Source organism: Pontibacillus salicampi (genome assembly GCF_042434395.1).
Taxonomy (GTDB): domain Bacteria; phylum Bacillota; class Bacilli; order Bacillales; family BH030062; genus Pontibacillus; species Pontibacillus salicampi.
Genome location: NZ_JBHLTP010000013.1, coordinates 346028 through 403698 on the forward strand (window position 1 = coordinate 346028; position 57671 = coordinate 403698).

At 44.0% G+C, this 57671-nt stretch carries 45 protein-coding genes (2 of these 45 running past the window's edge); 31 read left to right on the plus strand and 14 right to left on the minus strand.

Features of this window, described 5'->3' with window-relative positions:
* The 5 genes in view from ACFFGV_RS17215 to dppA are tightly spaced (at most 22 nt apart) and all read right to left on the minus strand, a layout consistent with a single transcriptional unit that may run on beyond the window.
* Positions 1-974: the 5' portion of a peptide ABC transporter substrate-binding protein gene (locus ACFFGV_RS17215; protein WP_377350492.1), read on the minus strand. 655 nt of this gene lie to the left of the window's left edge; 974 of the gene's 1629 nt are visible here — the first part of the coding sequence; the start codon lies at positions 972-974; the stop codon falls past the left edge of the window.
* A 22-nt stretch (positions 975-996) separates the two neighbouring features.
* Positions 997-1989 carry an ABC transporter ATP-binding protein gene (locus tag ACFFGV_RS17220; protein WP_377350495.1) on the minus strand — a complete coding sequence of 331 codons (993 nt, stop codon included), beginning with the start codon at positions 1987-1989 and terminating at the stop codon, positions 997-999.
* A 4-nt stretch (positions 1990-1993) separates the two neighbouring features.
* Entirely contained in the window at positions 1994-2950 is a 957-nt protein-coding gene (locus tag ACFFGV_RS17225) for an ABC transporter permease (RefSeq protein ID WP_377350498.1), read from the minus strand.
* Positions 2907-3896, minus strand: a complete 990-nt coding sequence (locus ACFFGV_RS17230; RefSeq protein ID WP_377350500.1) for an ABC transporter permease — start codon at positions 3894-3896, stop codon at positions 2907-2909. The genes ACFFGV_RS17225 and ACFFGV_RS17230 overlap by 44 nt, the downstream gene beginning before the upstream one ends.
* A gap of 12 nt (positions 3897-3908) precedes the next feature.
* Entirely contained in the window at positions 3909-4733 is an 825-nt protein-coding gene (gene dppA / locus ACFFGV_RS17235) for a D-aminopeptidase DppA (RefSeq protein WP_377350502.1), read from the minus strand.
* A gap of 208 nt (positions 4734-4941) precedes the next feature.
* Between dppA and ACFFGV_RS17240 the strand changes: the two genes are divergently transcribed.
* From ACFFGV_RS17240 to ACFFGV_RS17285, 10 genes are all read left to right on the plus strand, one after another.
* Entirely contained in the window at positions 4942-5754 is an 813-nt protein-coding gene (locus tag ACFFGV_RS17240) for a glycosyltransferase family 2 protein (protein WP_377350504.1), read from the plus strand.
* 262 nt (positions 5755-6016) lie between these two features.
* Positions 6017-7108, plus strand: coding sequence for a non-hydrolyzing UDP-N-acetylglucosamine 2-epimerase (gene wecB, locus ACFFGV_RS17245; RefSeq protein WP_377350506.1), 1092 nt, complete (start codon positions 6017-6019; stop codon positions 7106-7108).
* Positions 7098-8084 carry a polysaccharide biosynthesis protein gene (locus tag ACFFGV_RS17250; protein ID WP_377350509.1) on the plus strand — a complete coding sequence of 329 codons (987 nt, stop codon included), beginning with the start codon at positions 7098-7100 and terminating at the stop codon, positions 8082-8084. Before wecB ends, ACFFGV_RS17250 begins: the two co-directional genes overlap by 11 nt.
* Entirely contained in the window at positions 8081-8911 is an 831-nt protein-coding gene (locus ACFFGV_RS17255) for a dTDP-4-dehydrorhamnose reductase family protein (RefSeq protein WP_377350512.1), read from the plus strand. The genes ACFFGV_RS17250 and ACFFGV_RS17255 overlap by 4 nt, the downstream gene beginning before the upstream one ends.
* Complete coding sequence (locus tag ACFFGV_RS17260) at positions 8898-9788, plus strand: NAD-dependent epimerase/dehydratase family protein (RefSeq protein ID WP_377350516.1); 891 nt, start codon at positions 8898-8900, stop codon at positions 9786-9788. Before ACFFGV_RS17255 ends, ACFFGV_RS17260 begins: the two co-directional genes overlap by 14 nt.
* Positions 9785-10798 carry a glycosyltransferase family 4 protein gene (locus ACFFGV_RS17265; RefSeq protein WP_377350518.1) on the plus strand — a complete coding sequence of 338 codons (1014 nt, stop codon included), beginning with the start codon at positions 9785-9787 and terminating at the stop codon, positions 10796-10798. Before ACFFGV_RS17260 ends, ACFFGV_RS17265 begins: the two co-directional genes overlap by 4 nt.
* Before the next feature lie 151 nt (positions 10799-10949).
* A complete protein-coding gene (locus ACFFGV_RS17270; RefSeq protein ID WP_377350520.1) occupies positions 10950-11345 on the plus strand; it encodes a GntR family transcriptional regulator in 396 nt (131 codons plus the stop codon).
* Entirely contained in the window at positions 11320-12213 is an 894-nt protein-coding gene (locus tag ACFFGV_RS17275; RefSeq protein ID WP_377350523.1) for an ABC transporter ATP-binding protein, read from the plus strand. Before ACFFGV_RS17270 ends, ACFFGV_RS17275 begins: the two co-directional genes overlap by 26 nt.
* Positions 12188-14131 (plus strand): DUF6449 domain-containing protein, encoded by a 1944-nt coding sequence (locus ACFFGV_RS17280; protein WP_377350525.1) that lies wholly within the window; start codon positions 12188-12190, stop codon positions 14129-14131. The genes ACFFGV_RS17275 and ACFFGV_RS17280 overlap by 26 nt, the downstream gene beginning before the upstream one ends.
* A 56-nt stretch (positions 14132-14187) precedes the next feature.
* Positions 14188-14700 (plus strand): RNA polymerase sigma factor, encoded by a 513-nt coding sequence (locus ACFFGV_RS17285; RefSeq protein ID WP_377350528.1) that lies wholly within the window; start codon positions 14188-14190, stop codon positions 14698-14700.
* Positions 14701-14709: 9 nt separating this feature from the next.
* On the opposite strand, the gene ACFFGV_RS17290 is transcribed toward ACFFGV_RS17285, so the two are convergent.
* From ACFFGV_RS17290 to ACFFGV_RS17300, 3 genes are read right to left on the minus strand one after another with little or no spacing between them, the layout of a single operon-like run.
* Positions 14710-16038, minus strand: coding sequence for a GGDEF domain-containing protein (locus tag ACFFGV_RS17290; RefSeq protein ID WP_377350529.1), 1329 nt, complete (start codon positions 16036-16038; stop codon positions 14710-14712).
* 16 nt (positions 16039-16054) lie between these two features.
* Positions 16055-17104 carry a dihydrodipicolinate synthase family protein gene (locus ACFFGV_RS17295; protein WP_377350530.1) on the minus strand — a complete coding sequence of 350 codons (1050 nt, stop codon included), beginning with the start codon at positions 17102-17104 and terminating at the stop codon, positions 16055-16057.
* Complete coding sequence (locus tag ACFFGV_RS17300; RefSeq protein ID WP_377350532.1) at positions 17104-18120, minus strand: NAD-dependent epimerase/dehydratase family protein; 1017 nt, start codon at positions 18118-18120, stop codon at positions 17104-17106. Before ACFFGV_RS17300 ends, ACFFGV_RS17295 begins: the two co-directional genes overlap by 1 nt.
* Before the next feature lie 264 nt (positions 18121-18384).
* Between ACFFGV_RS17300 and ACFFGV_RS17305 the strand changes: the two genes are divergently transcribed.
* From ACFFGV_RS17305 to ACFFGV_RS17320, 4 genes are read left to right on the plus strand one after another with little or no spacing between them, the layout of a single operon-like run.
* Complete coding sequence (locus ACFFGV_RS17305) at positions 18385-19455, plus strand: Gfo/Idh/MocA family protein (protein WP_377350535.1); 1071 nt, start codon at positions 18385-18387, stop codon at positions 19453-19455.
* Positions 19452-20279 carry a sugar phosphate isomerase/epimerase family protein gene (locus ACFFGV_RS17310; protein WP_377350537.1) on the plus strand — a complete coding sequence of 276 codons (828 nt, stop codon included), beginning with the start codon at positions 19452-19454 and terminating at the stop codon, positions 20277-20279. Before ACFFGV_RS17305 ends, ACFFGV_RS17310 begins: the two co-directional genes overlap by 4 nt.
* Before the next feature lie 11 nt (positions 20280-20290).
* Positions 20291-20977 (plus strand): hypothetical protein, encoded by a 687-nt coding sequence (locus ACFFGV_RS17315; protein WP_377350540.1) that lies wholly within the window; start codon positions 20291-20293, stop codon positions 20975-20977.
* Positions 20974-21957, plus strand: a complete 984-nt coding sequence (locus ACFFGV_RS17320; protein WP_377350542.1) for a Gfo/Idh/MocA family protein — start codon at positions 20974-20976, stop codon at positions 21955-21957. Before ACFFGV_RS17315 ends, ACFFGV_RS17320 begins: the two co-directional genes overlap by 4 nt.
* A gap of 526 nt (positions 21958-22483) precedes the next feature.
* Here the strand turns inward: ACFFGV_RS17320 and ACFFGV_RS17325 are convergent.
* Entirely contained in the window at positions 22484-24496 is a 2013-nt protein-coding gene (locus ACFFGV_RS17325) for a methyl-accepting chemotaxis protein (RefSeq protein WP_377350544.1), read from the minus strand.
* Between the two features lie 457 nt (positions 24497-24953).
* Between ACFFGV_RS17325 and ACFFGV_RS17330 the strand changes: the two genes are divergently transcribed.
* Positions 24954-28709, plus strand: a complete 3756-nt coding sequence (locus tag ACFFGV_RS17330; protein WP_377350547.1) for a DUF8508 domain-containing protein — start codon at positions 24954-24956, stop codon at positions 28707-28709.
* 377 nt (positions 28710-29086) lie between these two features.
* Entirely contained in the window at positions 29087-29317 is a 231-nt protein-coding gene (locus ACFFGV_RS17335; RefSeq protein ID WP_377350549.1) for a hypothetical protein, read from the plus strand.
* A gap of 75 nt (positions 29318-29392) precedes the next feature.
* On the opposite strand, the gene ACFFGV_RS17340 is transcribed toward ACFFGV_RS17335, so the two are convergent.
* On the minus strand, positions 29393-30313 hold the full coding sequence (locus tag ACFFGV_RS17340; RefSeq protein ID WP_377350551.1) for a zinc-dependent metalloprotease: 921 nt from the start codon (positions 30311-30313) through the stop codon (positions 29393-29395).
* A 961-nt stretch (positions 30314-31274) separates the two neighbouring features.
* On the opposite strand from ACFFGV_RS17340, the gene ACFFGV_RS17345 reads away from it, so the two are divergent.
* From ACFFGV_RS17345 to ACFFGV_RS17365, 5 genes are all read left to right on the plus strand, one after another.
* Complete coding sequence (locus ACFFGV_RS17345; RefSeq protein ID WP_377350554.1) at positions 31275-34088, plus strand: bifunctional diguanylate cyclase/phosphodiesterase; 2814 nt, start codon at positions 31275-31277, stop codon at positions 34086-34088.
* A gap of 85 nt (positions 34089-34173) precedes the next feature.
* Positions 34174-35805, plus strand: coding sequence for a thiamine pyrophosphate-binding protein (locus tag ACFFGV_RS17350; protein ID WP_377350556.1), 1632 nt, complete (start codon positions 34174-34176; stop codon positions 35803-35805).
* 173 nt (positions 35806-35978) lie between these two features.
* Positions 35979-36845, plus strand: a complete 867-nt coding sequence (locus ACFFGV_RS17355; protein ID WP_377350559.1) for a MurR/RpiR family transcriptional regulator — start codon at positions 35979-35981, stop codon at positions 36843-36845.
* The gene (gene murQ, locus ACFFGV_RS17360) at positions 36842-37732 is read left to right on the plus strand and encodes an N-acetylmuramic acid 6-phosphate etherase (RefSeq protein ID WP_377350561.1); all 891 of its coding nucleotides are present in this window, start codon (positions 36842-36844) and stop codon (positions 37730-37732) included. Before ACFFGV_RS17355 ends, murQ begins: the two co-directional genes overlap by 4 nt.
* 18 nt (positions 37733-37750) lie before the next feature.
* Positions 37751-39175 (plus strand): PTS transporter subunit EIIC, encoded by a 1425-nt coding sequence (locus ACFFGV_RS17365; RefSeq protein WP_377350564.1) that lies wholly within the window; start codon positions 37751-37753, stop codon positions 39173-39175.
* Between the two features lie 41 nt (positions 39176-39216).
* Here ACFFGV_RS17365 and ACFFGV_RS17370 read toward each other — a convergent pair whose 3' ends face one another.
* The gene (locus ACFFGV_RS17370) at positions 39217-40248 is read right to left on the minus strand and encodes a YecA family protein (RefSeq protein WP_377350567.1); all 1032 of its coding nucleotides are present in this window, start codon (positions 40246-40248) and stop codon (positions 39217-39219) included.
* Between the two features lie 146 nt (positions 40249-40394).
* Here ACFFGV_RS17370 and ACFFGV_RS17375 point away from each other — a divergent pair, with 146 nt between their 5' ends.
* A complete protein-coding gene (locus ACFFGV_RS17375; RefSeq protein ID WP_377350570.1) occupies positions 40395-41378 on the plus strand; it encodes a nuclease-related domain-containing protein in 984 nt (327 codons plus the stop codon).
* 529 nt (positions 41379-41907) lie between these two features.
* Positions 41908-43275: a DUF2252 domain-containing protein gene (locus tag ACFFGV_RS17380; protein WP_377350572.1), complete on the plus strand. Its 1368-nt coding sequence runs from the start codon at positions 41908-41910 to the stop codon at positions 43273-43275.
* Between the two features lie 13 nt (positions 43276-43288).
* Here ACFFGV_RS17380 and ACFFGV_RS17385 read toward each other — a convergent pair whose 3' ends face one another.
* Together ACFFGV_RS17385 and ACFFGV_RS17390 are read right to left on the minus strand one after the other, a co-directional pair.
* Positions 43289-44263, minus strand: coding sequence for a bile acid:sodium symporter family protein (locus tag ACFFGV_RS17385; RefSeq protein WP_377350574.1), 975 nt, complete (start codon positions 44261-44263; stop codon positions 43289-43291).
* A gap of 315 nt (positions 44264-44578) precedes the next feature.
* The gene (locus ACFFGV_RS17390; RefSeq protein WP_377350577.1) at positions 44579-47839 is read right to left on the minus strand and encodes an SNF2 helicase associated domain-containing protein; all 3261 of its coding nucleotides are present in this window, start codon (positions 47837-47839) and stop codon (positions 44579-44581) included.
* A 224-nt stretch (positions 47840-48063) separates the two neighbouring features.
* Between ACFFGV_RS17390 and ACFFGV_RS17395 the strand changes: the two genes are divergently transcribed.
* The 8 genes from ACFFGV_RS17395 to ACFFGV_RS17430 all read left to right on the plus strand — a co-directional run bounded on the left by ACFFGV_RS17395 (position 48064) and on the right by ACFFGV_RS17430 (position 56632).
* On the plus strand, positions 48064-49056 hold the full coding sequence (locus ACFFGV_RS17395; RefSeq protein ID WP_377350579.1) for an ABC transporter ATP-binding protein: 993 nt from the start codon (positions 48064-48066) through the stop codon (positions 49054-49056).
* On the plus strand, positions 49053-50042 hold the full coding sequence (locus tag ACFFGV_RS17400) for an ABC transporter ATP-binding protein (RefSeq protein WP_377350581.1): 990 nt from the start codon (positions 49053-49055) through the stop codon (positions 50040-50042). The genes ACFFGV_RS17395 and ACFFGV_RS17400 overlap by 4 nt, the downstream gene beginning before the upstream one ends.
* A 44-nt stretch (positions 50043-50086) precedes the next feature.
* Positions 50087-51718, plus strand: coding sequence for an ABC transporter substrate-binding protein (locus tag ACFFGV_RS17405; RefSeq protein ID WP_377350583.1), 1632 nt, complete (start codon positions 50087-50089; stop codon positions 51716-51718).
* Positions 51719-51790: 72 nt separating this feature from the next.
* On the plus strand, positions 51791-52795 hold the full coding sequence (locus tag ACFFGV_RS17410) for an ABC transporter permease (protein ID WP_377350586.1): 1005 nt from the start codon (positions 51791-51793) through the stop codon (positions 52793-52795).
* 18 nt (positions 52796-52813) lie between these two features.
* A complete protein-coding gene (gene nikC / locus ACFFGV_RS17415) occupies positions 52814-53725 on the plus strand; it encodes a nickel transporter permease (RefSeq protein ID WP_377350588.1) in 912 nt (303 codons plus the stop codon).
* 344 nt (positions 53726-54069) lie between these two features.
* Positions 54070-54660: a DUF6305 family protein gene (locus tag ACFFGV_RS17420; protein WP_377350590.1), complete on the plus strand. Its 591-nt coding sequence runs from the start codon at positions 54070-54072 to the stop codon at positions 54658-54660.
* Positions 54661-54672: 12 nt separating this feature from the next.
* Complete coding sequence (locus ACFFGV_RS17425) at positions 54673-56046, plus strand: sensor histidine kinase (RefSeq protein ID WP_377350592.1); 1374 nt, start codon at positions 54673-54675, stop codon at positions 56044-56046.
* Complete coding sequence (locus tag ACFFGV_RS17430) at positions 56030-56632, plus strand: response regulator (RefSeq protein ID WP_377350594.1); 603 nt, start codon at positions 56030-56032, stop codon at positions 56630-56632. The genes ACFFGV_RS17425 and ACFFGV_RS17430 overlap by 17 nt, the downstream gene beginning before the upstream one ends.
* A 315-nt stretch (positions 56633-56947) precedes the next feature.
* On the opposite strand, the gene ACFFGV_RS17435 is transcribed toward ACFFGV_RS17430, so the two are convergent.
* On the minus strand, positions 56948-57671 hold the 3' portion of the coding sequence (locus ACFFGV_RS17435) for a protoglobin domain-containing protein (RefSeq protein ID WP_377350596.1). The gene runs 581 nt beyond the window's last position; 724 of the gene's 1305 nt are visible here — the last part of the coding sequence; its start codon lies beyond the right edge, outside the window; it ends in the stop codon at positions 56948-56950.

Genomic DNA, 57671 nt, shown 5'->3' on the forward strand with positions numbered 1-57671 from the left:
TGCTGGTTAACGGCCATGGCGAATGCTTTTCGGATTTTTTCATTTTGGAATGGTTCCTCATTAACATTGAAGCGGTAGAAATAGGTACCTGCCTGGTCTTCAATAACGACTTCTTCGCTATCCAAAAGCTGTTCAGTCATTTCTGCTGGTATTTCAGAAACGTCCAGCTCACCGCTTTCATACATCTGGTATTCCGTATTGGTCTCGTTCACCATCGCCCAATTGATTTTATCCAGGTTGACGGTTTCTTTATCCCAATATTGATCGTTCTTCTCCATAATCATTTCACTATCGTGCTTCCAGGAGGCAACGGTGAAAGGACCATTCCCGACAAAGGTATCTGCTTCTGCGAACCATTCTGCGTTTTCCGTAGCGACGCTTTCATTGACTGGGAAGAAAGCAGGGTTCGTTGTTAAATGTAGAAAATAGTTCGTTGGAGAGGACAGCGTCACTTTCAGCTCTTTATCGTTTACTGCTTCGACCATGACGTCGTCACGGGAGCCCTCGCCATTGTTATACGCTTCTCCGCCTTTAATAAAATAGCCAAGAAAGGCAGCCGGAGAAGCCACTTCAGGGTCTAATAAGTTTTTCCATGCGTATTCAAAATCGCCTGCTGTGACATCATCGCCGTTAGACCATTTGGCGTCCTCACGGATGGTGAAGGTGTACACCGTACCGTCGTCTGATACGGTCCAGTCCTCAGCAGCTGCCGGCTGTGGCTGGTCATCCTTGCCGAGACGAGTCAGTCCTTCCATAACATTGTTTAAGACGTTCCAGGAATTCGAGTCAAAACCTATTGGTGGATTCATGGAGGTAGGCTCTGTTCCATTGTTCATGTACAATACTTTTTCCTCGCTGCTTTCACTGTTGTTATCATCGCTGGATTCCTCACTGCCAGCATCCTCATTTGCCGTACAAGCGCTTAACGCAAGGGCAAACAGAACAGTCATGACTAACCATAACCATTTTTTCATCTTCATTCCCCCTAGTTGTAAATTAAGTTGCCAGGTGTTGCTTTGCCCGTTCATCCTGAAGCCAGCACTCTACTGCGTGGGTGTGGCTTAAATCAGCATGAAACGGATATACTTTCCCGCACACCTCCATTGCCAGGGGACACCGTGCTGTGAACGGGCACCCTTCTGGAGGGGCGAATAAGTCAGGTGGCGTCCCATCAATCGGGACGAGCTTGTCCGTCTTTTGATCAAGACGTGGAACGGAGTGTAACAGCCCTTGTGTATAAGGATGCTGGGCCTGATAAAAAATTTCTCGGCGAGTGCCGACTTCGATAATTTTGCCAGCGTACATTACGGCGATGCGATCGGCAATCTTGGCAACAACGCCAAGGTCGTGCGTGATTAATATAATGGATACGCCTGTTTCTTGTTGAATCCTATCGAACAGCTTCAAAATTTGTGCCTGTATCGTTACATCAAGAGCGGTGGTTGGTTCATCAGCTATCAATAGCTCAGGCTCACAAATTAGGGCCATCGCGATGACAATTCGCTGTCGCATACCGCCGCTGAATTGATGGGGATATTGCTTTAATCGTTCTTCCGGGCTCGGAATACCGACGAGATTCAGCATCTCTGTTGCCTTCTTTTTGGCCTCAGCTTGCGAGAGTCTTTGATGCTGCTTTATTCCTTCGGTTAGCTGCGTGCCGATGGTAAGCGTCGGATTCAATGCTGTCATGGGATCCTGAAAAATCATTGAGATGTCTACCCCTCGAATGGCCCGTACTTCCTTGTCGGACAGCCTTGTAATGTCGCGCCCTTTAAACGTAATCGAGCCCCGTTCAATGGTGCCGGGAGGGGATGGGATCAGCTTCATAATGCTGTTGGCTGTAACACTTTTGCCGCATCCGGACTCTCCAACGATTGCTAGCGTTTCTCCTTTATGTACGTCAAGGTGAACGCCGCGCACGGCCTGCACTTTGCCGCCGTATGTCTGAAAGGAGACGTGTAAATCTTTAATTTCGAGTATTTTCTCCATGCTGTTACCTCCTTAGCTTCGGATCGAGTGCGTCCTGAAGTCCATCTCCGAGTACATTAAAAGCAAACATCGTAGCCGAGATGAAGAAGGCTGGGAAGAACAAACGCCACCAATGTCCTGATAAAATGACGCCTAATGCTTCGTTTGCCATCATCCCCCAGCTCGAATAAGGGGATTGAATGCCGAGTCCTAGAAAGCTTAAGAAGGCCTCTGCGAAAATGGCAGTTGGAACGGTTAGCGTCATTTGCACAATGATAGGACCCATCGTGTTCGGAAGCAGGTTTTTCTTAATAATGCGCATCGTTTTCGCTCCAAAGGATTGGGAGGCAAGCACGAATTCATAGTTCTTCAACTGTAATACCTGTCCCCGCACAATTCTTGCCATGCCTACCCAGCCTGTTACCGTTAATGCGACAATAATGGTTAATAAACTCGGTCCCATCACAACGAGTAGTAGAATGACGACGAGTAAATAGGGCAAGCCATATAAAATTTCAATAATACGCATCATGATGTTGTCGGTTCTGCCGCCTTTATAGCCAGCAATCCCTCCATAGACAACCCCGATGAAAAAGTCGATCAGCGCTGCCATCAGTCCGACAAACAAGGATATTCTTGCGCCATACCACGTTCTGGTGAACACATCACGTCCAAGCTTGTCCGTACCAAACCAATGCTCAGCTGAGGGCGGCTGATTTTGATTGGCTAGTGCCTGATCCGACACACTGTGTGGCGATATAATTGGTCCGAAAATGGCCATAAAGCCAAGGGCTAGTAGAAATAAAAGCCCTCCCATCGCAAGCTTATTCTGCCGCAGTCGCTGCCAGGCGTCCTGCCAATAGGAGAGCGAAGGCCTGACCACTGTTTCGGCGTCGTTTGGATTTTTTTCTTTTCGTTGAAACCATTCATCTGGAATGCTAGAGGGATGGTTCTTCCACTCCTTCGTCTTTTGTGCTTGCACGGAATCGCCCTCCCTTTCGTTTGGTGTCGTTATGTAATTTGATACGAGGATCGAGAATGCCATAAGCTATATCGACTAAAAACAGCATGCCAATGAGAAAGGCGCTATAGAACACCGTTGTCCCCATAATGACAGGGTAGTCACGCTGATTGATGCTTTCGACGAAATATTTTCCCATACCAGGAATGGCGAAGATTTTTTCAATGACAAATGTACCTGTCAAAATGCCCGCAAGCAGTGTGCCTAAAATGGTGACAACAGGTAGAAGCGCATTCTTTAACGCGTGCTTGATAACGATTTTCCACGGGTGTAGCCCCTTCGCTCTGGCGGTTTTAATATAATCCTGTGTCAAGGTTTCTACCATGCTAGAGCGGGTGAGGCGGGCAATGATCGCCATCGGTCCAGTCGCTAAAGCGAGGGTAGGCAGAATCATATGCATCGGGCTCTTCCATGTTGCTGCCGGTAGAATTTCAAGATAAACGGCAAAGGACTGAATGAAGAAGGTAGCCAGGACGAAGTTTGGTATGGAAATTCCTAATACGGCTACCGTCATCGCTAGATAATCGATGATGCCGTTATGCTTCAGCGCCGCAAATACTCCAAGCAGAATGCCGGATATAATCGCTACGACAATCGTAATCATGCCAAGCTCAAAGGAAATAGGAAAGCCGCGTCCTAACAAGTCATTAACTGTTTCGGTTGGCTGTTTAATGGAAGGTCCGAAATCAAACGTGGCAACAGATTTCATGTAAATGAGATATTGCACAAATAAAGGCTCATCCAGGTGATAATGCTTTTCGAGGTTAGCTTGCACTGTTTCATTGCTGCCTCGCTCCTCGTTGAAAGGCGAACCAGGGATGGCGTGCATGAGAAAAAAGGTGATAGAGGCAATGATGAAAATCGTAAAGATCATCAACAGGAACCTCTTTATTATGTAGCGAACCATGTGTGTTCCCCCTTAGCTGAATGATGTACGCATCGCAAGCTCTGTCATGACTAGCATCGCTTGGTAGGCTTCGAGAATATCCTTTGCTTCAAATTTGACCGTTGTTGAATTTGGCTCTAATTCTGTACCAGGCATCAGATTAGCCCATTCTGCTTCCCCGTAGTTTGTGAATTCGATCCGTAGTGTTGGGTTTTTCGGAGGGATGAGCGGCTCCACGTTATGCCGGTTTGCTAAAGCTTGTTCCGTTCTTGTTCGCAGAAGTTTTTCTGCTCGTTTAGGAGACAACGTCTTAACAGCGGAACGCGATATGCTCTCCTTCACTGCAGCGGTCGTCACACCTGGAATGAGTGCCTCTGCCTCCTGTGCTGCACAATCATCTCCAGCCACCATTAATACGGGCACTCCGTAATAGCCTGCTACGTAGGCGTTAAGCCCTAGTTCTCCAACAGTCACATCGTCTATGTAAAAATTACGAACTGCTAGAATCATAGAGTGAGACATTACCCCTTTTGTAGCTGCCCGGGCATGATAGCCAAGAAACATGGCACCACCAAAGCTTTCGTCCAATCCTTGCATCATTGAGTATGGCTTCACATCTCCTGTAATCAAATCAGCAGAGGGATGCAGCTCATCAAATAATAGGTTATTCATTTTGGAATGACTGTCATTGACTAGTATTTCTTCCACATTGCTGCCGAATGCAGTATCCAATACGTGATTCGTTTCCTGGGTCATGATACGTCGGGACCGTTCATAATTATGTTTGTTTGAATCGACAAAGGAGATATCAGGTAATCCCGTAATCCCTTCCATATCAACTGATACATACAACTTCATGTAAGAGCCTCCGTTTGTGAAATTTTGTGGTAATATTAATAATTTTCTTATAATTTTATCAACAAAATATGGAATTGGCAATAAAAGAAAGAAATAGCCGGTGTTTCCAGACTCCGTTATTTTTGGAGTGAATAGGTGTCCTGCTCACTCCTTTTGTTTTCTATCGACATATGCTGTAACCAATGATAAAGAAAAAGGCGGTGCAGCAATGGAGAAGGTTTCGATTATCATTCCGTTCTATAATTGCCCCTATATTGGTACAGCAATTGAGAGTGCTCTAAACCAAACCTATGCCAACTGCGAGGTAATCGTAGTCGATGATGGATCCGAGGTGGAATACAGCCGGCTTGTGACACCTTATCTTCCTAGAATCAAATATATACGCAAGAAAAACGGTGGTACGGCGACAGCATTAAATGAAGGAATACGGCATATGACTGGAGACTATTTTGCTTGGCTGAGCTCAGATGACCTGTTTCTCCCAAACAAGACGCAGCTGCAGCTCGAATTTATGAAAACCTATCACTACGCCTTCTCATTTAGTAGCTTCCAATATATGAACGACCGTGGAGAAGTCACTACGGCTCCCATTCCGATGCCTACTGCTATGACCGAGCTGTCTCTATTAAAAATGATGAGGGAATATTGTCCGATAAATGGTTGTACCGTCATGATGAGAAGAGATGTATTTGACCGAATTGGATGGTTTGATGAGAGCTTACGATACACCCAAGATTATGAAATGTGGACGCGTGTGCTGATGATATTCTCTGCTGGCTACGTGCAAAAGTCGCTCGTATATTATCGTATGCATGAGAATATGGGGACGGTTAAGTATAAGGATGCAATACATGGAGAGGTAAATGAGATTCATAGAAGGCACAGTGCTTGGATCCAGGAGAAAATTAATCGATTAACGACACAAGAAGCATCCCGCATACACTCCTCTCAGCCTACTCATACGCCGAGAAAGAAATTACAAATTAAGCGAAGTTATCCGATTAAGAGAAAACGAAAATAGTAGATACCTTATGCAAAGGCAGTTATTGGGGCTGGATACACTGCAGAATAGGCTCTCTGTGGAAAATCTTCAGTAGGTGCTTCCGTTCCCTCCAGCTCGTCCATCCCATTTCAGCTCCATTACAGCTAAAAGCTACTATTCATAGTCCATTTTTTCCAAATATGTGTCATTGTACAGTCATTCCTTCTGTAATTACATAACCTAAAGATTAGTAAGATCGATATAGGTGGATCGACGGAAAAACGGCAGGGGAGTGAGATGTATGAAGGTAATGACAATTGTGGGTACGAGACCTGAAATCATCCGCCTTAGCTTAATTATAAAAAAACTGGATCAGCTTGCAGCACAACATGTACTCGTACACACAGGACAGAATTTCTCCAAAGAGCTAAAGGACGTGTTCTTTGAAGAAATGGGCATCCGACAGCCGGATTACATGCTCGGGAAAGGACATACAACGCTTGGCAAGCAGCTAGGTGAGATGTATAGCAGCTTAGAAGAGATTATTGAACAGGAACAACCGGATCGAGCGCTATTGTTAGGGGATACAAATAGTGCGCTTACGGCTATTCTTCTTGAGCGGCTTGGCATTCCTGTCTTTCATATGGAGGCTGGAAATCGGTGCTTTGATAAGAGAGTGCCTGAGGAAAAGAATCGTACGCTGATCGATACGGCTTCTACTTATAATTTGCCTTATACAAAGACGAGTAAGCAGCATTTATTACGGGAGGGTATTGCACCGAACCGCATTATGGTTACAGGTAATCCAATTTATGAAGTGCTGATGGCGTATGATACCTCAATCAGGGAGAGGGCAGTACTGGAGAATTTACAGCTTAAGCCAAAGAACTATTTTCTAGCGACGTTTCATCGCGCTGAATGTGTAGATGACCCTGTAAAGCTTACAGAAATTGTGACAGCCCTACAGGACATTGCGGCTGAGTACCAGTTACCGGTTGTTTGCAGTATTCATCCTCGTACCAGGCAAAAGCTTTCTGTATTAGGTGTATCCTCTCATCCGCTCGTCCAATATCATAAGCCGTTTGGCTTCTTTGATTTTGTCCACCTCGAACAACACGCTGCATGTGTGCTGACTGATAGCGGCACCGTGCAGGAAGAGTGCTGTATATTCCATATACCTGCTGTGACGATGCGGAATACGACAGAACGTCCTGAAACGCTGGAATGCGGGAGTAATATATTATCCGGTATTCATTCAGCTTCCATAGTGGATGCGGTTCGGGTCATGATGGCTTGTGACACAAAGTGGAACTGTCCTATAGAGTACCTGGATCCGGATGTGTCGAGTAAAGTTGTGAAACTATTGATGAGAGGGGATTATCATGAAGGGTAAGACCATATTTGTTACAGGGGGGACTGGATCCTGGGGAAATGAGCTGGTAAAACAGCTGCTGGAGAAAGAGCCTAAAGAAATTCGTGTCTTCTCTCGAAATGAATCGAGTCAGTTTCAAATGAAGCAGCATTTTAACGACCATCCAAGTCTCACGTTTATTATTGGAGATGTTCGGGATAAAGAGGCGCTCATTAACTCGATGAGAGGCGCTGATTATGTGTACCATCTTGCTGCCTTAAAGCATGTGCCGATTTGTGAGTATCAGCCATTAGAGGCGATGAAAACGAATGTGCTTGGAACGCAGTATGTCGTAGAGGCAGCTCTTATAAACCAGGTGGAAAAGGTAATGTATATTTCAACAGATAAAGCCGCTAACCCATCTAATTTCTATGGAATGACGAAGGCACTGGGGGAACGGTTAATCGTGAATGCAAACCTTCATTCCGAAAAGACTATCTTTGCTTGTGTCCGAGGTGGGAATGTACTGGGAACCAATGGCAGTGTCATACATGTGTTTAAGGATCAAATTAAACATTTTAAGCAGATTCGGATGACGGATGTGAAGATGAGTCGTTTTTTTCTTACCATTCAGGAAGCGATTGAGCTTTTATTTGAAGCAACCGAGGAGAGTAAAGGCGGAGAGATATTCGTCATGAAAATGCCTGCTTGTATGATAACGGATCTAGCAGATATATTAATTGAACATAGCGGTGTGGAGCATGTCCAAGTGGTAGAAACAGGAATCAGACCGGGTGAGAAGGTAGATGAAATCCTGTTAACCGAATTCGAGAGTAAATCCACGATTCAGTACGGCGCAGACTACTATATCATCCTACCGTCCTATCCAGTACCACAGCTGAAAAATCATTATGATACCTATCCGAAAGCAAACCTGACGAATTACAGCTCCAGAAACAATATTATGAACAAGGAGGAACTTAAGAAGCTTCTGCATAAAGGTGGTTTCCTATCTTGAGAATCTTAGTGCTAGGCGGAAATGGCATGGCTGGTCATGTAATTCGAACGCTTCTGCAGGAAGAGCGTGAGGATGAAATACTATATACCCATCGTAATACAAGACATACGGAAGGATATTATTTAGATTGTCTCCAGGAAGAGAAGGTTAAAGAGCTTTTGTTAGATGTGCAGCCGGATTACGTCATTAATGCAATAGGTTTGTTAAATGAAACAGCAGAGCAATCACCAGGGGATGCTATCCGTATTAACAGCTTGCTGCCCCATATCATTAAGGAAACGGTAGAGGAATATGGAGGGCGACTTATTCATATCAGCACGGACTGTGTCTTTTCTGGCAAAAGAGGAGCATATCAGGAAGCGGATGAACCCGATAGCTCTAGTGTATATGGACGGACAAAAAGCTTAGGAGAAATTATAGAACCCCCTCATCTTACTATTAGAACATCGATTATCGGTCCGGAAAAGAAGGATGGTATTGGGTTATTTCATTGGTTTATGAAGCAGCAGAGGGAAGTGAATGGCTATGATCATGTGTTTTGGAACGGAGTTACAACTCTCGAGCTAGCCTTCTTTATTCATCGAGCTCTTAACGAGCACTGGCATGGTTTGTATCAGTTAACGTGTAAAATTGCTGTATCCAAATACGATTTGTTACTCCTGATGAAGGAAGTGTTTGAGAAGGATATCGACATTCATCGACTTTCCAAGCACATTAGTGATAAGACCTTGCGAAACACACGGTCGGATATTCAGTATGAACACAAGACAATTAAGGAAATGCTGGTTGAGTTAAGGAAATGGATGATGCTCCATGACTACACGTAAAAAAGTGCTCATAACAGGTGCGAGCGGTTATACAGGACAGCATGCTATAAAGGAATTTGAGCAGCACGGGTACGAGGTGATTCCTGTTAGTCGTACACCCCGCGCAGCGCCCTTTATCCAGTGTGATGTGACTAAGCGTGACGAGGTGGAAGCTCTCCTTCAGAGCGTGCAACCCGATATGATTGTTCATCTTGCTTGTTTAAATCACGCTGGTGCGTCCTGGTCTGATCCTGTTGAGTTTATGGAAACGAATGCGCTCAGCACCCTTTATGTAGTAGAAGCGGTCAGGACCTATGTCCCCACTTGTCAGGTGCTGCTTGTCGGGTCTATGCTGCAGCGCAATCCTACGCTCTTTCCCATCCTTCATCCGTATGGTTTTTCCAAATCCATTCAGGAGCAAATTGGAGCAGCCTGGGAAGAGCTTTATCAGCTGTCTATTTACTTTGTGAATACAACTAATTTATTGGGACCTGGAGCGGGAGCAGGGATTACAGCAATTATCGGAAGACGCGTTGCTGCAGCGGAAGCAAATGGAGAGGAAAATGTAACGTTTGATTTAGATAATGGTCTGAAAATGCTCGACCTATTGGATGTCCGGGATGCAGTGCGAGCCTATCGACAGGTGCTGGAGAGCGGAGAGTCAGGTATCGTTTATGAAATCGGTACGGGACAGCATATGACAATGGAGCATGTGGTAAGCGAATTTGATAAAGCTTCAAAGGTTAACGTTCGGGCTAACTTTTCTCTGTATCAGTACGAGGTTGGAAAAATGCCCGATATAGGAAGGACCGAGGCGTTAGGGTGGGGTTCCACCTATACGTTAGAGCATAGCATACAAGATATTCTACATTATTATCGAAAGGGGGAAGGTATATGAGAATTACCTTTGGTGTATTAACGCTTTGTAAGGGTGGGGCACAACGGATGCTGGCGGAATTAGCCAATGGTCTTGTGGCAAGGGGCCATGATGTAGAGATTGTTATCCCATCGTTTGCAGAAGTAGCGTATGACGTAACCGCTAAGCTTAAACGCATCCCTAAGGCAACTATTTCAGCTGAGGATTATCGGATGGGAGATGTTATTATTTCCAACTGGTACACGCTTGTACCGGAAGCGGAAAAGGCTAGTCAGCAAGGGAAAGGCCGCCATCTTAGAATTAGTTTATGTTATGAGCCGGCCTTAATGGACGGCACGAGTGAAACGTTCCTGAGCTATCAGCAAACAAGCAATGTAATCGTACTTTCTACCTGGCAGCAACAGCTGATGAAGCTAATCCATGGACTTGATTGTCCTATTGTTCCCGTCGGAGTAAGCAGAGCCTTTCATAATGACCATGTTAGAACGCCTCATCCATTAAAAATTGGAGCGGTGGTTAGAAGGCTTGGGGATGAAAATTGGCATCGCCAGCAGGATTATTTAATCAGTGTATTACGAACCATTAAAAGGGAGCATCCTTCTGTAGATATCCATCTTATTACCCCGCCTGTGGAGTTTCAATCTTCAGAACGACTTCAGCTTTTACAGCGAACTACCCCCTTTCACTTCCACACACCAAGTAATGATATGGAATTGAATGCTCTATACAACCAGCTTCATATCTTCGTTAATACCTCCATTTATGACTCTGCGTCCTTGCCTGGGCTTGAAGCCATGAAATGTGGTGCCGCTCTTGTTACGACTTATAACGGAGGTAACTCCGATTACACGAATAACGGTGTCAACTGTCTCGTATCGTATCCATATGAATATTACGTTAAAGAGCACATCAGCCAGCTTATTCACAATCCAGCTCTTCGAGAGCAGCTTGCCGCTCAGGGGCAGGCAACTGCCAGTCAATGGTCCTGGGAGCGTAGTATTCAAAAGCTCGAACAAGTATTACACGGTTAGCCTCCATCTCTTCGGAATGATTTCCTTTCGAAGAGATTTTTTTATTTTCCCTCTTCTCATTTGTGAAAAGATAGCATATACTATTTAGTGTACTAGTAACCATAATACAGTTAATACAGTTGAAAATCTATCCTAAGCAGGAGGTGTATAGATGTTCGAAATTGATCCGAGAAGTCGTGCTCCTATTTATGAACAGGTCATGGAACGATTGAAGGAGTTAATGATTCATAACGTATTACAAGAAGATGAGAAGCTTCCTTCTGTAAGAGATTTAGCAAAGCAAGTTTCCATTAATCCGAATACGATTCAAAAGGCGTATCGGGAGCTGGAGGCACAAGGGTATATCTATTCTCTGAAGGGACGAGGCAGCTTTGTGACACCTACTAGTATGTCTGAGAATGAACAGCAACAAAAAGAAAAGAAGGAAGAGCTGCGCAAGCTTATTTCAGAAGCCCTATATATAGGGGTCACTATAGAGGAAATTACACAACTGATTCACGAAGCTAAGGGAGGGGATACACGTGATAGAAGTAACGAACGTACATAAGAAATTCGATAAAGAACTAGTATTAAACGATGTGTCATTTCAAGTGAAAAAGGGTTCTATTTACGGGCTATTAGGATCGAATGGAGCTGGTAAAACCACTCTAATGCGTATCGTCGCTGGCATCGTAAAGCAAGCATCAGGGGAAGTTCGCGTACAGCAGGAAGCAATTTTTGAAAACGTGGAGATAAAAGGGAGAATGCAGTTTTTATCGGATTCATTATATTTTCTCCCGCAATATACTACACGCCAGATGGCTAACTATTATCGCAGTTTATTCCCTCGCTGGAATGAAGAGCGTTATGCCAAATTAAAGGACGTGTTTCAACTAGACGAGCACCAGAAAATAAGCCATTTTTCTAAAGGGATGCAGCGCCAGGTAGCTTTTTGGCTATCCTTATCGACAATGCCCGACCTCCTCATTCTTGATGAACCATTTGATGGGTTAGATGCCGTTATTCGGAAAAAGGTGAAGCATTTTATTATCCAGGATGTAGCAGACCGGGACATGACAGTTCTTATTTCCTCCCACAATTTGCGAGAGGTTGAGGATATGTGTGACCACATTGGGATTCTACATAAAGGAACCATCCTGCTCGAGAAGGAAATGGATGAACTAAAGGATGATGTACACAAAATTCAGGTTGCGTTTAAGGAAGAAACGAACCTTCACGATGCATTGGATATCGTATATGAAGAAAAAAGAGGCAGTGTTCAGCTGCTTATCGTCCGTGGAGCACAAGAAGATGTGGAGCGCATTATAACAAGCTATCAACCGATTATATACGATCGACTCACACTTACACTGGATGAGATTTTTATTTACGAGATGGGGGGCGTTGGGTATGACATCCAAAATGTCCTTGTTTAACAGGGAAATATGGAAGCAAAATGTACGAAATGTGGGCTGGATTAGTATCGTTTATTTAGCTGCACTATTGTTTTTCCTTCCATTAACTATCTTAATGGATAGAGGGAAGGAGTACGAATACATTCCCTCTGAAATGGAGGAGGGCTTATTCTTTCACCTCTTTTACTATGAAATACAATTATTTTTCCTATTTCTTATGCCAGTACTGATGGCAGTTTTCCTATTTCGATACATGCATGTCCGAGGAGCTTCGGATTTTACACATAGTTTGCCCATTAGTCGAAAAAAGCTCTTTCATCATCAGATGATGTCAGGCTTATTCCTGCTATTGGTTCCGATATGGGTAGTCAGTATCCTGCTGTCGATAATGCACCTTACTATGAATGTGGGAATCTATTTTTCCTTTAGTGACTTAGGGTATTGGACAATTCTAATGACCATCGTCACTATACTCGTGTTCACTTCGAGCGTGCTTGTCGGGGTGCTGACAGGGCTTTCAGCTGTTCAAGCAGTATTAACATATATATTATTGCTGTTTCCATCTGGTATATTGCTATTGTTTATCTTCCAATTAGATATTGTCAGGGTGGGCTTTCCAGCAAATTATATTATGGAACCTTATATAACTGCATTTTCGCCGATTACGCATATCCTGTCCAATGCAGCCATGACTTCATCATCGTCGCTAGGAGCGGTGGAGTGGATGGTGTATGGCGGTATTTCTATCCTGTTTTATCTTACTGCCATCGTGCTCTACCAAAAGCGTCCACAGGAAAGAGCTGCTCAGGCCATTGTATTTAGCGGATTGAAGCCAATCTTTATCTTTGGGGTGACCTTCTGCTTCATGCTGCTAGCGGGTACGTATTTTGGAATGGTACAGCAGAGCTATCCTTGGATTATCTTTGGGTATGTTGGCGGTGCGGTAATTGGTTATTTACTGGCTATCATGCTGCTTGCGAAAACGTGGCGCGTGTTCTCTTTCCGATACGTAAAAGGGTTTGCTGTCTATGCTGTCATAGCAGCTGCAGCTCTTGGATTAACCTTATGGGATTGGACGGACTATGAGTCAGCTATTCCGGAAACAGAAGACATTGAAAAGGTGTATATAGACTCTCACTCCTATCGGTACACCGATTACTCTGAAGAAGAGCTGTCGATGATTGAGGAGCGTGAGAGTATAGATGTCATCAGGAAGGTGCATGAGGAGGTCATTTCTCTTGCTAATCCACTTCCAGGACGATACAGTGATTCCTTGTTTATTACGTACTATTTGAAAAATGGCAAGAAAATGCACCGCGAATTCAATGTTCCGGTTGAACAAATGGAACAGAAATGGAAAATGCTTTATACGTTGGATGAATATAAGAAGCTGAATTATAGAGCCATCGCATTTCCTTTCGAATCCATTGACGCTATGCACCTTGATAGCTACGGAGAGAATGAAAGAATTCCGGTATATGACTTAGAAGATAGAAAAGAGCTGCTTTCTCGTTTAGAAAAAGATATTGTCGAGGCCTCTTATGATGAGCTTGTCCATCCTAAAGGTGTAATTACTTCATTGGAAGTGATTGTAGGTAATCGCGGGGAGTATGCTCCTATCCCACAAAGCTTCTCACACGTAGGGGAGTGGCTGAAGGAGCAAGGCCTTTATGACCAAGTCTATGTAAAGGCAAAGGATGTTAAGGAAGTAAAGGTGATGGTAGAAGGTTCAAACCAAGAGTTTCCATTTACTGAAGAAGAAGCGGAGACAATTTCCACCTCAGAAGAGGAGAAGATTGAGACCGTCCTCCAAACGGCTGTGGATAATGCTAGAGATGCAACCTATACAGTAGCAATATATACGTATAAATCAGACAATCCAATGGTCTATTACTATACAGAAGAGGATGCTCCAGATTGGATTAAGAGTCAGTTTTGATAGAAGGGGGCTTATACGGCCCCTACATAGATATTCAAAAAGGGAAGGGAAAGCCAGTGACTGATTTTCATCAGCTATTTCACCAATACTATAATCTCGTCTATTCCATCGCCTATCAAGTCACGAAGGATACTAGTTTAGCGGAGGACGTGCTGCAGGAAACATTTTGGAAGGCATATCAAAAAGAATGTGCATTGAAGGATCCGTTAAAGATGAAAGCGTGGCTGTCGACGATTGCCAGAAATACAGCAATTGATTATATTAGGAAGCATAAAAAGGAAATATTGTTAGAAGAGGAGCAGGTGCCGAAATTATTGTACATGCAACGTGACCATACTTCTGACGTGGAACAGGAGTTGGAAAAGGCGTGGGTAGAGGAAACTGTAAAGGGACACATGAAGAAGCTGTCCCCTAAGCTTCAGGAGGTATTTCAATTAAACTACTATGATCAATTACAGGAAAAAGAGATTGCTCAAAAGCTTCATCTTTCTAAATCTGCCGTCAAATCTCGTCTTCATCGGGCTAAGAAGGAGATAGGACCAGCCACCAAGCTGAGCCTAATGGTATAGTGGGGCTGGTTATGCTCCTGCTTCTACTTCCTTTAAACGGTAGATTTGACGAGGACGACCGCGGGTAGATATTTTTTCGGTTCCGATAACCTCAATTAGATCAGCATCCTGCCACTGCAGTAAAATGCGGTGTGCACTTCGAGTTGTAATCGCGAGCAAATCGCCTAGCTCCTGGGCAGTAAATTGATTTAGCCCTTTGCGCTGAATCATCGATAATAGCTTGGTAACATAAGCAGGTGTCATACCTGCTTTTTTTGCATTTTCCAATAGCTTCGTATCTGTAACAGCTACTTCATAGGACAGAGGAGGGCCCATTTCTACAGGTCCCATCACACTTTTATTCTCTCGAACGATAAAGCAAGTTCCCTTTCCGTAATCCTGAGCCTGTTGAAGGGCAATACGCGCATGACTGCCAGCTTCTCTGGAGGAAAAGCCGAAGCCTATCCCGATGCTCAAGGAGAGGTTGAAGCGCTGCTTAGATTCTTTCAGCAGTGGAATATATTTATACCCTTCTGTGACTCGTTCAAATACACCCCGAGTCGTAACAAACAGGTACTCCTCCCGATTGAGTTCTGTTACGTACCCTTCTAATTGGTCCATATAATCGAGGAGCAGCTTATGGAGCTGTAAGTTTAAACGCTGGATCCCCGTTTCAGAATGCTCTCTTGAAAGCATCTGGTCATAGTCATCAATACGCAAAAGACCAAAGACGATTTGAGACTCCCGGCTTTTTCTCGATTCAGTCGACAGTAACGCTCTCTCTAATGCGACGGTAATATCCTCTTTGGTCGGGACAATCCATTGGACAGGAACATGGTGCTGTTCCAGCTCATCTCGAACCTCCTTAAGCCCCGTCAGGACTCCTGTCGTCGTTTGATGTTGATAGTGATGTACGTGATGCGTTACAATATCCTTCGTTTTTTCAAAGGATATGGATTGTGGATAAGGGTAAAAGGTAGACGTTTCGCCAATCTCTGCTGCAGCCTGCTTGTAATGGGACGGGTGAATCGAGTCAATGGAGATGTGGTCCATTTTGTCAGCGTGCTTGTGCAATTTATATAATGCCCTAAATAGTCCTGATCCTTTTAACGGAATATAATGGGCTGGAATATGAGCTGGTATGTAGGGCTGGGATAAAGAATAGGGAAGGTAACCGGAATAAAAAAGAACCTCTACTCCTTCTGATATTACTTCCTGCGTATAAAGGGGCGCATCCATGACATCATCGGAGAACCGATAAACAGGATGGAAGTTCGGGAAGGAGGCCATGACTGCTTGAATATCCTTTCCAATTGATACAGGTCCTATCACGCCAATACGTATGGTAATATCCTTCATCCTTCCATCCTCCTTATTAGTTTGGTCTTCCTTCTGTTATATGCTTCTGGACAAAATCATCATCTGTTAAATGGGGATATTCCTTGTACACACGATCAATGGCAGCGCTCTGTCCCGGGCTTAGCCTCTCCTGATCCAATAAGCACCAGGCACCCTTCAAAATCCCTTGTCTAGCGAGTATTTCATTAATACCAGCTATGCAGCCTTTGAATTGGTTAGCTGCATCAAACAGAACCGCATTTGTATCTGTCACCTCTTGAGCGAGAGTTAACAGGGATAAGTCCATCTCGCCGCTGCGTTTCACCTGCTTCACCTGCTCAAACAGCTCGACAGCACGCTTCGTCCAAACAGCCCAGTGACCTAGCAGTCCGCCGACAATCTCTTTCTCGACAAGAACGCCATCTACTGTAAATTGAAAGGTGGTGAGTAAATCAACAACAATATTGTCGTCATTACCAGTATATAAGGCAATCTCGTCTTTTCTAGTAGAATGGCAAACTGCTTTTGCCACCTCCAGTGTGTGGTACCGGTTGAACGGTGCTAGTTTGATAGCCAATACGTTTGGGATTTCTGCAAATGCCTTCCAGAAATCGAAGGAAAGCACCCGGCCGCCTACAGCAGGCTGCAGATAAAAGCCAAAGACGGGCATAATGGCTGCAACTGCTTTTGTTCTTTCTAATAGTTGTTCTTCACTGAGGTGGTGTAATCCTCCCATACTGAGTAATGCGAGATCATAGCCGATGGAGTTTGCAAGCTTTGCTTCTTCCACTGCTTGCTCGGTAGGACCACATACACCAGCTACTTTAATAAATGGACGGGATAGATCACGCCTTTCCACCTCTTCCATGGCAAGACGTAATACGGTTTCGTACAGACCGTGGTCTCTAATCTCAAATTGCGTCGTGTGTACACCTACTGCAATTCCATCTGAACCTGCTTGCATGTAATAGCGGGTAAGAGCTCGTTGACCAGCTTCATCTAGCGTCTTATCCTCGTTCAAGGCAAGAGGATGAGCGGGGATAACGCCGCCTTGCTGGAGCTTTTCATGAACTGCGCTATTCAACATTAAAATGCACCCTTTCGTTGCTGGAAATGAGTTGGTTTATTAATCGTTTCCCCTTCATTGAGCACCCATGTACCAGTCCAATCTATCATTTGCTGTAACGATACAGATGGATAGCCGAAAAGACGGAATGATTCTGCCGCGTTAGACAGCAAAGCAGTATCTTGTTCTTCTCCTACAAATAACGGCTCCTTCTGAAACAGTTCTCCAAACTCCTCGGCAATCCTCCTGATAGATATGGTCTCTGGACCTGTAATATTTAACACGGTCGGAGGGGTTTGGCAGTATAGCAGCGAACGGAGTGCATAGCTGTTAGCATCTCCTTGCCAAATAACATTTGCGTGTCCCATTGTCACATCGATTGGCTTAAGATTATTTACTTTTTGGGCGATTTCTAGTAGAACACCATAGCGCATATCAATGGCGTAGTTAAGACGGAACATCACCATAGGAATATGATGCTTGTGCGAAAAGTGCGTAAAGACACGTTCTCTTCCAAGACAGGATTGTGCATATTCCCCAACAGGGCCAACAGGATCCTTTTCCTTTGCGCCACTCGCTTGTATAGGGGTAAGCGGATACACATTACCGGTTGAAAAGACAACGATGCGAGAATGAGGGAAGGTGGCTGCAACTCTGCCTGGGAGGTATGCATTCATTGCCCATGTGAAGTGCTCATTGCCAGTAGTCCCAAATTTATTACCTGCCATATAAATAATATTTTTCACATTCGGCAGGCCTGCCAGGTCCTCCTCCTTTAATAAGTCAGCTGCAATGGTTTCTATTCCACAAGCCTCAAGCTCCTGTTGCAGTGTTCCTGAGGAGAAGCGGGAAACCCCGTAAACCTTCTTGCCAAGTTTCCCTTTTTGAATAGCATTTTGAGCCAGCTTCGCTAAGCTTGGTCCCATCTTCCCCCCTACACCAAGAATCATAATATCTCCATCCAGCTGTGCTAAATCTTCGATTAACTCATCAGTTGGAGCTGCTAACGCTTCTTCTAGTTCCTGTACAGTTAACACATGATCACCTCATTGTATAAATTTTCTGAAAAATATTGGTTAAATTTATTGTAAGTAGGATTTCAATTAAAGACAAGTCTTTAATATGTCTTTAAATAAAGCCTATAAAATCGCCCTTTTTCAAGGATCCGGACTGTCGTTAATAGGATAAAAAATCAATACGACAATACTCTACATTGAATTATGTAAATCGCTTACATATGCTTATACATAAGACGAGGCTAATCGTTTGCGAGAATTCAAGATGGATAGAGGAGGAGTTTCATGAAGGTTGCCGTAATTGGAGCTGGCGGGATTGCTGATTGTCACATTCATGGGTATCAGAAGCTGTCGGATGTCGAAGTCGTGGCAGTAAGTGACCATAACGTAAATCGAGCCAGGCAAAAGGCGGACGAATGTGGTGCTTACCATGCATTTAATCACTACGAAGATATTCTAGAACTGGATGAGGTAGAGGCAGTGAGTATTTGTACGTGGAATAATTCCCATGCGGAAATTGCTATTCAAGCTCTCAAAGCAGGAAAGCACGTCTTAGTCGAAAAGCCTTTATGCGTGAATCTCGAGGAAGCAGCGAGGATAGAACAGGCTGTAAAGGAAAGCAGAAAGATACTCCAGGTCGGCTTTGTTAGAAGACATGGAACCAATGCTAAGGTGTTGAAACGTTTCATTGATAATGGGGAGCTCGGAGAAATCTATTACGGTAAAGCGACGTGCACAAGAAGAATAGGGAATCCTGGCGGGTGGTTCGCAGATAAACTCCGTGCAGGGGGAGGACCAGTCATGGATCTTGGTGTTCATATGATAGATTTGTGCTGGTATCTCATGGGCAGACCCAAGCTCACTTCTGTTGTCGGTAATACGTATCATAAGCTTGGAAATCGATCCAATATTGAACATCTATCGTTCTACCAAACAGCAGATTACGACCCAAACGTAAACTCTGTTGAAGACATGGCTAATGCGATGCTTCGCTTTGATAATGGTGCCTCACTGCTTGTGGATGTCAGCTTTAGTCTTCATCAAAAGGAAAATCAGCTTGCCGCTTGCTTGTACGGCGATAAAGGAGGGGCGGAACTAGAACCGGAACTTCACATTATTACAGAGAAGCATAATACCATCTTAAATATAACTCCACAAATCGATCATCCTTCCTTTGATTTCGAGAACGCCTTCAATAATGAAATAGCTCACTTCGTGAAAAGCTGTCGGTATGAAGAAGCACCAATTAGTCCGGTATCTGATGGTGTTGAAGTAATGAAGATGCTTGTTGGAATATATGAATCGGCACGCCAAAGGCGGGAAATACGCTTTGACAAGCAGGAGGTCATGGGATGAGGACAAGTGTCAGTATGTACAGTCTTGACGCGTATGTAAAGCAGCACTACTGGGATGTCTTTGACTTTATTCGTTTTGCTAAATCTATTGGCTGTGACGGAGTTGAGCTTTTGGACATGTATTGGTGTGATGCAGCTGATGTAACGCGTGTTCTAGCTGCTTTGGAAAGAGAGAATTTGCCTGTGTCTGCTTATGACACCTCCAACGATTTTGTGCACCGGGATAGCGATGCTCGCCGCTCCCAGGTGCACAAGGTGAAGCGAGATATCGATATTGCCTACGTTTTAGGAACAAATATCGTACGAATTTTTTGTGGAGATGCGAAGGAGGGCGTGAGTCAAGAGGAGGGCCTTTCCTGGATTATTGCCTGCATGAAAGAATGCGCAGAATATGCCGAGATGCGAGGAATTACCCTGGCCATTGAAAACCACGGCCTTTTCGCAGGGAACAGTAAGCAGGTAAAAGAGATTATAGAGAGCGTAGGCTCCTCTTATGTTGGCAGCACCTTTGACACCGGCAATTTTCTGTTAGTGGGAGAGTCCCCTGAAGCGGCGTTATCGGTATTAAAAGAGGAGGTAAAGCACGTCCACTTTAAGGATTTTCAAAGGGTATCACCATCGTACCAAGGTCCTTCCTTTCAGGGGGCAGATGGTAGTAGAGTCGCAGGTATTGTCGCAGGGGATGGGGAGGTCAATCTGCATCATATAGTGCAGGTGCTTCGGAGTATAGGATATGACGGCTGGTATTCGATTGAATACGAAGGTCAGCATGATGCCAAAGAGTCAGTGGAGCAATCAGTTAATAATTTGCTGGCATTAGTGTAAGGAGGAGAATGATGCAAATACTGTCCGTAGGAAGCAAGGAAACACTTGTACAAGTACCAATAGAAAAAGCTGCTGCAGGAGGTATTCCTATCCAATGCTGTATGGAGCAAGCAGTAAGGATTGTTCAACAATACAACCTAGAGGAGGAGCATCCCTTTTTACTAACAGACAGCTGGACAAGAGAGCCAACGACAAGGAACATGGTATACCTCTTACATAGAGGAAAAGTCGGCGATCCTTTGATGGGAAGAATGCTGGAGCGTACCGTAGATGCGGAGTTTTATCCCTCTCTGTTAAAGCATATATCATTTGCAATGGCAGGGTTTGGGTCGGTGAGACGTGTGTTTGGCAGAAAAAATGGGAGGGATGGGTTTGAGCACTTCATCGGAACGCTGCGGATGGCTTCTGGTGCTGTTGTCCAAATAGAGTGGATGCAGACGAATTATCTTGAACCGGTATGGGAATTCGATATATCAGGATCAGAAGGGAATATGCAGTATCGCAGTGAGCCAGCTCAATCGTTCTTGTGGGAGAAAGCATCAGGTAGTCTTTCGCGAGAAGGGGAAAACAAGCAATTACATTACAATGAAACCCAGCGAATAACAGCTAGGGAGCTCAAAGGGCTGGATGACATTGGTGCTATGCTGATACAATCCTGTTCAAGGAACGAAGTGCAGGAGGTGGAGGTGCAAGGATGAAAATAGCAATCATAAGCTTTGCCCATATGCATGCAGTGAGCTATGCGGAAGCCGTTAAAGCGATAGATGGGGTGGAACTCGTTGGTATTTATGATGAGGATGTAACTCGTGGGATGGAAATGGCAGAACGATTCGAAGCTGCGTATGTAGCCTCTTTACCACAACTACTAGCAGTGGAGGTGGACGCTGTACTCATATGCAGTGAAAATGTTCACCATAAACAGCATGTACTGGAAGCTGCCCGAGCCAAAAAGCATATTCTGTGTGAAAAACCTTTAGCCACGACCGTAGAGGACGCTAAGGAAATGATTCGGATATGTAAGGAGGAGGGTGTCCAGCTGCAAACCGCTTTTCCAGTTCGATACGCTGAGCCAATGCAGCAATTAAAGCTAGCTATCACAGATGGTGCTATTGGTGATATAGTTGCGATGAGAGGCACTAATCGTGGACAAAATCCAGGAGGCTGGTTTGTAGATCCCGTTCTTTCTGGAGGTGGAGCAGTACTTGATCATACAGTTCATATCGTGGATATGATGCGATGGATAATGAATGAGGAAGTGGCTCAGGTTCACGCGGAGGTAGACACCCTTTTTACAGATGAGCAGGTGGACGATGCTGGTATTCTTACTCTTCAGTTTGCCAATGGCGTAATGGCGACTCACGACCCGAGCTGGTCGAGAAGTGATGCCTATCCGGCATGGGGAGATATAACGTTAGAGGTAATCGGAACAAAGGGGCGTATATATGTAGACGCTCTCGCAGACCATCTTCACCTTTATACCAATCGCGATGATAGTACGTACACCCAAGTCTTTACGGGGGCTGACATGGATCAGCGTTTAATAGAAGACTTTGTATATCGGATCCAATCGGGTAAAGATGTGACTATTACTGGAGAAGATGGTCTTCAAGCAATGTCCGTAGCGCTTGCTGCCTATCGCTCTGCTAAAGAGAAACGACTTGTAGAGATGGAAGTATGATACCCTGGCTTTGGCCCACCAATGAAGCAAGCTCTCCCATCCTTTTTTCTGAACACCAAAATTAGCCAATTAGGTTTGCACCTACAAACATACGGGTACATTGTCGAATAGAATATACAAACGACGATAGACAGGTTTGGAGGACAACCCCGTGGAAGCGAGACAGATTAAAGAAGTGATGGAGCAAGTCATTCGTGATACAGAAGGGCAGGCCAATGCCTCTGTAGAGGATGTTATCGAAGCGATTAAAGAACGCCTTTCCAAATAAACAAAATGAATAATATGTAGAATACAATACCAATCCAGCTAAGGAATGCTATAGGCTGGATTGGTTTGTTGTATGTTAGGAATTTGATTATGTTTACATTGCGCTCAGATAGGAGATCAGGAAGGTCCATTGCCTTTGTATGAAGAAGGTTTGGACAAGAGTGGAAAGGAGCGCCCGTTCATTTGGATTCCAGCTATCATACCTATTTGGACTATATACAACTATCCCCCTGGGCTCATGCTCAGGGGGATAGCTGTATTATACTTGGTATTTTTCTACTTGCTCCGACAGCTGCTGGGCTAGTTTAGCCAGGTCGTTGACGCTATGGGATACTTCTTCCATAGAGCTGCTGGACTGTTGAGCGGAGGCTGCTGCTTGTTCAATGCCAGCAGCAGATTCCTCTGATACTGCGGCAATATCTTCGATGGATTCATTCATCTGGGAGCTGTTATCAGCTATATCGTCTAAATTAGCGGAGATGAATTGTATTTTATCTACCATGGTTGTGACGGCATGGGAGATGTTGTCAAACGTTTCTCCTGTAACTTTAATTTGCTTAGATCCTTCATCTACCTCATGGTACCCAGCTTCAAGGGAAGTGGCTACAAGATTGGATTCGGTTTGGATGTTCTGTACGATGGTGGTAATTTCACCTACCGATGCTGATACTTGCTCTGCGAGTTTACGAACCTCATCAGCAACAACGGCAAATCCTTTTCCGTGCTCTCCTGCACGTGCAGCTTCGATGGCAGCATTTAAAGAAAGCAAATTTGTCTGATCTGCAATATTTCGAATGACCTCTACGAGCTTTGAGATTTCCTGTGATTGCTTGTCTAAGCCTTGAACCTTCTCCGCTGCCTCCTTCACAATTAAGTCAATCGTCATCATTTGATCGACGGACTTTTTCATAAGCACGCTGCCCTCTTTTGTCATCGACAATACCTGCTGAGAGGAAGAGGATACGTCGGCTCCGCTTTCATGAGCATGTTTAATTTTTCGAGTAAAGTCATCCATCATCTCTGACAAGGTAGAAGAGCTATTCGCTTGGGATTCCGCTCCCGACGTTAGTTCCTGCATAGAAGAGGCGATTTGTTCGCTACCCTCTCGTACTTCACTAGCGGATTGACTCAGCTCTTCCGATTGGCTGCTAACTGCTTCAGAGGCGTTAGAGACATTTCGAATGATATCCCGTAAGCTTTCCTTCATTTCGTGTACTGACTGAGAAAGCTGTCCGATTTCATCGCTTCGAGACTGATTCAGGTTTTGCTGAAGGTTGCCTGACTGTACTATTTTCATGTCCTCTTGAAGCTGGACAATAGGCTTTGTAAGTCTTCTCGTGATGAAGAAGGAGGATAAGACCGATAACACAATAACAATACCAAGGCTGATAGCAATCGGGATTAGTATCGGGGTAGCTTTACTAGCAAACTCCGACTTATAAACAGATCCAAGCAGAATAAGCTTTGTTCTTTCGTTAATAGAATACCCCATCGCCTTTTTGGCACCGTCCAGGGTATAGTTGACAATTCCGCTATCCTTATCCTGAGCGGTTAGTTTTTGATAATAATCAGAGTCTGAAACGTCTTTACCAATATAAGAGCCTTCAGGATGCATCAAAAAGGTCCCATCTGTGCCCAATAAAGCGGCGTATCCCTTTTCCCCTATTGTTACCCCGTCAATGATGTTGGCAAAGGAATCGAGATTAATGTCCATTGAAATAACACCAACCAGCTCTTCCCCCTTCATGACAGCTCTTGCTGCACTGATAATGATGCCGTTTTCCTCTCCCTCTGTAAGATAAGGATCGGTCCAAATCGTTTCTCCTTGCTGTTCCACAGCAGCTTTGTACCACGGACGTTCACGAGGATCAAATCCTTCAGGAAGGGAGACACTGGCAGACATAATCGTTTCGCCGGAATCCTCTACTCCGAAGTAAAGGTTGGAGACGGTGTCGTTCATTTCGTCTGTATCAACTAAGGATAACAATGCTTCTTCTTTAAAGGATTCATAGTTTTGCAGCTGTTTGCTTTCCGCATAGTTGTTAATGATTTGTTCTTGAGAATCAAAGAATTTGTCAAAGGAAGCGTCCAGCGAAATCATTTGCTGCTCTACGCTATTTACTAGCTCATCCGTTGTTCTAGAAACGCTAGAGAAATAACTTACAGCAGCCACAGCAAGACCACCAATACATATTAATAGTAAGAAAGGGATAAGTATTTGTCTTTGAATAGATTTGGTTAGAAATGACAATAGGGATGTGGATTTCTTCATGTGAATGTGATTCCTCCTAGTAGTTGTTGTTTATGTAAAATTTAAGTAAATATAAGAAAAATTTCGTGCTGTTGAGATCATAAAGTATTAGGCGAAAAGTTTTGTTTGTAACATTTTTATACAAATGAAGGTGGGTTAATTGGATTAGTTGATTAGAATAATTTGATAAAAATAGATATACAGGATTACGCTATATCCTATAAAAAGGGGATCCAAAATGTTTTATAGCTGATAGGAAGCGGTTTCCACCCAATATATTTATAAAATGTAAATATATTTCTCTTATGTACTTCCTTCCTAGTATCGGTCCATTAGACCATTTTCTTTACAGGTATTTATCATTATTATAAAGATGCGAGTTTAGCAAAAATTTGCAAAATAAAGAATGATTTTGCTAAAGAGTGCGGTTTTCTGTCTTACGAAAAAAGGGACTAAACATTTAGGGAGGAATGGAAACGTGGCAAGAAAGCGATTTGCAAGGGTAATTAGTTTGGTTACGGCATTCATGCTAATAGGGAGTATGGTTGCACCGTGGACGTCTATACATACTTCAGCAGCAACAAGCGACATCATTTTATCAGAATATGTAGAAGGCAGTGGCTATAACAAGGCGTTAGAGCTGTATAACGGGACAGGACAAGACGTAGACTTATCATCGTACACCATTGAGCTGTATTCTAATGGTAATACAGAGCCGACCAGTACGGAGCAGCTCCAAGGTACGTTAGAAGCGAAGCAGACATTCGTTTTGTCAAATGATCGTGCGGAGCAAGGTATTTTGGACAAAACAGATGTTCAAAGTGGTACGATCAACCATAACGGAGACGATGCTTACATCTTGAAAAAGGAAGGAACTGTTGTCGACTCCTTTGGCACAGTGGGGGACCAAGTGGAATGGGGTAAGGATGTAACCCTACTCCGGCAGTCATCCATCGTGGAAGGAGATACGAACCCCCAGGATGCGTTTGATGCAACAAAAGAATGGAATTCCAGCAGCAAGGATGATTTTTCTAATCTTGGTATGCACCAGGGTGAAGGGAATGGAGACGCGGAAGAGCCAGACCCTGATCCAGATAATCCTGTTACCATTCAAGAGGCTAGAAAGTCACAAGAGGGAACAGAAGTAACGATTGAAGGTGTTGTCACCACAAACCTTGGTTCCTGGGGCAGTAAAGCCTTTTACATGCAGGATGATACAGCGGGGATGTTAGTGTATCAAAGCCAATATGGTTCCGATGATATCTCCAAGGGCGACCGCATTCAAATTACCGGGACTACTAAGACATATAACGGTGAGGTAGAATTAGTCAGTGTTCAACAGCTCAACAATCAGGGACAGACTGAGCTTCCTTCTCCCAGTGAAGTAACACCTGCTGGCATTAACGAAGATAATCAAGGTGAATTAGTTCAACTGAAAGGAGCCACTATTCAGGATATTCAAAGCGTAAATGAATATGGAACCTTTGAACTGCAAGCTGAAAAAGACGGGGAACGTGTACTTGTCCGTGTGGATAATCGAACAGGCCTATCGTACAACGACTTCTCTTATAAAGAAGGAATGGAACTGAATATTTCAGGCATCAGCTCTGTATTTAACGATACGTATCAATTGAAGCCTCGTGGGGAAGGAGACTTTGAATTTGTATCAATCGGTTCGGCAGATGCTGTGTATGCGAATCCTGAGCAGGGAGGCATTCCGGAAGGCTCTCCAGTCGAGTTAACGGCCTATGAGGATGGGGATATCTATTATACAGTAGACGGGTCCCAGCCAACTGAAGAAAGTATGCTATACAAAGAACCTATACCTATTACGGAGGATACGACTATTAAAGCTATCTTTGTAAAGGATGGGGAAGCAAGTGATGTGTACAGCTTTACTTACCAAGCTCTGCCATCATTAGATAGCCTGAACATTCATGATATTCAAGCAGCTGCTCATACCTCTCCATATGATGGGCAAGAGGTTAGTAATCTAGACGGAATCGTCACCCAGCTTGCAAAGGATGGCTTCTATCTTCAAGAGCGAGAAGCGGAATACGATGAAGATGTGAAAACATCAGAGGGTATTTTTGTGAAAAGCTCGAAGGACGTATCAGTAGGAGATGAGGTAACGGTAGCCGGTAAAGTAGAAGAAAAAGTACAGGAAAACTTCTTATACTTCGACTTCTCTGATGATTTGAGTGTCACCCGCTTAATTAACACAACTGTATCAGTGAACTCCAGCGGCAACAGCTTACCGGCTATGACCATGCTTGGTTCACAGGGGCGCGCTATTCCAACTGACATAATCGACAATGATCAATTCGAACAATTCGACCCTGCGGAGGATGCTATTGATTTTTACGAAAGTCTAGAGGGCATGCGCATCGCCGCACCAGAAGCAACAGTTGTAATGCCTCGTGCGCAATATACGAATTATGATGAAACGGCAGTTACGGTGCCAAACCCTGGTGATAACATTCGTACACCGGCAAATGGAATTAAAATTCAGGAAGGGGACCTGAACCCCGAACGTATTATTATTGATGACTATAGTAAGGAAATGCCTGCGCTCAAGGTAGGCGATACGTTTAACGAGCCGGTCTCAGGTGTTATGGCCTATGAGTTCAGTAATTTCAAGCTCGTCACCAAACAAGTTCCTTCAATTACTTCTGGCGCTTTTGACAGAGAAACGACTACTATTACAACAAAAGATGAAGAACTGACTGTCGCAACCTACAACATGGAAAATTACTTTGCCTCAGACGAGGAGGATCCGGAAAAGACAGACCAAATTGCGGATTCCATTACCAATCGACTTAACGCCCCGGATATTGTCGGATTAGTAGAGGTACAGGATAATAATGGTCCATCAGAAGGAACAACGGACGCTAGCGAGAACTATAAAGCGCTTATTAAAGCTATTGAGGAAAAAGGCGGACCTACTTACGAATACACCGATATCGCTCCACAGAACAACAAGGACGGAGGTCAGCCGAACGGAAATATTCGGGTTGGCTTTATCTATAATCCAGAGCGAGTGGATTTCGTAGACAAGCCAAAAGGAGATGCCACAACAGCGGTACGTGTTGAGGAAGATGGCGGCTTAAGTATGAATCCTGGCCGTATTGACCCAACGAACCAAGCGTTTGAAGATTCTCGTAAACCATTGGCAGGAGAGTTTTCCTTCAACGGAGAAAAAGTGATTGTTATCGCCAATCATTTTAACTCCAAAGGAGGAGACGAAGCACCGTTCGGTGGAAATCAGCCTGCCCAATTAAAGAGTGAAGAGCAGCGTATCGAGCAGGCTAAGGTCGTCCATGGATTTGTGAGCGATATTATGAATCATGATGACAATGCTAATGTCGTTGTGCTAGGGGACTTGAACGATTTTGAATTCTCTGAGCCCATTAACACATTAGAAGGGGACATTCTTGCTAATAAAGTAGAGGATCTTCCAAAGGAAGAGCGCTACACGTATAACTACCAGGGGAATTCCCAGACGCTTGATCATATTCTGGTTAGTAAGCATCTCCAGGATGTTTCTACTTTTGACATAGTTCACCTGAACGCAGACTTTACCGAAGAGCAAGGGCGCGTGAGTGATCATGATCCTGCCATTGTGCAATTGGATGTAAGTAAAGAAGAAGAACCACAAGAGCCCGCTACACCAGTCGCTACTCTGGAAGGACCAGCAATTGTAGCGCCAAAGGATGAGTTTACCGTCCGGGTTACGCTAGAGGAATTAGAAAATATAAACGCTGGAGATTTTACGCTGTCTTATGATAAGAAAGCATTCAAAGTAACAGGAATCTCCTCTGATTATGAAATAAAAGCAGACCGAAAGAATAAGAAACGCTTCTTATTTCAGAGCGAGGAACCGTTACAGGGCAAGAAGACCATAGCCGAGATTACATTCCGTGCCAAAAATAAGTTAAAGAACTCCGAATACAGCTTCTCCTTCGAGGAAGCGACCCTATCGACACCAGAAGGGCACGTTGTAGAGGCACAAACCAACAGCCTGAGTGTTGGAAAGCTGTCTATGGATGTAAACCAGGATGGATATATGAACTTTAGAGATTTGCTAGCATTTGTCCCATATTACGGAGCAGATGAAGACAGCTCTAACTGGCAAGATGCCCAACGTGCCGATTTTAACCGAGATGGTATGGTAGACCGCTACGACTATTTCATGCTCGTGCGATCTGTCGTAGTTGGATTCTGGCACTATTAATAGAAAGAAGAGGCAGATCGCATCTGCCTCTCTTAGATTCTTCCACCCATAATAATCAAAACAATGCTCCCTTTCCGATTCAAGGATAGGGAGCTTTATTAAGGTGGTGCGCTCATAAAAATTGAAATTAGCTCATAAATTTCAATATTCGCCCATAAATCAAGAAATCCGCCCATAAATGTAAAAATTCGCCTATAATTTCAATAATTCGCTCATAAATGGATTTATGGCCAAAGAGAGTTATATGTTGATGAATTGGAATAAAATAGAAGAAGAAACAGATTTAAAATTTTGCTTCTTTCTTTTAGAATGGTACATAGATGTTTATGACATGAACGCCTATGGAAGTGGATGTTAATAAAGGAGTTGGACGCGCAATGGCAATGGTTCTCAATGTCATTTTCCTATTAAGTACATTAGCTTTAACTAAATTCTCTATGTCTTCCCTACTACTAAAAATCTATTACACCATCGCTCTTGTCATGAGTGTGGTAGGTATTGTATTTATGATTGTCATGTCCGGCTGGGTGGCTTACACTGGTGGCATTATCGCGGCAGGTGTGAGTTTTTTAGGCTTGCTTGGCATCGTCTTTATCCTATTGAAATAGTCATTAATAAATAATAGAAATACAGAAAGGCCCGCATCCTTATTGGATGTGGGCCTCTTTTGCAATAGATTATATTTAGTTACCGTACCAGTTGCGGTGAGCTTCGATTTGATTATCGTGCTCTGTACCCCAGTAGTCCACCTGATAAGAATAGTCATAGTTCATGATGCACTTAATCCCGCTTCCTTGTGCATCGTGTCCTAGTCCATAGTTATGAGAGATTTCATGCTGAGCTGCGTGCCACGTGTTCTCCGCACCTTGGTCAAGGTTTACACTAACCGCACTACCATTAGGAGCACTTGGATACACATATGCAATACCGCCAGAATTGAAGTTCGAATCCCTCGTGAAGCCTACTACGAAATCATAGCCTTCTCCATTCCAGTCTCGGTCTAAATCTTGTAGAATTTCATTTGCATTGTTTCCTTGTGAGGACCACTCTGCAAATACCTTCACTTCTAAATCAATATTATGGTCACGCGTAAAGCCATTATCGGCATTCTCAATAATATTCTTTGTGTAGGTTTGCCAATCGCTATGCGCTGCACGATACTCTTCATCTGCTGCAATGAGGACCGTCGCGGTTTTTGCTTCTCCAGAAGTATTGCTTCCACCATCATTACCACCAGAACCAGAATCGTCATTGTCGTCACAGAACAATAGGCAAAGCTCTTGGCTGCTTTGGTTAGAAGCATGCTTCTTTGCTTGTCCAGGAACTACATTACGGTTGCTTCCTTCTGTCTTATCAATCTTCTTGTGACCAATTTTCTTCCCGTTTTCGTTCAATACCTTCGCTTTTGTTTCCTTTTCGACTACTGCAGGTTTATCAAAGTTTTCTTTGGACTTTGATGCTGCCTTAGGCAATCCATCAATATGTACCTCATTCCCCTGTGAGTCCACTGTTGTTTCCATAGAAGTGGCACTCGCACCCGTGAACGCCGGAAATGCCGCTACAGATAAAGCTAATGTTAAAGTGATGAGTCCTTTACGCTTCATGTTCTTCTCCCCCTGAAAATATAATATGTGCTCGAGCAACTACTAATCTATCACAGCTTTAAGTAACAAAAGGGGAGGTATTTTGTATCAATTACTTAACCGGGTTAGGTATAAAAAGGACTTTTTCAACCTCTTTTATACAAAATAATCCAATTATTGGGGGATAATCGAATTACTTGTAAATAAATTGTTAAATTGTAAAAGGATTTTTATGTTTAAGGCTCTGGCGACTACAATGCTGATGTTAGATTGATCGATAGAATGGAGGTAGTGGAGGAGTTGAATTCGAGCTTTTTCAGGGATGGGTTAAATGGGTCCTATGCGATTATTAGCCGATTCCTTTCTTCCAATAAATGTAGTCCGCATAAAAGGCGTTTTAGAGAAAAATAGATCATAGGCATCCATGTACAATATTCGCAATTGTATGGGGCATTACAGTTATCTCCATATATTTCAGGCATGTTGAAAGAGCAGAAAGGTGGTGTGTTCTGTGCTTTTCTTACTATGACTCGTTTGTTCCTTACATTATATAATGATAATATGTACCTATTATTGTTAATTTTTACTAGAGTAGGGAGGGGAGGACAGAGCCGTGCTTATTGTATGAAGAATGGGTTTACATAGTTTATTAGGAAGCGGGAGAGCTTGTTTAGAGAATAGAAAAATGGAGTGCGTTTCTTTTTAGTGTATCAACGAGAAATGAAGGAGGAAGCCTCTATCGGCACCTCCACTTCCATCAGCCTCTTTTCCTATCACTCACAGGGAGTAAGAATAGTGCTAGTGCTCTATTTCAACCGTTGAATGGAACAGAGATAATGATACTGAATGTAAATAGAACGTGAAGATAATATTAATTTTCCAAGGAAAGTAGGAATTGACTCGTTTTTTGTCGAAAAGAGTACAACAAGGTGAGCTGTATCCGATATAGTTAGTATAGGGAATTTATAAGGGGGGAGTACGTATGTGTAAAGAACACTCCAGATATTCACGACTTGCAAACTTAACCAAGATGATCAACACGAAATTAGAGCTTCGTGAAGTGCTTCAACATGTAGTGACAGCCATATCAGAGGAGATTGTGACCTGTGATACTGTCGGTATTTACTTACCACAGGGTGACGGTACGTTCCGTGGATATGTCGGTAAGCCCGATGTCCTTAATGATATGACGCTGGACATGCATATAGTTGATCCAGAAAACGATCCCCTTGTGAAAGAAGTCATTCATTCGCAAAAATCAGTGTATATAGAGAATACCGATGACGATCGCCGTCCCGATCAGCAAGCCGTTCATTCGTTCGGGATTAAATCATTGTTGGTAACACCGATTTCGTATGATGAGGAAATGTACGGACTTGTCTTTTTATTCGATTATGGTATTACGATGAAACTGACAGATACAGAGATTCAAACTGTGGAAGCGTACGTTAACATGGCTGCTGTTGCAATTCGCAATGCGGAGACAATTACTCGAAAGGAAAAGCTGTTATCGGAGAAGCAGCTTCTGCTGGATGTATCGAGAGAGCTATCATTGTCTGCCTCCATTAAAGATGTACTGGATAAATGCTTCGACTATGTAGGACGCGTTTTGGATAACCATGATATCGGAGCCCATTTGCTAGACCCTACAGTTCAGCATAAATTTAAACCTGCCATGTTAAATGATAAAAGCAATTGGACAGAGAAAGAGTGGATGCGCACTCACCGGAAGGTAAATTTAAATCATAGCAGTGACGAAGTGTTTCAGGAGGTTATCCAAACAAAGAGTGCCGTTTTTATTAAAGATGTCTTTGAAGATAATCGACCTAATCATTTTGCTTGTCGTCAATTTGGCATTAAAGGTATTTATATGATGCCACTTCGCGTAATGGGAACGGTGCTTGGGACGATTGCTGTAGTGAATTTGAACAGACCGGGCCTTGTGTATAAGGAGTCAGATATGCAGCTAGCTCAGTCGATTGTGGATACGACTGCCTCTATTTTATATAACCTGCTCTACATGGAGAAGCAGGAGGAAGTGATTGCAGAGCGAACGTCAGAGCTTCAGCAGAAAAACCAGGAGCTAGGGGAGGTTGTACAGAAATTACAGCGCCTCAGCAGAGAAAATGAGATGATATTGAATTCTGCCGGGGAGGGAATTTTCGGCTTAGACATCCATGGCATCATTACGTTTTGTAATCCAGCAGCTGCCAGCTTGCTTGGGTATGAAAATAAGGATGAGCTGATCGGGAAGAGCTACAAGCGTATCTTTTTCCGCATTCCTACTCAATCGTCTGCTTCCTCCTATTTTTCTGTTCAACAAATTGCGCTAACGAAATATGGTACGGACGAAAAGTTTTATCGGAAGGACGGCTCAGACTTCCCTGTAGAGTACATTATTTCTCCTATTAAAGGAGAGGATGCTGAATCGGGCTACGTGGTAACGTTCAAGGACATTACCTTCCGGAAGCAAATGGAGGAGAAGGTAAAATATCATGCTTATTATGATAGTATTACGAATTTACCGAACCGAGTTTTGCTAAAAGACAGACTACACCAGGCTATTCAGAACGCTGCTTTACACAATGAGCAGCTAGCTGTCTTGTTCCTGGATTTAGACCGTTTTAAGAACATTAATGATACGTTTGGACATAGCTTTGGCGATTTATTGTTATCCCAAGTAGGGGATCGGCTGCTGGATAGTGTTCGAAAAGTGGACACTGTGTCGCGGCAGGGTGGTGATGAGTTCACCATCATCCTCCCTAACATTCAACACCATGAGGAGATCGAGTGGATTTCCGATCAGATTTTGGATTCTTTCTCGAGACCTTTTGATTTGGATGGGATGGAGGTCTTCACCTCGACAAGTATTGGTATTAGTGTGTATCCTCACGATAGCGAGGATCCGGAAGTGTTAATAAAAAATGCTGACACCGCGATGTATAAGTCAAAAGAGCTCGCAGGGAACAAGTATCAGTTTTATACGAAGGACATGGACGATCACAGTATCGAAAATGTAAAAATTGAAAATGCCTTATATAAAGCGTTAAGTAAAGATGAATTCCACATCTATTATCAGCCGCAGATGGATGCTGTTCAGGAAGAAGTGGTTGGAGTAGAGGCATTAATTCGCTGGGAGCATCCGACAATGGGAATGATTTCTCCAGGAGAATTCATTCCCATTGCAGAAGAAACAGGCTTGATCATTCCGATTGGCGAGTGGGTTCTCAGGCAAGCCTGTCAACAGATAATGGAATGGAAGCGGCAAGGGTATGCTTGTCTGTCGGTTTCGGTAAATTTATCCGCCAGACAGTTCAAGCAGCGAAATTTAGTGGCAATCGTCAAAGAAACCCTTGAGGAAACAGGTATTGATCCGGAATGCTTGGAGCTTGAGTTAACAGAGAATATTATTATCCAGAATACAGACGATACCATTAAAACAATGCGAGATTTGAAGTCTCTCGGTATTAAGATTTCGATTGATGATTTTGGAACAGGTTATTCCTCGTTAGGGTATTTAAAGAACTTCCCAATCAGTACATTGAAGATTGATAAATCCTTTGTACACGATGTGATGGAGAACGAAAACAACGAAGCGATTACCCACACCATCATTACGCTTGCTCACAATCTAAACCTTAGAGTAATTGCTGAAGGAGTAGAGACAAAGGAGCAGCTGGATTTTCTAGTGGCGAAGGAATGTGATTATCTACAGGGCTATTACTTCAGTAAGCCGATTGATGCTGCAACATTCAAAAAGAAATACCTACAAAGAGAGAGCAGCACGTCCTTTTAAATTGGTGATAAGAGCATGGCGGTTTCCAATTAGGAGGCAGGTCGTGTTGTTATGTATATTATTAAAGTATAGGGAGATGGGAAATATGAAAGCAGCACGGGCGGTATTAGATTATTTGAAGCAAGGCGGGGTAGAATACATCTTTGGTATTCCTGCTGGTTCTGTGAACGCAGTGTTTGATGAGTTGTATGAAATGCCGGAAATTACTCCAATTATTACAAAGCATGAAGGTGCTGCCTCTTACATGGCTTGCTCCTATGCGAAATATGCTGATAAGCTCAGTGTATGTATCGGCAGCAGCGGTCCAGGGGGGACGAATCTTGTTTCTGGTGCCGCGAACGCTATGCGCGAGCATTTACCAGTGTTATTCTTTACTGGCTCTGTCCCTGTTCCAACAATGGGATTAAATGCGTCACAGGAATTGGATGCTCAGCCTATTTATGAACCGATAACAAAGTACAGTGTAACGGTTCAAAAGGCAGAGGACTTGCTGGATGAGGTAGTAAAAGCTGTAGAAATTGCATTGAGCGGTGTTCCCGGTCCTGTACATGTGGCGCTGCCAATAGATGTGCAGCTAGAGCAAGTTGAAGAAAAGGCCATTCCTGAGTTTCCTGTGCGGGAGCATGTCATCCCTCCTGAGGAAACCATTACACAACTGGCTAAAGAGCTCATTAATAAGGAACCGGGCTATCTTTTTGTTGGACAAGGGATAAGAGGTTCTTCAGAGCTAGTAATGGAGCTTGCGGAAATGCTAAATTGGCAAGTCATCACTACACCACAGGCAAAGGGATACATACCAGATAACCATCCATTACTGGCAGGTATTTTCGGATTTGCAGGTCATGAGTATGCTTCGGAATTAATGAATGAAGGAAGCGGGAAAACATTATTTGTCATTGGCTCAAGTCTTGGGGAAACTGCTACGAATAACTATAATAATAACCTTGCTAAGGATCGCTACGTCATTCAAATGGATTTTGATGAGGACGTATTTAATCGTAAATATCCAGTAGACCTACCCGTGCACAGTCATATTAAAACAGGTCTTACCATGCTTATTGAGCAGCTCAAAGCAATGGGAGTCTCCCATACACCTTACGAAGAGAAGCGGGCTTTCTCTACTAGAACGGAAGAGTACAATACACAAAACGTATTGTTTAAGTTACAGGAAATGCTGCCTGTATCAACACGCTACACCATTGATATTGGAGAGTTTATGGCTTACGTTGTACACCATATGGATGTGTATGAGCCGAATACGTTTGATATTAATGTTCACTTTGGTGCTATGGGAAGTGCAATTGGTGGTGCAATAGGCTCCTATCTTGCAGAACCAAACCGTCCTGTCACCTGTATTACGGGCGACGGCTGCTTCTTCATGCACGGCATGGAATTGTTGACCGCAAAGGAATATAATATGCCTATTCTGTTCGTTGTGTTAAATAATGCACGGCTTGGTATGGTGTATCACGGACACTCGCTGCAATATCAGCGTGCACACGAGCGTATTTCTCAGGATGCTGTTGATATTGCCGCTATGGCAAATGCCCTTGGAATTAAGAGCATGCGAGTGGAAAGCATGGATGACTTACATGTGGAAGCAATGCAAGCTCTACAGCAACAAGATGGTCCCATGATATTAGAAGTAGATTTAGTAGATCCGAACATCCCGCCAATGGGGGATCGTGTGAAATTCTTATCTTCCTTTGGGAAGTAAAATAATAGTTGAAGGTAGGAAATGGCCCTTTTATAAGGGTCATTTTTTTAGGCAAAATGTTTCTGTATTTGAAATATTGTTTCAAAAATTGAGTAGATATCGATTTTTTATTTCAATAGCAGTATACTATGTGTAAGCGCTTAAGCATTTGCATACTCAATTGAGGTGTTAATATGAACGGAGTTTTATATCGTGTAAGAGAATCAGTGGCGACTGTAAAGCCTGCGGAGAAAGTAGTAGCTCAATACATTTTACAGCATCCTGAGGATGTAGTGGGAATGTCAGTACAGCAGCTTGCTGCTAATTGCTATTCCAGTCCAGCAGCAGTTCTCCGCTATTGCAAAGGGATTGGTTATGAGGGCTTTAAGGACTTTAAGCTTAAATTAGCAGGAGATTTATCCATCATCAGCATGCATGAATTAGAAAAAGAAACACTGGAACCGGGGGATTCTCTCGAAAATATTATGTCCGTCATAACGAAGAACAACATACAATCATTAACGGACAGTCTGCAGCTGCTGGATTTGGAGGAATTAAAGAAAGCGTATCAATTATTGATGGATGCGAACAAAATCGACTTATATGGGGTAGGATCGAGTTATTTAATAGCATCGGATGCAGTGCAGAAGTTTATGAGAATTAATAAGGTGTGCACTGCCTATAGTGATTTTCATATGCAGCGAGTGTCAGCTGTAAACTTAGGGCCTGACGATGTGGCGGTAGCGATCTCCTATTCAGGGGAGACCACACAAATTCTCGAGTGTATTCGAGTCGCGAAAAGTCAGGGAGCTAAGGTAATTACGATTACGAAATATGCAGACACACCTATGAGTGCGTTATCGGATGCCATTTTGTTTGTTGCTGCGAAGGAGGATGATTTTCGCAGTGCAGCCATGACGTCTCGGATGGCCACCCTGAATGTTATTGATATTCTATATACCGCGTGCGCCCATGAACAATACGACGATGCACTTTTTCATTTACGAAGGACGCATGAAGTGATTCAGCAGAGCGGAGAAAAGGGAGGAAGAAAGACATGATCCAACATCTCACTACAGAAACACGCAACGAAAATACAATGAACCTGGACGATATGAGCACCAAGGATTTTCTAAGGGTAATGAATGAAGAAGACCAGAAGGTGCCCAAAGCCGTGGAGCAGGAAATCGATCATATAGAACAAGCGGTTCAGCGAGTGGTCGAGTCGTTTCAGAGCGGCGGACGCTTGATTTATATTGGAGCAGGTACGAGTGGACGATTGGGTATTTTAGATGCTGTCGAATGTCCACCGACGTTTGGTACGCAATTTGAACAGGTTCAAGGCCTCATCGCAGGCGGTGAAGGAGCCATCATGAAAGCCGTGGAAGGAGCAGAGGATGATGGTGTAGCAGTCGTCGAGGATTTAAAGCAGATAGAGCTTTCCAATAAGGATACCGTAATTGGACTTGCTGCGAGTGGACGCACCCCTTATGTAAAAGGCGGACTTTCCTATGCTCAACAAATAGGAGCACACACCGTAGCGATTAGCTGTAATAAGGGTGCTGAAATTAGTGCCTTTGCTGAAGTAGCGATTGAGGTGATGGTAGGGCCAGAGGTAATAACCGGCTCCACCAGACTAAAATCTGGTACTGCCCAAAAACTAGTAGTAAATATGATTTCAACAGGCGCGATGGTTGGCATTGGAAAGGTGTACGGAAATCTCATGGTTGATGTGCAGCTTACCAATCAAAAGCTTGTCGAGCGAGCGAAAAATATCATTTCACTTGCGACCGGCGTAGCAAAGGAGAAAGCAGCCTCGTATCTCGAAAAAGCAGATCATAAACCGAAAGTGGCTATCGTCATGCTAGAAAAGCAGTGTACGAAACAGGAAGCAGAGGATAGCTTGGAAAAAGCTAATGGGTTTGTTCGCCATGCCATTATGAAATAAGAAAGGTAGGGGAAAATCATGAACAATCGAGAGCTTGCTCAACATATATTGGACCATTTAGGCGGGAAAGAGAATATTTCTAGCTTCGCTAACTGTATTACGAGGCTGAGAGTCAATGTAAAGGATCATTCAAAGGTTAGCTTAAAGGAAATAGAGCAGCTAGAGGACGTTATGGGAGTCGTGGAGGACCAGACGATACAAATTGTGTTAGGACCAGGTAAGGTTTCCAAAGTGGCCTACGAATTTGGTGATTTGACTGGAATATCTGGTGGGGAGGTCGAGCAGGAGGAATTTGATGTCGCCACCGACACAAAGGCTTCCTATAAAGCAAAACAAACCACTAGAGTACAACAAACGCTCCGACACATAGGGAACATCTTTATTCCTCTCATCCCAGGCTTTGTAGCATCTGGCTTAATTCTCGGTATCGCCAACTTGATACTGAACCTAGCTAACCCAGAAGCCGGGGTACTGGACCCAGCCATATTGGAATCAGAATGGTATCAGCTGTTGAAGGGCGTAGGTGGATTGCTATTCGGCAGTCTTGGTATTTTCGTTGGGGTTAACACAGCCAGGGAATTTAGAGGAACACTCGTCCTTGGTGGTATTGCAGGCTTGATTATTTACGCACCAGTGTTAAGCGATATCGGCACCCTACCGCTGTTTGGTCTAGAGCTGAATGTAAGCACCGGCTTAGGCGGCTTGTTAGGCGTTATTATTTCTGCCTACATTTTTGTCAAAATAGAGCTATTCGTACGCAGAAGAATTCATGATAGTCTGGACCTTCTCGTAACCCCGCTTATCACAATTCTGCTCGGAGCACTTATAACCGTAGCTATCATTCAGCCCATAGCAGGATTTATTATGGGGGGCATTACCTGGTTCCTAGTCGATGTCATGCTGGAAATTGGCGGTATTGTTGGAGGATTCGTACTAGCCGCAACCTTCCTTCCGCTCGTAACTCTTGGCTTACACCAGGGATTAATACCAGTACACCTTGAGTTGATAGAAAGTGTAGGCTTTACGACCTTGCTGCCTGTTCTAGCCATGGCCGGAGGTGGACAAGTAGGAGCAGCAGTGGCGATCTACTTGAAAACAAAGGATACACGCCTACGCAAAACCATTATTAATGCTTTACCTGTTGGAATACTAGGTATCGGTGAGCCGCTCATTTATGGTGTGTCTCTTCCGCTCGGACGACCATTTTTGACAGCTTGTCTTGGAGCAGGCTTTGGCGGGGCGTTCCTCGCTATTGCTAATACGGGAGCCATAACGGTTGGACCTTCCGGTGTTGCGTTAATTCCACTTATTGCAGATGGAAAATACCTTTCTTATATCATCGGACTAGTTATCTCCTATCTCGGCGGATTCATCTTGACCTACGCATTTGGATTTAAGAAGCATATGGTGGACCGCTTATACGATCAAGAAAAAGCAGCATAATAAAAAATCCCTGGTCTCCGCGAAGACCAGGGATTTTGTCGTTACTGAGCTTGCCCTTGTTCAAACATATTGTGGAAAATACCAGAAACCTCTACCGTACGTTTGGAAATGGTGTTCGGGCTAACGCCATATTTCGTTCCGAGTCCTTTTTGAGTTACCTCACGTGCCGGACCGAACAGCGAATCCGTGCCAAAGAAGTATTCTAAAGTAGCTGCGAATACCTCGGGCTTACGAATGGTTGGATGGTGATTATCGCAATAGGCCATCCAGAATTGTTTAATGTGCGTTATCTCTTCTTCAGAGAAGATGTTACGATCCACTCGTTCATCGAGAAGATTCATCACTTCATGCTCCTCTGGCTTCCCTTCCCATTGCTCTTCTGCATCTTCTTGAATAGGGTTTTTCATTATTTCTGACAATTTCGTGAGCTGATTCAAGAAATTTTCAGAGAAATAATCAAGTCTTCCCTGACCGTTATGATGCGCTTCATACTCCTTATCAAACGAAGCGATATACCGCTTATACGTGTTCTCTTCCATTGGCATAGAGAATGGAAGGAAACGATTATACTCGCCCCACGCTCCAATCATCCCAATGAAGTAGGACATATCCAGTGATTCAGAAGCGTTCATTTGAATCGTAAATGTATGGCCCGTGAACGTATTACGCATGGTAGCTAATGACTCAGTTGGCTGCGCATCTAAGTGAAAAATACCAATTTCTGCTTGAGACCATTGTTCAAACGACTGCTTCGTTGCTGGACGCTTCACCGCAGAGCCCTTATCTTCGATGTACTCTTCAATAATCCTCTTTCCATTTTGAAGCGGACGGAATAAAGAGGTGTGTAATACGGCCATCAAGTTGAACAGCTTTTGGTTCGTCTTAGCAGGCACTCTTGGTACGTGGAAGCCGTAATGAGTGTACGTATATTCATTCAGTTTATTAAGAAGTTGATTTAACTCTTCGTCTACTAGTTGTGTAGGGAAGGCAACAACCTTTGGATTACCGTGGCATTTTTTATATTTTTTACCACTGCCACAAGGACAGGGTTCATTTCTGCCTACTTCTATCATACTATCAATCCTTTATCTAACGTTTTCAGCAACGTATAGTGTACTATAAATCGTGTCTTTAGCCAAATGTGTGACAATTGCAGGAGTTCTTAAGCTAGCAAAGAATATAGGTAAAGCAGTGTACATTTTCCAAAGGAGTGATGCAAATGAAAAGAAACCGGCCATTAGTGCTATGGAAGGAAGAAGCACTATTGAGAAGAACGATGCATAGAACAGAACTAGCTTCAAGTGTTGCGATGAGGCAGTCGGGGCACAGAGGCGAACAAGAATTAGATTACCATTTAAGCTTTTTGCCATCAGGATTCAAAGCTTTTCAGGACTTGCGTCTCTTAGGGGAGGGAGGCGTATTTCAAATGGATACCCTTATTGTCAGCCCCTATTTTGCGATCATCATAGAGGTGAAAAACTGGAGTGGAAAGCTCGTTTACAATCAAGAGCGAGGCCAATGGATTCGGTTCGATGTTTCCGGAAAGGAAGAACGATTTCCAAACCCATTAGGCCAGGTACAGCGCCAGAAGCATCATTTACTAAAATGGCTTCGTCCCCACCTTCCTCAACCTCTCCCAATAGAAACCCTCGTCACGTTAAGTAACCCCAATTGTATAATGGACACCAACAGTCCCCATCTTCCAAACGTCCTTCACACCGAAAATATCATTAGTAAAATAAAAGAGCTGAACTCATGCCATCGCAAACAGATTCTCACAGAAGCCCAACTGCATACCATAAGCCAGCATCTCCACCAAAACCGTCTAACCGACCGACGAAACCCTCTTTCTACATTTCATATCGGAAAAGAAGACATATTGCCAGGAGTCTTCTGCCCCCTCTGCCAAAAGCTCCACATGAAATGGAACCGTCGCCGATTTAGATGCCCCTTCTGCGGCCACTCCTCAGCAAATGCATATCTTTACGCCTTATATGATTACTTTTTACTATTTGGGGAAAACGTCACCTGCAAGGAGGCACAAAAATTTTTGAAACTCGACAATAGGCATACCACGTATAAACTACTGCAGCAAACAGGATTTCGAAAGGAAGGCACCAACAAAGGCACAAAATACTACCAACCTGACAACCTGGTAGATAGATTAGAAGAACAGTATCGGAGGCAGAGGAAGAGAGGATAGCGGAGGAGCAGGAAGAGCGCATAACTTGGCAGGGAGAGCGCATATCTGGCCGGGAAGAGCGCATATCCGGCCGGGGAGAGCGCATATCCGGCCAGGGAGAGCGCATATCCGGCCAGGGAGAGCGCATATCCGGTCAGAAGAGCGCATATCCGGCCAGGGAGAGCGCATATCCGGCCCGGAAGAGCGCATATCCGGCCAGAAGAGCGCATATCCGGCCAGGGAGAGCGCATATCCGGCCAGGGAGAGCGCATATCCGGCCCGGAAGAGCGCATATCTGGCCGGGAAGAGCGCATATCCGGTCCAGAAGAGCGCATATCTGGCCCGGAAGAGCGCATATCCGGCCAGAAGAGCGCATATCCAGCCCAGGAGAGCGCATATCTGGCCGGGGAGAGCGCATAACTTGGCAGGGAGAGCGCATAACCCAGCCAGAATCCTCACCTCCCCATCCCAATGGCTATTCATCTTCCAATTCACTCCTCTTTACGCACCTTATTAAACCCCTCACAATATGAAATAGGAGGTTGATGGAATGGTTCAACAAAAGACGAAGCAGAATAGAGTGTTAGATACGAAGCGATATTTACGAAAGCAGACGTTGCATACCATTTTGGAGCAATTTGATAATGAGATTATGGGAATTAGTCAGACGGATCGGGTTCAAAAGTATGAAAAGATGAAGCAGGATTCGTTCAGCTTTTTCCGTGGTAGTGCATACCTTTTTTATTATGATGTAACGAATATTCCTTTTTCTTACCATACTCCAGCGGATAAGCCGACATGGATTATGGGAGACCTGCATTTTGATAACTTTAGTGCGTTTCAAAATGAGCAGGAGGAAATTGTGTTTGACGTAGACGATTTTGATGAGGGGTATCTCGGGTCTTATTTATATGATGTGCTCCGGATGGTTGTGAGTATACGATTGTTTGCGAAGCAGCAAGGTTTTGGTGAGAAGGAGCAGGACGAGTTTGTCGATCGTTTTGCGAAGTCATATTATAAGCAGCTGAAGAAGTTTACGAAGGAAAAAGAAAGTCCTGTGTCCACTCGTTTTACGGTAGACAATACAAAATCTGCTATTAAAAAGGCGCTCAAGAAGTTAGAGGAGCGTAAGGCGACACATGAGCTGGACAAGCAGACAACGATTAATGAGAATGGAAATCGTGTGTTTGATCGGGAAAATGTGAAATTGGAGCCTGCTTCGAATAATGAATTTAAAGAGATTAAAAAGGCGTGGCGCCAATATATGAACAGTGTAGATCAGGATGATTTTCAAGGAGAACATCATTATGAGATAAAGGATATTGTGAAGAAGAAGGGAGCGGGCATTGGCTCCACCGGACTGAAGCGTTTCTATATTCTAATTGAGGGTACTCATGACAACGCACATCACGATGATATTATTTTGGAAGCAAAAGAGGCGCGCACTCCTGTACCTGCCTATTTCTTCCCGTATGATCAGGAATTCTGGGCTGATCACCATCATCAGGGAGAGCGTGTCATTGTGACGCAAAAAGCGATGCACCATATGGCTGACCCGTATCTTGGTTACTTTACCATGCAAGGTCGTGACTTTTATGTTCGTGAGCGTTCCCCGTATGAGAAGGATTTGAAGGAGAAGCATCTGACGGAATATGACGATGTAGAAAAGACGCTGAAAACAATGGGTAAAATTGCAGCAAAAATTCATGCTCGTGCTGATGAAGATTTGGATCAGGAAATATTAAGCTATCATAGTGAGGAAGAGATTTTGAAGGCCATTGGGGAAGATAAGGATGGGTTCATTAACGAATTATTGCTATGGTCTAAGTTCTATCAGGAGCGGGTAGAGAGTGATTTTCAACTGTTCCAGGAATGGTTAGATGAGTACTACCAAAAAATTAAAAAGCGTTCCCATTAGGATAAGCTCCCGGCTAAACGGGAGCTTTTTCTATGTCTGACTGCTGCTGAGAATTATGTTCCTTCTCGTTTGATTTACGGAAAATGGTCGCAATAATTGGACCAGAAATATTGTGCCATACACTGAATATGGCGCTTGGTACGGCAGCGAGTGGACTCATGTGGGCCGTAGCCAGGCTTGCTCCAAGACCAGAATTCTGCATACCGACTTCAATCGAAACTGCTCGCTGCTTAGAGGCAGGCATGCGAAATAGCTTACCAAATGCAAAGCCAACACCGTATCCCAACATGTTATGAAGAGCGACGATGGCGAAGATGACCGCGCCTGTTTGTGCGATTTTTTCCTGATTTAGGCTGACTACTGCTGCTACGATAGCGACAATCGCGATAACGGATACAAGCGGCAATGCTTTTACTCCTGCTTCGACTTTAGATCCAAATAGTGCTTTTAACAACAAACCTAGTCCGATTGGAATTAAGACTATTTTCACAATCGACCAGAATAGGGAACCGGCCTCAATAGGCATCCATTGACTTGCTAAGAAGTAGACGAGTACAGGTGTTAACAATGGTGCAAGCAAGGTGGAGACTGCCGTAATTGCGACGGACAAAGCGGTATCCCCTTTGGAAAGATACGTCATCACATTAGAGGATGTTCCACCCGGACAACAGCCTACTAATATCACCCCAGCTGCTACCTCTGGGGATACAGGTAGGAGGGTTGCTAGGACAAAAGCCAATAGTGGCATGATGAGAAATTGAGCACCTACTCCTACTGCTACATCTTTTGGTCGACGGGCAACCTCTTTGAAATCGTCTTTCGATAAGGACAGCCCCATGCCAAACATAATTAGTCCGAGAAGCGGAATGATGTAGGGCACAATCCAGGTGAAGCCTGCTGGAAATAAAAACGATACAATGGCAAATGCGATGACCCAGATAGCAAAGGTGCTTCCCATAAAGCCGCTGATTTTTTCAAGTGTTTTCATGATGGTCTCCTCCTTTATGTAAGACTAAGAGAGCTTGTACAAAGCAATCCCTGAGCCTTCCTTACTATAACGTAAGCAACAGTATATCCTATCGTCAGAAAAATCAAAACCTTTTATTCTTTTTTTTCTTAAATATAAACGCTCTGTAAAACCAAAATGTAGATATTAGGCTGTTCCAAATAAAAGGGAGCTAGGGAAGACGTGAGTTCGAGCTGATTTTTGTTAGAGAGGGATCCTGTCACCTTGCTTCCGATGAACGTAACAGATCCTTCTCTAATACAAAAAAGCCCCACTGCTAAACAGTAGGGCACTTCGTTAAATGCTTAAGATATCGCGGATATCGTCTTCGGTTAAGGCTGAAAGGTTGCCTTCGCCAGACTGAATCAGCGTATCGAATAGGTTTTGCTTCTTTTCTTGCAAGGCTTGAATCTTTTCTTCAATCGTTCCTTTCGCTATCATTTTTACGACCTGGACAGAGTTTTTCTGACCAATGCGGTGTGCTCGGTCGGCAGCCTGTTGTTCGACTGCCGGGTTCCACCACAGGTCGTACAGGACGACTGTATCTGCTCCGACTAGGTTCAATCCAGTTCCTCCCGCTTTTAAGGAAATGAGGAACATATCCTTTTCTCCCTCGTTAAAGCGGCTAGCCATATGCACGCGGTCTTGTGATGGCGTGGATCCGTCCAAATAAAAGTAGGAGAATTGCTCTTCTTCTACGGCTTGTGCGATTAAATCGAGCATAGACGTGAATTGGGAGAAAATGAGCAGCCGCTGTCCATTGGCGCGTGCTTCCTGTAAGAAGCTTCTCAGCTCTTCAAGCTTCCCAGATTCTCCTTCATAGTTGTCGACAAACAAGGAAGGATGACAGCATAGCTGGCGTAATCGAGTCAGGTTGCTCAATATTTGCATCCGATTTTGCTGAAAGCCGCCACTTTGCAGCTGATTTTTGGTTTGCTGCTGTATTTCCTGTAAATATCCCACGTAGAGCTGTCGTTGTTCCTTTGTTAAATCAGTGTATCGTGTCGTTTGGATTTTATCTGGCAGCTCTGTGAGAACCTCCTTCTTCGTCCGACGAAGCACAAACGGAGATATTTTCTTTTGGATTAGGCTTTGTTCAAGCGTTTTAAAGGTTTTCCGGTCGTACAGTAAGCCAGGCATGACAACAGAAAATAACGTCCATAGCTCCTCCGCTCGATTTTCTACCGGTGTTCCTGTTAAGGCAAAGGCTGTTTCCGCGCGGACGGCACGAACAGCTTTATAGGTGAGAGAGGTATGGTTTTTAAAGGATTGAGCCTCATCCAGTAATACTCCCTGGAAAAAATACGGTAAATATAAATCCGTATCCCGTCTAAGCATCGGATAGGAGGTAATCACTAGGTCCACTCCTGACAAGTCCTCCATTTGTTTTGTACGCTCTTCCTTAGAGCCGGATACAACGCGGACGGACAAATTGGGAGTGAACTTACTAGCCTCCTGCTCCCAGTTATAGATGAGCGAGGAAGGGGATACGACAAGAAATGGGTGATGATCCGGACGTTCCTTCCTGCCTGCAAGGATGTAGGCAAGTCCTTGTAGTGTCTTTCCTAATCCCATTTCATCTGCTAAAACGCCGCCGAAACCGTGTCGTGCCAGTGAGCGCAGCCATTGGAACCCACGGAGCTGATAATCTCGTAGGTTTGCCTGCAGCGTATCAGGTGGTGTTTCTGCTAACGTTTCTGGGTGCTGAATAGCCTCTACTAACTGTTTAAAGGCTTCACTTTGTTGGACTCCTGTCGAGGTGTCCACCTGCAGAGCCCGATATTTTGGTAATTGAACAACTCCATCCTCTAACTGGTTAGCATCAATGTCCAGCTGTTCAAATAATGATCTTGTCTCCTCCCAGGCATCTTCCTCTAGGTCAATGATACGCCCGTTACTGAATTGATGATAGTTCTCTTTATCCTTCAGGGATTGTAAGAGGGAAGATATGTCACTATCCGTCAAATCTTCGGTTGGGAAACGAACCTCAAACCATCCATAATTCTCATCCACATCCAAGGCGAGTGGTATTTCCTCTGGAATATCATTATACATGTCGTCCACTTCTTCTGAGGTAATGACTTCCGCCCGCTTGGTTAGCTCAGGCAGTATAACATAGAAGAAATGTCCGAGATCATGTCCGCCAGAGAGCGATAAAACCTCTCCATTCCAATGGAAGTTTGCTTGTTCAATTAAATTCATAACCTGGCGTTCCTTTTTCATATTACGGGAAATCATCATGTCTGGATTACGACGGTATGTTTGGAATGGATTAATCTTCTCATCCCCATATTCAAAAACGAGATGAGCATGCAACGAGCTATCCTGCTTTGTCAGCTTCACAACGGGATAGCACTCATACCGTTTCAGCTTGTCGGTAATGGAATCATCGACTTCGAGTAAGTTATGGGCCTCTAAAACAGGGAAGACTGTACCGGCCATCTGCTCTATATGCTCCTGCTGGAACAGCTGTGTATTATCCAGCTTTTCCGACAGGTGGTTGTAAAGCGGGGTTACAGTCTGGCGAATAGACTCATTGATACTATAAATGGTTTCATTCTTGACGAAATAGCCAGAATCCGCAATCTGCTTACTTATGAACCCGGTGTCCTTTATGGTTAAGGAAAAATGACCGCCTTCCTTTGAAAGGATAAACGATTCTGGAAACCGGTCATGGATAATATGAAAGGGCAGATCCTCCTTATGTCGCTTCATGACTACAGCATCACAGTCTTCGAGCAAGGGAAACAACCCATCGATAAAGTGATTAGGTAGTTGCAGGCTTTTTTTCATACTGGCAGCGTAGTAGAAGTCGCTGTCTTTAAAATACTGCTGACTCTTTACGAGGGGATAAAGATACTCTAGTACACGTGCATCCTCTTCTGCCATAATCATCTGGTCTGGTTCGTAGGTGTAGTGAGGCGTAAAGAACATAGGCTCACGGGCATACCAGGCATCGACAAACTCTCCGATATCTTTCACTACGTACAATCGGTTCGTACCTACTTTTAAGCTCAATTCTAAATCCTTCGGTCTAGTGAAGCTGGTGAATATTCCTTCTAATTCAAACTGGACATACAGCGGCTCCTTGGAGGGAGTAAAAAGAGTTTCCTCTTCTGTTACTTGCTCCAATAGGTTATCTACAAACGAATTGGCTTGTTGTATTTGCTGGGAGGTTGGCTCCATAGGACCAGCTGTGTCTGGGTCTTTAGATTTCGATTCCCCTTTATTCCAAACGGTTCGATTATTAGTGTACTTTTCGATGGTTTCGAACATTACGGCCACCATATGCTTACACACCTGGACACCATCCTTATAGGCAGGACAGCTGCATTGTCCCTCCAGGTAATCTCCTGTTTGTTTGGAAAAAGTCAGCTTTACCTCATAAGGCCACGACCTTGAACCAGTTACTCGTGCAAATATATGTGTAAACCGGGGGTCTGACGTACCATACCGATTTATATTAACAACTGCTCCCTCCTGATAATAGGAAGCCCCTCGTTTATACATTAGCCAGCCGCTATTTTCCAAAATCTCAGACGCTGTTAGTTGAATCATCACCAGGTCTCCTTTTCTAAAACGCATCTTGTACAATACTGTCATTGTATCGCAAATTTCCTTTATAACAAAGTAACGACTGTATGTTTCCGTTTGACATTGAATGCAATTATTTTTAAGAAAAATGAGAAAAATACAAAAATATAACAAAGGTATGTATAATATTACATAAGTTATCAATAAATTCAGAAAAATAGTAAAATTTAAATAAAGGAGGGGTGACTGTGACAGATAAGGCAATATTAACAGTAGACAATCTACATACGCACTTCTTCACTAAATCGGGAGTAGTAAAGGCAGTAGACGGTGTCAGCTTTAATGTGAAGCCTGGAGAGACACTAGGAATCGTCGGAGAATCAGGCTCAGGAAAAAGTATTACTGCCATGTCCATTATGCGACTCATTAAGGATCCTCCAGGAAAAATTGTCGAAGGGAATATTACCTTTAAAGGAGAGGATTTGTTAGCAAAATCAGCTAAAGAAATGCGATCCATAAGAGGAGACCGCATTTCCATGGTATTCCAGGACCCGATGACATCCTTAAACCCTGTCTTCACTATTGAGAAGCAGTTGGTTGAAACGATCCGGGCTCACCGAGATGTAACTAAGAAGCAAGCAGTGGAAAGGGCTGTGGAGCTATTAGATTTGGTCGGTATCCCATCAGCTCGAAGCCGGCTGCGAAGCTATCCTCATGAATTCAGTGGCGGAATGAGACAGCGCGTGATGATTGCTCTCGCCTTGTCGTGTGATCCTGAGGTTCTGATAGCGGACGAACCGACGACAGCGTTGGACGTAACGATACAAGCGCAAATTTTAGAGCTGTTAGCCCGTCTGCAAAAGGAATTGGGTATGGCGATCATTATGATTACTCACGACTTAGGGGTAGTGGCGGAAGTATGTGACCGCGTTATGGTCATGTACGCCGGAAAACCGGTGGAATTTGCTGACGTAGCGGAGTTATTTGAACATCCGAAGCATCCATACACGTGGGGCCTGCTTAGCTCCATACCGACGATAGCGAACAAAAAGGAGCGATTGGATGCTATTAAGGGGATTCCACCTGATTTGCGGGCCCTGCCAGCGGGATGCAGCTTTGCTCCGCGGTGTAAGCATGCGATGGAGGCATGTCAGCATGTAGACCCTGGATACGTAGAGGCAAGAAGGAATCATCAGGTTCGTTGTTTATTGTATGAAGAAAAAGAGGTGGCGATGAAATGACCGAGCTGCTGCGAGTGAGTAATTTAAAGAAGCACTTCCCGATTAAAAAGGGGGCAATTATCCCGAAGCAGGTTGGAGCTGTACGAGCAGTTGACGGTGTTTCTTTTTCGGTAAGAAAGGGAGAGACACTAGGCTTAGTTGGGGAAAGCGGCTGTGGAAAGTCAACAGCAGGACGCTCCATCCTCCAGCTTATTCAACCAACATCCGGTGAGGTGGTCTATAAAGGAGAAGATATATCTCACGTAAAGGGAGAGAAACTGCGGCAGCTGCGCCGGGAGATACAATTAATTTTCCAGGATCCATACGCCTCCCTTAATCCGCGCATGACGGTGGAGCAAATTATTGAAGAGCCGATGCGAGCATTTAAGGTTCCCTCAGGTGAAAGAAAGAAGAAAGTAGAGGAGCTTCTCAATGTGGTTGGCCTAAGCTCTTATCATAAGCATCGCTACCCTCACCAATTTAGTGGCGGACAGCGACAGCGGATTGGAATTGCCAGAGCGCTAACATTAGATCCGGAGTTGATTATTTGCGATGAACCCGTGTCGGCACTTGATGTATCGATTCAAGCACAGGTCGTCAATTTAATGGCAGATTTACAAAAGGAATTCGACTTAACCTACATATTTATTGCCCACGACTTAAGTGTCGTTCACCATATTAGCGATCGGGTTGCGGTTATGTATCTTGGTGAAATTGTGGAAGCAGGAGAAGTGGATGAAGTATATGAAAATCCTAAGCATCCTTATACAAAGGCATTGCTTTCCGCGATCCCAGAGGCAAATCCTCGAAGGGACAAGGAACGAATCATGCTGGAGGGAGATTTGCCAAGCCCCTCCGATCCACCAAAAGGGTGTAAGTTCCATACCCGTTGTCCGTTTGCAGAGCAAAGGTGCAGGGAGGAGCATCCTGTCCTGAAAGAAGTAGGAGCAGGAGATCATCAGGCAGCATGTCATCTTGTCGATGAAGTAGTAAAGCAGCCTGTATAACGAGCGTTTTACTACTTATCAAATATATTATAGGGGGAACGATTATGAAATCATCATTTTTACGCGCCTTACTAGCTGTAGCCTTGCTAAGTTTATTAGCCCTTGCTGCATGTAGTGGAGGCGATTCTGAAGAAGCATCTTCAGAGGGAGAGTCAGAAGGCGAAGAGTCTGCATCTGAATCAACTGGAGACAATACCCTTGTCTTTGGTCGTGGTGCTGATGCACAGAAGCTCGACCCATCACAAGTAACCGATGGAGAATCGATTTATGTAACCCAGCAAATCTATGACACACTAGTCGATTACGAGCAGGAAGGAACGGAGGTAAAGCCTTCCCTAGCAACCGAATGGGAAGTCAGTGATGATGGAAAAACATACACCTTCAAGCTAAGAGAAGATGTTAAGTTCCACGATGGAACTGATTTTACGGCGGAGGATGTTGTCTTTAACTTTGAGCGTTGGACAGAGTCTGCTGACTTTATTTACTACGGCTACATGTTTGGTGCTAGTGAAGAAGACAAAGGTGGCATTATTGAAAAGGTGGAAGCAACTAGCGATTACGAAGTGAAGTTTACGCTGGAAAAACCGAATGCACCATTTCTTTCCACTCTAGCTATGCCGCCATTTGCCATTGCCAGCCCAGATGCTGTTCAAGAGCATGGTGAAAATTACTTTAAGAACCCAGTTGGCACAGGACCATTCACATTTGAATCATGGACACAAGGAGACAAGATTCAGTTAGCGAAAAACGAGGATTACTTCGGTCAAGTGGCAAGCGTGGATAATGTTGTTTTCCGTGTCATCCCAGATAACGGAGCACGCTTTATGGAATTGCAATCAGGCTCTATCGATATGATGAAGGGCATGAACCCTCAGGACTTAACGAAGGCTGAGGACAATCAGGACTTGCAAATCTTCCGCCGTCCATCCATGAACGTTGGATACATGGCGATGAATACAGACAAAGAAGGTCCTTTAGCGGATAAAAAGGTTCGTCAGGCTATTAACCTTGCTATTAACAAAGAGGATTTAATTAAGCTTTTTGAAGGTCTTGGGAAAGAAGCGAAAAACCCTATGCCGCCAAGTCTTTGGGGATACAACGATTCTGTTGAACCATACGGCTATGATCCAGAAAAAGCGAAGACGCTATTGGCAGAAGCAGGCTATGGTGATGGCGTAGATGTAACCCTTTATACAATGTCTAACCCACGTCCATATATGCCGCAGCCAAAAGTAACAGCACAGGCTATTCAGCAAATGCTGGCTGAGGTTAATGTGAACGTAGAAATCGTTGAAAATGAGTGGGAAACCCATCAAACAAAAACGCAAAATGGCGAGCATGACATGGCGTTCCTAGGCTGGACGGGAGACAACGGAGATCCAGACAACTTCTTATACGTATTATTAGATAAGGATAATGCGAAGAAAGGTTCAGCAGGGAACATTGCCTTTTATAAAAACGACGAGGTGCATGACCTGTTAACAAAGGCTCAAACAGAGATGGAGCAGGAAAAGCGAGTAGATTTCTACAAGGAAGCACAGAAAATTATTCATGAGGACGCACCATGGGTACCTGTTGCTCACACCACACCACCTGTTGCTGCTCAATCGAATGTAGGAGGATACATCCCTCATCCAACAGGCTCAGAAGCATTTAACCATATCACACTAGAATAGCAAGATTCCGTCCGGTCAGACGCTGGAGTCTGATCGGATGGATACATAACGAAAAGCAAAGGAGGGGTGTATGTGTTTCAATATATTGTTCGACGATTAGTAATGGTCATCCCAGTATTAATAGGCGTCTCCATTATTGCCTTTTCCATTTTACATATGATCCCTGGTGATCCGGCCCGCAGTATTCTCGGCAATAAGGTGAACGAAGCACAGCTGGAGCAATTGCGCGAAGAGCTTGGCCTGAATGACCCTTACCTTGTGCAATACGGAAGCTTTGTCGCAGATACCCTGCAAGGAGATTTAGGGAAGTCAGTTAAATCGAACAATCCTGTCTCAGAGGAGCTGAAAAATCGTTTGCCGGCAACGGTCGAGCTCAGTTTATTTGCTATTACCATAGCCACGGTAATTGGTGTACTCGCTGGAGTTGTTGCTGCGGTGAAGCAGTATTCCTGGTTTGATAATATAAGTATGACCGGAGCCTTATTTGGGGTTTCCATGCCGATATTTTGGCTGGGGTTAATGATGATTATGCTCTTTTCGGTCACCTTAAATTGGCTGCCGCCATCTGGTAGATTATCGACCGGGGTTGAGCTGCAAACGATTACCAACTTTTATTTATTAGACAGTGTTCTAACATGGAATTGGACAGCCTTTAAAGATGCCTTTATCCATTTAATTATGCCGGGTGTAGCACTTGGGACTATTCCGATGGCTATTATTGCTCGTATGACACGCTCCAGTATGCTGGAGGTAATGAACCAAGATTACATTCGGACAGCTAATGCTAAAGGGCTTGCCAGCTATCTCGTCATCTTCCAGCATGCCTTGAAAAATGCCTTTCTGCCTGTGTTAACCGTTATTGGTTTACAATTCGGCTTCTTACTTGGTGGGGCGGTATTAACGGAAACCATCTTCTCCTGGCCTGGAGTCGGCCGCTATGTACTTCAGTCTATACTAGGAAGAGATTATCCAGTTGTTCAAAGTACAATTATCGTTATTGCTGTCATGTTTGTTTTTATTAATTTAATTACCGATGTACTGTATAAATTATTTGATCCGAGGATTCGCTATGACTAAAAAAAGGAGTGGGCTAGTATGTCAGTAGAATTGCAGCAGGCAAATCAAGAAACTGAAGCTGAGGTTACCCAGACTGCTCCCAAGGAAGTGAGCTTATGGAAGGATGCTCTTTCTCGGATTATTAAAAGCAAAACCTCCTTTATCGGTTTAATTATTATAACGTTATTAATCATCATTGCTATCTTTGCGCCGTTAATTGCGCCGTATGATCCTGTTTCAGACGCTTCCGTTATCGATCGCTATCAAAAACCATCTGCGGAGCATTGGCTGGGTACGGATGAGCTCGGTCGGGATATTTTCAGCCGTATTGTGTACGGAGCTCGCATCTCCATTCAAATCGGAGTAATCGCCGTCGGTATTTCGGGTGTTATCGGAGTACTGTTAGGCGGCATAGCCGGCTATTTCGGACGTTGGGCCGATATGATTATCATGCGCTTCATCGATATCCTAATGGCTTTTCCAAGTATTCTCCTTGCTATCGCAATGGTGGCAATCATGGGTAAAGGACTAACGAATGCAATGATTGCAGTTGGAATTGTCGGTATTCCCCATTTTGCCAGAATCGTACGCTCCACCGTCCTATCCGTGAAGGAGAAGGAGTTTGTAGAAGCAGCACGTGCTACCGGCGTGAGGAACAGCCGCATCCTCTTCCGCCACGTCTTACCGAATACGATGGCACCGCTTATTGTGCAAACCACCTTAAGCGTAGGTACGGCCATTCTCGACGCAGCAGGCTTGAGCTTCCTGGGACTTGGCGCACAAGCACCAAAGCCGGAATGGGGGGCCATGCTGAACGCCGGTCGAGATGCACTACAAACAGCACCATGGGTTATTACCTTCCCAGGCTTAGCCATCCTGTTTGTCGTATTAGGCTTTAACCTGTTAGGCGACGGATTACGAGATGCACTGGACCCTAGATTGAAGCAGTAAATGCTGGAAAGCAATAGGGTAACTGGGAGAGCAGCCTTCAAGCATTTATGAGCTATGATTACAATTTATGAGTGGATGTCCGACTATTATAAGCTGTTTAAAATTTTATGAGCGAATTTTCCACATGTACGGGCTATTATCAAAATTGTTGTGCCCCGTCCCCTCTGCGGCTGTCACCATGCTGCAAAATAGCAGAAACGAGATGCTAAATAATGTGCTGGATAAAAAAAGGGGATTTCAAAGAAGAAGAGAATAGTGTAGACTAATGGATAAAGTTATGTACTTTATCCATTTTATGCGTTTATGTGTTAAAGTATAATGTGGAGGAATTGGAGGGAGATGTGTTGAAAAAATATAGTATGGCCTTGTTGTTGTGTCTCGTTTGTATTGCATATATCTTTTTTCAGCACAGTCAGGTGGCGTCTGAGAATTGGAACACATATCCTAATCTCCCTTCCCCTGTTGGAACGGAGCCCTTTTTGATTACGTCTGCAGGTCAGGCGACAGATGGAAAAGTATTTTCTTATCTTGCCAAGGATCTTCATTTAGAAGGGGATTATCGCCCACGCGCGCTGGCAAGTGACCTGTACGATTATCATACAATTGTTCTGGTAACGGGGTATAGCCCACATGGCTTGCATCAAACCTACCGAACGGTGGAGGAAGAAAAAAGTAGAGTACGAGAGTTAGTAGAAGAGGCGGAAGCAAGTGGAATTCCTTTAATTATTGTCCATATAGGCGGATCTAGCAGGGATGACAGTTTAACGTGGACATTTCTCAAAGAATCGCTCCCTCATGCGGAGTATGTGTTAGGATTGAGTCAAATGGAACAAAATGACAAGCTCATGTCCCTTGCCAAGCAGCATAAGGTACCCGTCACCCTTGTGGAGGAGCTTTCGAACATGCGAACCCCTTTTAACTCCGCTTTCCGATAGGAGGACCACGAGATGATCATTAACAAACAAGAAGGAAAAATACTCTTTCTATCTTTTGGAGCATTTTTGATACTGCTTGGCATCCTTTTTCCTAGCATTTCTATGGAATGGTCGTCCTGGATTTATCAGCATATAGAGGAAAGTCTGGAGCAAAACGACAGCGGCCAGCTTGTCATGACATCCTTATCCTATATTACCTGGTACGTGATTACCTTTATGTTTATCTATATAGGCAGTATGCTGATTGCCCATGGGTTAGCACGTCAATTTTCGTTTGCGTATCAAGCTATTTTTATTGTGCTCGTTTTGGGAAGTGTCTTTTTATACAATCAGAACTATCACGAGCATTACGCTTATATTACGCACTTGTTGCTGCTAACCATCCTATTATTCTTAATGAATTTCATCCCGAAGCAGAAGCATTTTTACAGTATGCTGCTGCTGATTCTAGTCTTTCTGCTCTTTTCCGTTCAATGGTTGAATCTAATCCCGGCCATTAGCACATTAGGGTTTGGAACCGATGATTTTGCTGTTAGTTTGAAGCGATCTGATGAGTACTTAACCGATCATAAGCTCTTTAATACGTTTTCTACTATTCTATTTGGTGTTTTCTTTCTTATATCTATTATTATTACGACGCTATTGCACTTATATAGTAAGCAGCGGATTATTGCCAAACAGTATCAGCAGCAAACGGAGGAGCTGAAGGAAACGCGGGGAGCATTAATCGAGACGAACGTGTACAAAGAAATACATTCTCTCGTGCATGACTTAAAATCTCCGCTCGTCACAGTGGAGGGACTCATCTCGCTATTATCCATGAAGATACAGGATCAGAAATCTCAGGATTACTTCCAACGCATCCAAAGCTCCATTGAAAAGATGAAGGACATGGTATCCGAGATTTTACATGAGGATACGAAGCGGTGGTTATATGTTGAGGAGCTAGTAGATTATGTCGTCAGTCACGTTTCCTTTGACCATCCGCAAATTACTTTCTCCAAGCAGGTGGAAGAGGGACTGCCGGCCATCTATGTAAACAAAATTCGCTTTGCCAGAGCAATCTCCAACGTAATGGAAAACGCTATACTCTCTATGCAGGAGCAGGGAGGCGAGCTATCGTTCCATGTGCAGCAGTCTAATGCTTCCATTACGTTTATTGTGGAGGACAACGGACCAGGCGTAGACGCAGCGTATCTGGAGACCATCTGGGAAGAAGGATTCAGCACTAAAAATTCGTCAGGCATTGGCCTGCCGTTTGTCAAAAGTGTAGCCCATCAGCACGATGGCACCGTCTCAATGTATAGCGAACCCAATCAATCAACACGAGTAACCATTAGCATTCCCGTGGTAGAGGAGGAAAAGGTATATGATATTAGTCATTGATGATAATGAAGATATACGATTTACTGTGACAGAGATATGTGAATTTGGCGGCTGGAAAGCAGATGCATATGCAAATGGACGCGAAGGTGCAGCCGCCTTTTATCCAGGCAAACATGAGCTCGTTATGGTGGACTACCATATGCCGGAATGGGATGGTTTAGAAACAGTAAGAGCGATACGAAAGCGAGACCCTTCCATTCCGATCATCGTCCTTACTGTCGATGATCGAATGGAGCTAGTGGCCAAGTTCACCGACGCAGGTGCGACGGATTTCGCCCAAAAGCCCATTAAAGCAGCAGATCTTATCTCCCGTATTCGTTTAAATATGAAAATGGCCAAGCTGCAGGACGACCATCAAAGCGCCTTTGTCGAAAAAGGAATAAACGAGGATACACTACGCCAAATCAAATCGCATCTTCGTCACCAAACCGAAGCCAGAACAATTAATGAGCTAAAACAGGAGCTTCCTGTCTCCTACCAAACCGTCCACCGTTACTTAAACTACATGGTAGACATGGGAGAAGTAGAAATCGAGGCCCATTATGGTAAAAAAGGCAGACCGAAAAATAAATATAAAGCAATCTAATGAAATGCTTGTTCTTCCAAGGGGAGGAGCGGGCATTTTTTTATTATGGTGGATAGTGTAGTTACTAGCATGGGGACTAAGAAACAGATGTTAATCTAGCGAAAAGCGCACACACAGTATTTATGGGCGAATTTTTTATTTTATGAGCGAATTTTTAAAAATATAGGCGAATCTTCAAAATTATGGGCGAATATCGCAAAATATGAGCGAATTTTAATATTTATGGGCGCCCGACCTAAAAAGCTCCCAATCCGCTTAACAGATTGGGAGCTTGTCTTCTGAATGAACCAGGGACTTTCTCGAGTTTGTGAGTTTTTAGTTAAACTGATCCGTCGTTTCATTCAGTTTCTCGGCTGAGCTGGCAACCTCACTAGAGGCGTATTCTATGCCTTCGATAACATCGAGCAGGTGCTTCATTTCTTGCTCAATCGATTTATTTTGAGAATGGGTCTCCTTCATATCCTCGAGTATTTTAAGGAAGTAGGAGTCTGTATGATGGAGGCTCTCTCGTTCAAAGGTGACGAGCTCCCCGATAGTTTTGATAGAGTTGGTAACCTCTGCGCTTTGGCTGCTTACCTCTTGAATAAGTTCGGAGACGGTTGTAGTAGATTCCTTTGTTTGTTCCGATAGCTTGCGAATTTCGTTCGCTACTACGGCAAACCCCTTTCCGTACTCACCAGCTCGGGCAGATTCTATGGATGCATTAAGGGCTAGCAGGTTAGTCTGCTCAGCAATATTCTTTACGATATCAATCACATCATGTATTCGCTTCGAAACATCATTTAAATGAGCCGCGTTCAGGCTAATTTCCTTCATCGTTCCTTCCATTTTACTCATGTTTTCGTTCTGCTTGTCCAATTGTGTTTTACCCGCTTGAGACGTTTCCTCTGTTTTTTTAGACAGACGGATGCCGGTGTGCGCCATATCAAGCACCGTATTAGACTGAGAAACGAGATTTTTCAATGAAGCATTAGTTTCCTCGGATATAGCAGCAAGCTCCTCTGATATAGAGCTGGATTGCTGTTGAAGCTCCATTGTA

Coding starts and splice junctions, on each gene's coding strand:
- ACFFGV_RS17385 (WP_377350574.1), bottom strand. CDS start 44,263: ATGAAAACACTTGAAAAAATCAGCGGCTTTATGGGAAGCACCTTTGCT.
- ACFFGV_RS17230 (WP_377350500.1), bottom strand. CDS start 3,896: ATGGTTCGCTACATAATAAAGAGGTTCCTGTTGATGATCTTTACGATT.
- ACFFGV_RS17320 (WP_377350542.1), top strand. CDS start 20,974: ATGAAAATAGCAATCATAAGCTTTGCCCATATGCATGCAGTGAGCTAT.
- ACFFGV_RS17345 (WP_377350554.1), top strand. CDS start 31,275: ATGTGTAAAGAACACTCCAGATATTCACGACTTGCAAACTTAACCAAG.
- ACFFGV_RS17400 (WP_377350581.1), top strand. CDS start 49,053: ATGACCGAGCTGCTGCGAGTGAGTAATTTAAAGAAGCACTTCCCGATT.
- ACFFGV_RS17315 (WP_377350540.1), top strand. CDS start 20,291: ATGCAAATACTGTCCGTAGGAAGCAAGGAAACACTTGTACAAGTACCA.
- ACFFGV_RS17325 (WP_377350544.1), bottom strand. CDS start 24,496: ATGAAGAAATCCACATCCCTATTGTCATTTCTAACCAAATCTATTCAA.
- ACFFGV_RS17240 (WP_377350504.1), top strand. CDS start 4,942: ATGGAGAAGGTTTCGATTATCATTCCGTTCTATAATTGCCCCTATATT.
- ACFFGV_RS17365 (WP_377350564.1), top strand. CDS start 37,751: ATGAACAATCGAGAGCTTGCTCAACATATATTGGACCATTTAGGCGGG.
- ACFFGV_RS17295 (WP_377350530.1), bottom strand. CDS start 17,104: ATGTTGAATAGCGCAGTTCATGAAAAGCTCCAGCAAGGCGGCGTTATC.
- ACFFGV_RS17370 (WP_377350567.1), bottom strand. CDS start 40,248: ATGATAGAAGTAGGCAGAAATGAACCCTGTCCTTGTGGCAGTGGTAAA.
- ACFFGV_RS17350 (WP_377350556.1), top strand. CDS start 34,174: ATGAAAGCAGCACGGGCGGTATTAGATTATTTGAAGCAAGGCGGGGTA.
- ACFFGV_RS17270 (WP_377350520.1), top strand. CDS start 10,950: ATGTTCGAAATTGATCCGAGAAGTCGTGCTCCTATTTATGAACAGGTC.
- ACFFGV_RS17430 (WP_377350594.1), top strand. CDS start 56,030: ATGATATTAGTCATTGATGATAATGAAGATATACGATTTACTGTGACA.
- ACFFGV_RS17405 (WP_377350583.1), top strand. CDS start 50,087: ATGAAATCATCATTTTTACGCGCCTTACTAGCTGTAGCCTTGCTAAGT.
- ACFFGV_RS17335 (WP_377350549.1), top strand. CDS start 29,087: ATGGCAATGGTTCTCAATGTCATTTTCCTATTAAGTACATTAGCTTTA.
- ACFFGV_RS17390 (WP_377350577.1), bottom strand. CDS start 47,839: ATGATTCAACTAACAGCGTCTGAGATTTTGGAAAATAGCGGCTGGCTA.
- ACFFGV_RS17265 (WP_377350518.1), top strand. CDS start 9,785: ATGAGAATTACCTTTGGTGTATTAACGCTTTGTAAGGGTGGGGCACAA.
- ACFFGV_RS17380 (WP_377350572.1), top strand. CDS start 41,908: ATGGTTCAACAAAAGACGAAGCAGAATAGAGTGTTAGATACGAAGCGA.
- ACFFGV_RS17220 (WP_377350495.1), bottom strand. CDS start 1,989: ATGGAGAAAATACTCGAAATTAAAGATTTACACGTCTCCTTTCAGACA.
- ACFFGV_RS17355 (WP_377350559.1), top strand. CDS start 35,979: ATGAACGGAGTTTTATATCGTGTAAGAGAATCAGTGGCGACTGTAAAG.
- wecB (WP_377350506.1), top strand. CDS start 6,017: ATGAAGGTAATGACAATTGTGGGTACGAGACCTGAAATCATCCGCCTT.
- ACFFGV_RS17340 (WP_377350551.1), bottom strand. CDS start 30,313: ATGAAGCGTAAAGGACTCATCACTTTAACATTAGCTTTATCTGTAGCG.
- ACFFGV_RS17250 (WP_377350509.1), top strand. CDS start 7,098: ATGAAGGGTAAGACCATATTTGTTACAGGGGGGACTGGATCCTGGGGA.
- ACFFGV_RS17260 (WP_377350516.1), top strand. CDS start 8,898: ATGACTACACGTAAAAAAGTGCTCATAACAGGTGCGAGCGGTTATACA.
- ACFFGV_RS17305 (WP_377350535.1), top strand. CDS start 18,385: ATGAAGGTTGCCGTAATTGGAGCTGGCGGGATTGCTGATTGTCACATT.
- ACFFGV_RS17290 (WP_377350529.1), bottom strand. CDS start 16,038: ATGAAGGATATTACCATACGTATTGGCGTGATAGGACCTGTATCAATT.
- ACFFGV_RS17280 (WP_377350525.1), top strand. CDS start 12,188: ATGACATCCAAAATGTCCTTGTTTAACAGGGAAATATGGAAGCAAAAT.
- ACFFGV_RS17310 (WP_377350537.1), top strand. CDS start 19,452: ATGAGGACAAGTGTCAGTATGTACAGTCTTGACGCGTATGTAAAGCAG.
- nikC (WP_377350588.1), top strand. CDS start 52,814: ATGTCAGTAGAATTGCAGCAGGCAAATCAAGAAACTGAAGCTGAGGTT.
- dppA (WP_377350502.1), bottom strand. CDS start 4,733: ATGAAGTTGTATGTATCAGTTGATATGGAAGGGATTACGGGATTACCT.
- ACFFGV_RS17375 (WP_377350570.1), top strand. CDS start 40,395: ATGAAAAGAAACCGGCCATTAGTGCTATGGAAGGAAGAAGCACTATTG.
- ACFFGV_RS17425 (WP_377350592.1), top strand. CDS start 54,673: ATGATCATTAACAAACAAGAAGGAAAAATACTCTTTCTATCTTTTGGA.
- murQ (WP_377350561.1), top strand. CDS start 36,842: ATGATCCAACATCTCACTACAGAAACACGCAACGAAAATACAATGAAC.